58 protein-coding genes and 1 pseudogene (2 of these 59 cut by a window edge) are annotated in these 55,448 nt (G+C 54.9%); 40 read left to right on the forward strand and 19 right to left on the reverse strand.

The genetic code is table 11. The features are described 5' to 3' along the window. The 3 genes from V8L71_RS03110 to V8L71_RS03120 all read left to right on the forward strand — a co-directional run. Positions 1-387, forward strand: the end of a protein-coding gene (locus V8L71_RS03110) for a LysR family transcriptional regulator (RefSeq protein ID WP_232774720.1). The gene continues 573 nt to the left of window position 1, outside the view; only the last 387 of its 960 coding nucleotides appear in the window; its start codon lies off the left edge, out of view; its stop codon occupies positions 385-387. A gap of 205 nt (positions 388-592) precedes the next feature. After that, on the forward strand, positions 593-1,063 hold the full coding sequence (locus V8L71_RS03115) for a GFA family protein (protein ID WP_101145944.1): 471 nt from the start codon (positions 593-595) through the stop codon (positions 1,061-1,063). A gap of 166 nt (positions 1,064-1,229) precedes the next feature. After that, positions 1,230-1,559, forward strand: coding sequence for a four-helix bundle copper-binding protein (locus V8L71_RS03120; protein WP_101145945.1), 330 nt, complete (start codon positions 1,230-1,232; stop codon positions 1,557-1,559). A 125-nt stretch (positions 1,560-1,684) separates the two neighbouring features. On the opposite strand, the gene V8L71_RS03125 is transcribed toward V8L71_RS03120, so the two are convergent. The 3 genes from V8L71_RS03125 to V8L71_RS03135 all read right to left on the reverse strand — a co-directional run bounded on the left by V8L71_RS03125 (position 1,685) and on the right by V8L71_RS03135 (position 4,589). Then, positions 1,685-2,338 carry a phosphoribosyltransferase gene (locus tag V8L71_RS03125; RefSeq protein WP_101145946.1) on the reverse strand — a complete coding sequence of 218 codons (654 nt, stop codon included), beginning with the start codon at positions 2,336-2,338 and terminating at the stop codon, positions 1,685-1,687. A gap of 25 nt (positions 2,339-2,363) precedes the next feature. After that, the gene (locus V8L71_RS03130; RefSeq protein ID WP_101145947.1) at positions 2,364-3,701 is read right to left on the reverse strand and encodes an erythromycin esterase family protein; all 1,338 of its coding nucleotides are present in this window, start codon (positions 3,699-3,701) and stop codon (positions 2,364-2,366) included. Between the two features lie 159 nt (positions 3,702-3,860). Further along, positions 3,861-4,589, reverse strand: a complete 729-nt coding sequence (locus V8L71_RS03135) for a CDP-alcohol phosphatidyltransferase family protein (RefSeq protein ID WP_101145948.1) — start codon at positions 4,587-4,589, stop codon at positions 3,861-3,863. Here V8L71_RS03135 and V8L71_RS03140 point away from each other — a divergent pair. The 5 genes and pseudogenes from V8L71_RS03140 to V8L71_RS03160 form a co-directional block, all read left to right on the forward strand. Continuing rightward, on the forward strand, positions 4,561-4,743 hold the full coding sequence (locus tag V8L71_RS03140; protein WP_008958248.1) for a hypothetical protein: 183 nt from the start codon (positions 4,561-4,563) through the stop codon (positions 4,741-4,743). The two genes, V8L71_RS03135 and V8L71_RS03140, sit on opposite strands and share 29 nt — an antisense overlap. 208 nt (positions 4,744-4,951) lie before the next feature. Beyond that, the gene (locus V8L71_RS03145; protein WP_336273177.1) at positions 4,952-5,971 is read left to right on the forward strand and encodes a zinc-dependent alcohol dehydrogenase; all 1,020 of its coding nucleotides are present in this window, start codon (positions 4,952-4,954) and stop codon (positions 5,969-5,971) included. Positions 5,972-6,004: 33 nt separating this feature from the next. Next, positions 6,005-6,403: a 6-pyruvoyl trahydropterin synthase family protein gene (locus tag V8L71_RS03150; RefSeq protein ID WP_035559443.1), complete on the forward strand. Its 399-nt coding sequence runs from the start codon at positions 6,005-6,007 to the stop codon at positions 6,401-6,403. Then, complete coding sequence (locus V8L71_RS03155; RefSeq protein ID WP_336273178.1) at positions 6,400-8,364, forward strand: glycosyltransferase; 1,965 nt, start codon at positions 6,400-6,402, stop codon at positions 8,362-8,364. The genes V8L71_RS03150 and V8L71_RS03155 overlap by 4 nt, the downstream gene beginning before the upstream one ends. Positions 8,365-8,368: 4 nt before the next feature. Then, positions 8,369-9,304: pseudogene (locus tag V8L71_RS03160) on the forward strand (lysylphosphatidylglycerol synthase transmembrane domain-containing protein); the annotation flags it as partial. A gap of 60 nt (positions 9,305-9,364) precedes the next feature. On the opposite strand, the gene V8L71_RS03165 reads toward V8L71_RS03160, so the two are convergent. Beyond that, entirely contained in the window at positions 9,365-10,195 is an 831-nt protein-coding gene (locus tag V8L71_RS03165; RefSeq protein ID WP_336273218.1) for a RibD family protein, read from the reverse strand. A 148-nt stretch (positions 10,196-10,343) separates the two neighbouring features. Here V8L71_RS03165 and ribA point away from each other — a divergent pair, with 148 nt between their 5' ends. Then, positions 10,344-11,447, forward strand: coding sequence for a GTP cyclohydrolase II RibA (gene ribA / locus V8L71_RS03170; protein WP_336273179.1), 1,104 nt, complete (start codon positions 10,344-10,346; stop codon positions 11,445-11,447). Between the two features lie 48 nt (positions 11,448-11,495). Here the strand turns inward: ribA and V8L71_RS03175 are convergent, their stop codons facing one another. The 3 genes from V8L71_RS03175 to V8L71_RS03185 are packed head-to-tail and all read right to left on the reverse strand — an operon-like array spanning position 11,496 to position 14,697. After that, a complete protein-coding gene (locus V8L71_RS03175) occupies positions 11,496-12,269 on the reverse strand; it encodes a creatininase family protein (RefSeq protein ID WP_336273180.1) in 774 nt (257 codons plus the stop codon). A gap of 21 nt (positions 12,270-12,290) precedes the next feature. Continuing rightward, complete coding sequence (locus tag V8L71_RS03180) at positions 12,291-13,130, reverse strand: FkbM family methyltransferase (RefSeq protein ID WP_336273181.1); 840 nt, start codon at positions 13,128-13,130, stop codon at positions 12,291-12,293. Further along, complete coding sequence (locus tag V8L71_RS03185; protein WP_336273182.1) at positions 13,120-14,697, reverse strand: OpgD/OpgG family glucan biosynthesis protein; 1,578 nt, start codon at positions 14,695-14,697, stop codon at positions 13,120-13,122. Before V8L71_RS03185 ends, V8L71_RS03180 begins: the two co-directional genes overlap by 11 nt. A 226-nt stretch (positions 14,698-14,923) precedes the next feature. On the opposite strand from V8L71_RS03185, the gene V8L71_RS03190 reads away from it, so the two are divergent. Both V8L71_RS03190 and V8L71_RS03195 read left to right on the forward strand, forming a co-directional pair. Continuing rightward, positions 14,924-16,552 (forward strand): alkaline phosphatase family protein, encoded by a 1,629-nt coding sequence (locus V8L71_RS03190; RefSeq protein WP_336273183.1) that lies wholly within the window; start codon positions 14,924-14,926, stop codon positions 16,550-16,552. After that, on the forward strand, positions 16,549-17,958 hold the full coding sequence (locus tag V8L71_RS03195) for a mannose-1-phosphate guanylyltransferase/mannose-6-phosphate isomerase (RefSeq protein ID WP_336273184.1): 1,410 nt from the start codon (positions 16,549-16,551) through the stop codon (positions 17,956-17,958). The genes V8L71_RS03190 and V8L71_RS03195 overlap by 4 nt, the downstream gene beginning before the upstream one ends. Before the next feature lie 7 nt (positions 17,959-17,965). Here the strand turns inward: V8L71_RS03195 and V8L71_RS03200 are convergent, their stop codons facing one another. The 4 genes from V8L71_RS03200 to V8L71_RS03215 form a co-directional block, all read right to left on the reverse strand. After that, positions 17,966-18,316, reverse strand: a complete 351-nt coding sequence (locus tag V8L71_RS03200) for a DUF4870 family protein (RefSeq protein WP_101145964.1) — start codon at positions 18,314-18,316, stop codon at positions 17,966-17,968. A gap of 13 nt (positions 18,317-18,329) precedes the next feature. Continuing rightward, on the reverse strand, positions 18,330-19,265 hold the full coding sequence (locus V8L71_RS03205) for a lysophospholipid acyltransferase family protein (protein WP_336273185.1): 936 nt from the start codon (positions 19,263-19,265) through the stop codon (positions 18,330-18,332). 2 nt (positions 19,266-19,267) lie between these two features. Further along, positions 19,268-19,657: a DUF4870 family protein gene (locus V8L71_RS03210; RefSeq protein WP_335596544.1), complete on the reverse strand. Its 390-nt coding sequence runs from the start codon at positions 19,655-19,657 to the stop codon at positions 19,268-19,270. A 139-nt stretch (positions 19,658-19,796) separates the two neighbouring features. Further along, complete coding sequence (locus V8L71_RS03215) at positions 19,797-20,180, reverse strand: VOC family protein (RefSeq protein ID WP_008958233.1); 384 nt, start codon at positions 20,178-20,180, stop codon at positions 19,797-19,799. Between the two features lie 40 nt (positions 20,181-20,220). Between V8L71_RS03215 and V8L71_RS03220 the strand changes: the two genes are divergently transcribed. The 14 genes from V8L71_RS03220 (at position 20,221) to V8L71_RS03285 (ending at position 35,816) form a co-directional block, all read left to right on the forward strand. Further along, entirely contained in the window at positions 20,221-20,865 is a 645-nt protein-coding gene (locus V8L71_RS03220; RefSeq protein WP_336273186.1) for a class I SAM-dependent methyltransferase, read from the forward strand. 179 nt (positions 20,866-21,044) lie between these two features. Beyond that, positions 21,045-22,418, forward strand: a complete 1,374-nt coding sequence (locus tag V8L71_RS03225; RefSeq protein ID WP_336273187.1) for an MFS transporter — start codon at positions 21,045-21,047, stop codon at positions 22,416-22,418. A 109-nt stretch (positions 22,419-22,527) separates the two neighbouring features. After that, positions 22,528-24,321 carry an acyl-CoA dehydrogenase gene (locus V8L71_RS03230; protein ID WP_336273188.1) on the forward strand — a complete coding sequence of 598 codons (1,794 nt, stop codon included), beginning with the start codon at positions 22,528-22,530 and terminating at the stop codon, positions 24,319-24,321. A gap of 170 nt (positions 24,322-24,491) precedes the next feature. Further along, on the forward strand, positions 24,492-25,859 hold the full coding sequence (locus tag V8L71_RS03235) for a solute carrier family 23 protein (protein ID WP_336273189.1): 1,368 nt from the start codon (positions 24,492-24,494) through the stop codon (positions 25,857-25,859). A gap of 81 nt (positions 25,860-25,940) precedes the next feature. Then, positions 25,941-27,578 (forward strand): acyl-CoA synthetase, encoded by a 1,638-nt coding sequence (locus tag V8L71_RS03240; protein WP_336273190.1) that lies wholly within the window; start codon positions 25,941-25,943, stop codon positions 27,576-27,578. A gap of 15 nt (positions 27,579-27,593) precedes the next feature. After that, a complete protein-coding gene (locus tag V8L71_RS03245; protein WP_336273191.1) occupies positions 27,594-28,442 on the forward strand; it encodes a 3-hydroxybutyryl-CoA dehydrogenase in 849 nt (282 codons plus the stop codon). Between the two features lie 121 nt (positions 28,443-28,563). Then, positions 28,564-29,337 carry an enoyl-CoA hydratase-related protein gene (locus V8L71_RS03250; RefSeq protein ID WP_035559484.1) on the forward strand — a complete coding sequence of 258 codons (774 nt, stop codon included), beginning with the start codon at positions 28,564-28,566 and terminating at the stop codon, positions 29,335-29,337. Between the two features lie 100 nt (positions 29,338-29,437). Further along, positions 29,438-30,055 carry a LysE family translocator gene (locus V8L71_RS03255; RefSeq protein ID WP_101145979.1) on the forward strand — a complete coding sequence of 206 codons (618 nt, stop codon included), beginning with the start codon at positions 29,438-29,440 and terminating at the stop codon, positions 30,053-30,055. A 43-nt stretch (positions 30,056-30,098) separates the two neighbouring features. Further along, the gene (locus tag V8L71_RS03260; RefSeq protein WP_101145981.1) at positions 30,099-30,794 is read left to right on the forward strand and encodes a glutathione S-transferase family protein; all 696 of its coding nucleotides are present in this window, start codon (positions 30,099-30,101) and stop codon (positions 30,792-30,794) included. Positions 30,795-30,863: 69 nt separating this feature from the next. Next, positions 30,864-31,403, forward strand: a complete 540-nt coding sequence (locus tag V8L71_RS03265; RefSeq protein WP_336273192.1) for a YaeQ family protein — start codon at positions 30,864-30,866, stop codon at positions 31,401-31,403. A gap of 201 nt (positions 31,404-31,604) precedes the next feature. Beyond that, positions 31,605-32,594: a lipid A deacylase LpxR family protein gene (locus tag V8L71_RS03270; protein ID WP_336273193.1), complete on the forward strand. Its 990-nt coding sequence runs from the start codon at positions 31,605-31,607 to the stop codon at positions 32,592-32,594. Positions 32,595-32,635: 41 nt separating this feature from the next. After that, complete coding sequence (locus tag V8L71_RS03275) at positions 32,636-32,956, forward strand: hypothetical protein (RefSeq protein WP_336273195.1); 321 nt, start codon at positions 32,636-32,638, stop codon at positions 32,954-32,956. Between the two features lie 97 nt (positions 32,957-33,053). After that, complete coding sequence (locus V8L71_RS03280; RefSeq protein WP_336273196.1) at positions 33,054-33,581, forward strand: DUF421 domain-containing protein; 528 nt, start codon at positions 33,054-33,056, stop codon at positions 33,579-33,581. A 123-nt stretch (positions 33,582-33,704) separates the two neighbouring features. After that, positions 33,705-35,816 carry a TonB-dependent siderophore receptor gene (locus V8L71_RS03285; RefSeq protein ID WP_336273197.1) on the forward strand — a complete coding sequence of 704 codons (2,112 nt, stop codon included), beginning with the start codon at positions 33,705-33,707 and terminating at the stop codon, positions 35,814-35,816. 103 nt (positions 35,817-35,919) lie between these two features. Here V8L71_RS03285 and yghU read toward each other — a convergent pair whose 3' ends face one another. Next, entirely contained in the window at positions 35,920-36,789 is an 870-nt protein-coding gene (gene yghU / locus V8L71_RS03290) for a glutathione-dependent disulfide-bond oxidoreductase (RefSeq protein WP_336273198.1), read from the reverse strand. Between the two features lie 164 nt (positions 36,790-36,953). On the opposite strand from yghU, the gene V8L71_RS03295 reads away from it, so the two are divergent. Then, positions 36,954-37,646: an aspartate/glutamate racemase family protein gene (locus tag V8L71_RS03295; RefSeq protein WP_101145996.1), complete on the forward strand. Its 693-nt coding sequence runs from the start codon at positions 36,954-36,956 to the stop codon at positions 37,644-37,646. A 23-nt stretch (positions 37,647-37,669) separates the two neighbouring features. Here V8L71_RS03295 and V8L71_RS03300 read toward each other — a convergent pair whose 3' ends face one another. After that, positions 37,670-38,101, reverse strand: a complete 432-nt coding sequence (locus tag V8L71_RS03300) for an organic hydroperoxide resistance protein (protein ID WP_336273199.1) — start codon at positions 38,099-38,101, stop codon at positions 37,670-37,672. 148 nt (positions 38,102-38,249) lie between these two features. After that, a complete protein-coding gene (locus V8L71_RS03305) occupies positions 38,250-38,693 on the reverse strand; it encodes a MarR family winged helix-turn-helix transcriptional regulator (protein WP_336273200.1) in 444 nt (147 codons plus the stop codon). A gap of 235 nt (positions 38,694-38,928) precedes the next feature. Here V8L71_RS03305 and V8L71_RS03310 point away from each other — a divergent pair, with 235 nt between their 5' ends. The 6 genes from V8L71_RS03310 to V8L71_RS03335 all read left to right on the forward strand — a co-directional run bounded on the left by V8L71_RS03310 (position 38,929) and on the right by V8L71_RS03335 (position 44,533). Then, positions 38,929-40,002 carry a TRAP transporter substrate-binding protein gene (locus tag V8L71_RS03310; RefSeq protein WP_335596526.1) on the forward strand — a complete coding sequence of 358 codons (1,074 nt, stop codon included), beginning with the start codon at positions 38,929-38,931 and terminating at the stop codon, positions 40,000-40,002. A 69-nt stretch (positions 40,003-40,071) separates the two neighbouring features. Next, a complete protein-coding gene (locus V8L71_RS03315) occupies positions 40,072-40,665 on the forward strand; it encodes a TRAP transporter small permease (protein WP_176303774.1) in 594 nt (197 codons plus the stop codon). A gap of 2 nt (positions 40,666-40,667) precedes the next feature. Then, on the forward strand, positions 40,668-41,948 hold the full coding sequence (locus tag V8L71_RS03320; protein WP_336273201.1) for a TRAP transporter large permease: 1,281 nt from the start codon (positions 40,668-40,670) through the stop codon (positions 41,946-41,948). A gap of 29 nt (positions 41,949-41,977) precedes the next feature. Further along, entirely contained in the window at positions 41,978-42,505 is a 528-nt protein-coding gene (locus V8L71_RS03325) for a gluconokinase, GntK/IdnK-type (protein WP_176303773.1), read from the forward strand. A 107-nt stretch (positions 42,506-42,612) separates the two neighbouring features. Further along, positions 42,613-43,608, forward strand: a complete 996-nt coding sequence (gene gntR / locus V8L71_RS03330; protein WP_035559532.1) for a gluconate operon transcriptional repressor GntR — start codon at positions 42,613-42,615, stop codon at positions 43,606-43,608. A 76-nt stretch (positions 43,609-43,684) separates the two neighbouring features. Further along, on the forward strand, positions 43,685-44,533 hold the full coding sequence (locus V8L71_RS03335; RefSeq protein ID WP_336273202.1) for an MOSC domain-containing protein: 849 nt from the start codon (positions 43,685-43,687) through the stop codon (positions 44,531-44,533). On the opposite strand, the gene V8L71_RS03340 is transcribed toward V8L71_RS03335, so the two are convergent. Beyond that, positions 44,487-45,392, reverse strand: coding sequence for a DMT family transporter (locus V8L71_RS03340; protein WP_176303771.1), 906 nt, complete (start codon positions 45,390-45,392; stop codon positions 44,487-44,489). The two genes, V8L71_RS03335 and V8L71_RS03340, sit on opposite strands and share 47 nt — an antisense overlap. A gap of 216 nt (positions 45,393-45,608) precedes the next feature. Between V8L71_RS03340 and V8L71_RS03345 the strand changes: the two genes are divergently transcribed. Further along, complete coding sequence (locus V8L71_RS03345; RefSeq protein ID WP_336273203.1) at positions 45,609-46,031, forward strand: OsmC family protein; 423 nt, start codon at positions 45,609-45,611, stop codon at positions 46,029-46,031. 168 nt (positions 46,032-46,199) lie between these two features. Here the strand turns inward: V8L71_RS03345 and V8L71_RS03350 are convergent, their stop codons facing one another. After that, positions 46,200-46,628 carry a PRC-barrel domain-containing protein gene (locus V8L71_RS03350; protein WP_008958206.1) on the reverse strand — a complete coding sequence of 143 codons (429 nt, stop codon included), beginning with the start codon at positions 46,626-46,628 and terminating at the stop codon, positions 46,200-46,202. A 358-nt stretch (positions 46,629-46,986) separates the two neighbouring features. On the opposite strand from V8L71_RS03350, the gene V8L71_RS03355 reads away from it, so the two are divergent. Continuing rightward, positions 46,987-47,949, forward strand: coding sequence for a L,D-transpeptidase family protein (locus V8L71_RS03355; RefSeq protein WP_336273204.1), 963 nt, complete (start codon positions 46,987-46,989; stop codon positions 47,947-47,949). 21 nt (positions 47,950-47,970) lie between these two features. Here the strand turns inward: V8L71_RS03355 and V8L71_RS03360 are convergent, their stop codons facing one another. Together V8L71_RS03360 and V8L71_RS03365 are read right to left on the reverse strand one after the other, a co-directional pair. Continuing rightward, positions 47,971-48,639 (reverse strand): 2OG-Fe(II) oxygenase, encoded by a 669-nt coding sequence (locus V8L71_RS03360; RefSeq protein WP_336273205.1) that lies wholly within the window; start codon positions 48,637-48,639, stop codon positions 47,971-47,973. Then, the gene (locus tag V8L71_RS03365; RefSeq protein WP_336273206.1) at positions 48,636-49,307 is read right to left on the reverse strand and encodes a CoA pyrophosphatase; all 672 of its coding nucleotides are present in this window, start codon (positions 49,305-49,307) and stop codon (positions 48,636-48,638) included. Before V8L71_RS03365 ends, V8L71_RS03360 begins: the two co-directional genes overlap by 4 nt. 94 nt (positions 49,308-49,401) lie before the next feature. On the opposite strand from V8L71_RS03365, the gene V8L71_RS03370 reads away from it, so the two are divergent. Then, positions 49,402-49,959, forward strand: a complete 558-nt coding sequence (locus V8L71_RS03370; protein ID WP_008958202.1) for an NUDIX hydrolase — start codon at positions 49,402-49,404, stop codon at positions 49,957-49,959. A 25-nt stretch (positions 49,960-49,984) separates the two neighbouring features. Here the strand turns inward: V8L71_RS03370 and V8L71_RS03375 are convergent, their stop codons facing one another. Next, positions 49,985-50,296: a YqfO family protein gene (locus tag V8L71_RS03375; RefSeq protein ID WP_336273207.1), complete on the reverse strand. Its 312-nt coding sequence runs from the start codon at positions 50,294-50,296 to the stop codon at positions 49,985-49,987. A gap of 128 nt (positions 50,297-50,424) precedes the next feature. On the opposite strand from V8L71_RS03375, the gene V8L71_RS03380 reads away from it, so the two are divergent. The 5 genes from V8L71_RS03380 to V8L71_RS03400 all read left to right on the forward strand — a co-directional run. Continuing rightward, positions 50,425-51,375, forward strand: a complete 951-nt coding sequence (locus V8L71_RS03380; protein WP_336273208.1) for a sugar-binding transcriptional regulator — start codon at positions 50,425-50,427, stop codon at positions 51,373-51,375. A 174-nt stretch (positions 51,376-51,549) separates the two neighbouring features. Further along, positions 51,550-52,869 carry an ABC transporter substrate-binding protein gene (locus V8L71_RS03385; RefSeq protein WP_336273209.1) on the forward strand — a complete coding sequence of 440 codons (1,320 nt, stop codon included), beginning with the start codon at positions 51,550-51,552 and terminating at the stop codon, positions 52,867-52,869. Between the two features lie 71 nt (positions 52,870-52,940). Then, entirely contained in the window at positions 52,941-53,831 is an 891-nt protein-coding gene (locus tag V8L71_RS03390) for a carbohydrate ABC transporter permease (protein ID WP_336273210.1), read from the forward strand. Positions 53,832-53,860: 29 nt separating this feature from the next. Continuing rightward, the gene (locus V8L71_RS03395) at positions 53,861-54,727 is read left to right on the forward strand and encodes a carbohydrate ABC transporter permease (RefSeq protein ID WP_176303764.1); all 867 of its coding nucleotides are present in this window, start codon (positions 53,861-53,863) and stop codon (positions 54,725-54,727) included. A gap of 12 nt (positions 54,728-54,739) precedes the next feature. Beyond that, positions 54,740-55,448, forward strand: partial view of an ABC transporter ATP-binding protein gene (locus V8L71_RS03400; protein WP_336273211.1) — the 5' portion only. 443 nt of this gene lie beyond the right edge of the window; only the first 709 of its 1,152 coding nucleotides appear in the window; its start codon is at positions 54,740-54,742; the stop codon falls past the right edge of the window.

The raw sequence follows: 55,448 nt of genomic DNA on the forward strand, positions 1-55,448 counted from the left end.
GAGGAGCGATTTCTGCTGCGTGAACCGGGCTCTGCGACTCGGCATACCTTTGATGCCTGGCTGTATAATGCGGGTATTGAGCTACGCTCTACCCAGCAGATCGCCAGTAATGAGGCTATTCGGCTAGCGGTGGCGTCAAACATGGGCCTAGCAGTGCTATCTCGCCACGTTGTTGCAGATTCGCCCAACGGTGTCCAAGAACTGCCGCTGCAGGGCTTTCCGCTGAAAAGTCGTTGGCACTTTGTGGTCAGGCGACAACGCCGCTTACCCCCCGCCGCCATTCGTTTTTTGAGCTATGTACAAGGTTCCCTGGCACAAGCGTTTGACGAGCCTGAAGGGGAGATGGCCGTGGCTGAATTGCTTCAAGCCTTAGAGGCTGAACGCTGATGCCTTGACTTACAAACAGCGTCAATTATCCCCGTTAAAAGCGGCCTAGATCCTATGCGCTAAGCTAAGATATTAAGAGAGGGCTTGAGTGAGAACTTAAGAGCGTACTTAAGGGGGCACTTAAGAGAGAACTTAAGATCGCACTCGGTTCATGCAGTCGCGCCTTGATATTCGTCTTGGGTAACCGCTGCAAACGGAGGCAACTATGCTGCTCGAAGGTTCATGCCACTGCCAAGCAGTGACGTTTAGTGTGACGTCACACCACCCTTATCCTTTCAACCGCTGTTACTGCTCCATTTGCCGCAAAACGGCAGGTGGTGGCGGCTACGCCATCAACCTTAGCGGCGATAACGAAACGCTAAAGGTGACGGGTGAAGAGCATATCAGCGTCTATCGCGCGCTTATCAAGGGGGAGCAGAGCACAGGGGAGCGGCATTTCTGCAAACACTGTGCATCGTCGCTATGGGTTTATGACCCCGATTGGCCCGAGCTGGTGCATCCCTTTGCCTCAGCGATTGATACCGACTTGCCGACCCCTCCCAAGAAAACACACATGATGCTGGGAAGCCGGGCGGATTGGGTCGAGGTCAATGCGCAGTTTCAAGACAAATGCTTTGATGAGTACCCGGATGAGAGTCTTGCCGAGTGGCACCAGCGGCTAGGATTGGAGTGCTAGGCCGTTAATGAGGCCGCTTGCTTCGCTTGTGTTGAAAACAGGCTGTTCTACTCTTTTATACGCACTCCATAGAAATGCGACCCATTGGAGTTCAACGTACGGCTTGCAAGGCCTGCCTTGCGAATGGCCAGCCGTGTTCTCGTTTTTTGACAAGGAGGGTGGAAAGATGGAATTTGAAAAATATAAGTCGTGTATTGAAGCGTGTAATGTCTGCGCCGTTTATTGTGATTCTTGCGCTACTGCCTGCTTGCAAGAAGATGATGTGAAAATGATGGCTGAGTGTATCCGTTTGGATCGCCAATGCGCGCAAATTTGCCGCTTGGCAGCTTCCTTCATGGCCCAGGGGAGTGAATACGCCAAGGACATCTGCCGAATATGCGCTGATATTTGCAAAGCGTGCGGTGATGAGTGTGCCAAACACGATGCCGAGCATTGTCAGGAGTGCGCTAAGGCGTGCCATCATTGCGCCAGTGAGTGTGCTGCGATGGCTGCCTAGGTTTTGTACGAAAAAGGCAGCGTAAAAGCCTAAACCTAGATTAAACAAAGCCAGCTTTCATACGTCGTGAAAGCTGGCTTTTTTGTCTTTTCATCTATATCAAAGAGAACGTTCAAAAGAGTGCGTTAAAAAGAGGGGGCCTTCTGCAAAAGGGTGATCACTTCATCATCGCTGGTTTGGGTGAAATCTTGATAGTGAAGGCCAACGGCGATAAAAGGCTCGGGAGTAGCTAAACAGACCAAATCGTCAACCTCGGTAGCTAACTCATCCAATGTGGATTGCGGAGCGACAGGCACTGCCAGAGTAACGGAAGCGGCGCCTGCCTGGCGTAGTGCCCTGGCGGCTGCTTTTGCGGTTCCGCCAGTGGCGATACCATCATCCACCAGTAATACATGACGTTCGCTCACGTTAATGGGCGCCCGGTTACCAATATAGGCCTGACGGCGGCGGGTTATCTCGCTTAGTTGGCGCTCTACTTCAGCTTCAAGATAACGTTCAGAAGGCTGAAAAACCTGCAGCACATCCGCGGTCCATACCACCTGAGGTGGGTCGCCATCGACGACAGCGCCTAGCCCAACCTCGGGTTGCCCAGGCGCGCCAATCTTACGCACGATGACCACATCCAACGGAAGTTTAAGGGCTATCGCTATCTCGTAGGCAACGGGCACACCCCCTCGAGGTAGTGCCAGCACTAGGTCATATCGCGCCCCGGATAATGCGTGGGCAAGCTTTCGTCCTGCTGCTCGTCGATTATCAAAAAGTGCTTGTTGCGTGTGCATGTGTGGCTCCTAAGCGCCAAGCGGCCTAAACCCCAAAAGGATAAGTGTCGGGTACTCCCTGGGGCCTTTCGCTCGGCAGTGGCGTCACTGCGGTGGTCTCATCGAACCACACATAGGCATCAAACTGCTCTGCTAGCGAGGCCTTGAAGTAATGGCTGTAGTACTCGCTTTCCGGACGATAGATGACGCCAATAGCACGCTCCAGGCGTGTTTGGGTTAGCTGTTCTCGAACCTTAGAGTGTTGAGGGTTGCGCAGCTCAATTAAGGCGCGTGGCAACTGTGTTTCATGAAAAATTCGTTCAAAGGAGTCTGCCCGTGACGGCACGATCTGCTTGATCTTCATTGGCGAATCCCAGTTGTCAGCCGCTGCCACGATCCCCGTGTGTGTGCCGAAACCGATTAAAACAGCTTGATCGCCATAGGCGGTGCGGCACAGCTCGCCGATATTGAATTGACCCTGCCAGCCCATTTCAGTGGCCGACGCATTACCGATATGGGAATTATGCGCCCAGACCACTACCTTAGCGTCTGCTCCTTTGGCTTCTATCACCTGCTGTAGCGTATCGAACATGTGGCGGTCTCGTAGGTTCCATGACTGGGTGGAACCACGGTACATAAGCCGATAGTACTGTTCGGCGGCTCTCACTACGCGGGCGTTCTGGGTGGCATTGAAATAGGCTTCTTCGCCCTCCTTGGCCATATACTCAATGCGGTGTTCCAGTAGCGCCTGAAGTTGCTCAACCACTGCCTCTTCGCACGTATCTTGTTCTTCTTGTAATAGGGCGTGACCGTACAAGGCTGGTTCGCTTTGCCAGGGCGTTAAACAGCCATAACGTTGACGGGCCGCTTGAGCGGCTTCCGGGTCGATTCGATCCAGGTAATCAAGCACGGCGAAAAGGGACGCGCGCAGTGAGTAGATATCCAACCCACGGAAGCTGGTACGTTGGCTGAAAGGCAGCTCGGCATTGTGTTGGCGCAACCATTCGGTGAAAGTCGCCACCTCTTCGTTGTGCCACATCCAAGCGGGAAACCGTGTGAAAGCTTGTCGGTCGTCACTTGTTGCAGCGCGATGCCGAACATAGCGGTCGATGTATGCAGCATCCGGCCAATCCGCTTCAACCGCTACAATATTGAAATTGTGCTGTTCGATAAGTCGTCGCGTAATGGCGGCGCGGGCGCGATAGAATTCAGAGGTTCCATGGGACGCCTCACCTAGCAACACAATCTTGGCATCGCCGAAACGATCAAAATGGGCGCCGAATGCGTCTTCCTCTTGCAAACTTGGCAGCGGCTCACAAGCAGCAGCGATGGCCTTGGCTGTTTGCTGGGCGGATGAATAGGGTGCTGTTATCGAGTGATCCATAGGAATCTCCCAGCACACGAACAGGCGAAAAAGCAGCTTAAAAAATACTGACAATTTGAAAATTACGAATAGCTTGAAAATAACTATAGTAAGGAAGAAACAGCTTATCCAAGCATTTATCGCTAAGCTGCGAAATGGCTCCCTAGAAGACGCAGTGCATTAGTAGCGGCGTGTTTTTCGTGACAGCCACCAAACGTCAATGCCAAATGAATATAGCAATGAAAGCAACGCACTAATGGCCAGCAGGCTGGCAACAAGGTGGGAGGTAAGTGGCGTTAACGCCAACAGCAGCGCAACCACCTGCCAGACACATACGGCTTTACGGCGAAAGCTTTCGAACAGCGGTTCTGCAAGCCAGGGGAACGGCCAACTGGCGGCCACAAACAGGTAACGCATCCCCCCAATCATCAGTACCCACAGGCCCAGAGACTCTAACCGCAGCAATCCTGCGCAAAGCAGCAATATCAGTAGGGCATCCAGCTCCATGTCAAAGCGCGCACCGAACAGTGAGTGGCTTTTGGTGCGCCTGGCAATCCAGCCATCAACGCCATCCAACAGGAGAGCGATCACCGCAATTGCCAACCACTGCCAGATGACCTCTACAAACGCATTGGCAGCGAGCGCACCTGCCAGCAGCGCGACTAATACCGCGCGGGCCAGCGTTACCCGGTTTGCCCAACCCAGTGAACCGTGGGTCCAGAACACCATCACTAAGATAGATATAAACGTGTAGAAGGCCGAGGCAACCCACCAGTTAGCCGAGGTAGCCATTAATTGCGGTAATGCTTTACCCACAGCCATCAGCACCAAGCCGCCCAGCAGTAGCTCTGCAGCGCTATAAAGCCGTTTGGGTAGTGTCATGGATGAGGCATTTGAAAAAAACGGCATGGTGGCTCACGAAGCGGCATCGCTGTCCGCGGTTGAAATAAATGATGCAAGTATTTTTATATGTACCATTCTTGTAGAAGAAGGTAGGGTTGTCTATATGATCAAGGAAAATAGCCTAGTTAGCTTTAAGTGTTGCACATTGTTAATCGAATAATTTCTTTTCAACCGCTACGCTAAAGATGGTGAGCCATTAATGACTGTTCTGCATGGGGCCATTCAAGAGGTGGCCGTCCAGTATGGTAAGGGGCCAAGTCACATAACGAGCAACCTCGCCTTAATGTGCAGCGCCATGGCCCCACGCTACTTTCAATGGAATGAAATAGAGCTCGGTTTAGTCGAGCTTGTAACGAAAAGGATCGCTCATGTCGACGCCTGATGATGTTGGCAATAAACAGGACGCTGGCAAAAGCCGCTGCGCCACCGCCTTCTGGGTGACCAGCCCAGCCCAAGGCGAGCTGCGGGGTGAGCCTCTGGCGACGCCCGCTCAGGATGAAGTGCAGGTGCGTACCTTGTACAGCGGTATTAGCCGTGGCACCGAATCGCTGGTGTTTAACGGTCGCGTGCCCGAAAGCGAATTTTCGCGCATGCGCGCCCCTTTTCAGTTGGGTGAGTTTCCCGCCCCGGTCAAGTACGGTTACTGCAGCGTTGGTCGCGTTGAACAAGGGCCAGATGCACTTTTAGATAAAACCGTCTTTTGCCTGTTCCCCCACCAGGACTACTACACCGTGCCTGCTTCAGCGGTGCTTGAAGTGCCCGCCAATGTGCCCGCTCAACGCGCCGTATTGGCCGCCAATATGGAAACGGCCATCAACGGCGTGTGGGATGCCGAGCCCATGCTGGGCGAGCGAATTTGCGTTATTGGAGCCGGTGTTGTCGGCGCGCTAGTGGCGTACCTGTGTGCCCAAGTGCCCGGCGTGGATGTGCATTTGGTCGATATCAACCCAGCGCGCCGCCAGCTCGCCGAGCAGTTAGGCGTTGCCTTCGCCACGCCTGAACAAGCCCCCCATGATCAAGATTGCGTGATCCATGCCAGCGGTCACTCGGCTGGCTTGCGCCAGGCCTTGGAGTTAGTTGGTAGTGAAGGTCGCATTATCGAAATGAGCTGGTTTGGCGAGGGCGATGTCTCGATTCCGTTGGGCGGCGCTTTTCACTCCCAGCGGCTGACGCTTAAAGCCAGCCAGGTGGGCCAACTGCCGCCAAAACTTCGCCCTCGTTGGGACTACCAGCGTCGCCTTAGGCTCGCGCTGAGCTTACTGGTGGATGAGCGGTTAGATGCACTGATCAGCGGTGAAAGCGACTTTAAACAATTGCCTACGCTTGCTAATACGCTGTTTGGGCGCGGTAGTGTTGAGCTCTGCCATCGGCTGCGATATTCCGCATAACTTGTGTTTTTAAACAATTAATCAGGAGTTTTTATGTTTCGTTTATGCGTTCGTGACCATTTTATGATTGCCCATAGCTTTAACGGCGAGATCTTTGGCCCCGCCCAACGTACCCATGGCGCCACCTATGTGGTGGATGTGGTTTTCCAGCGTCCTGAGCTGGATGAAGATGGCTTAGTGATCGATATTGGCCTTGCCAGCGAAACTGTCAAAGAGGTATTGGCAGGCTACAACTTTCAAAACCTGGATGAAGTAAGCGAATTTAAAGGTAAAAACACCACCACCGAGTTTATGGCTAAGGTGATTTTCGACCAGCTAGCCAAAGCGATCGGCGAAGGCAAAATGGGCACCACCGCCCAGGGCATTACCCATATGGAGATCAAACTGCACGAGTCTCATGTGGCCTGGGCTAGCTACGAAGGCGCGCTATGAGTCGGCGTTTTACCCTGATCGTTGCCGGTGACCCTGCTCAGCGCACCGGTGGCTATATCTACGATGCGCGTATTGTCTCGGCCCTACGTGACCAGGGCTGGGAGATTGACGTCGTGGGCTTGGCAGGCGTGTTTCCAGATGCGGACGCCGATGCGGCAGCGGCACTAGCTCAAGCGCTTGAGACACTTCCCGACCATGCGGCGGTGGTGATCGATGGCTTGGCCATGGGGGCGCTGCCTGACGTGGTTGCCCAGCATGCAACGCGGCTGGATATTACCGCGCTGCTACACCATCCCTTAGGCGATGAGCTGGGCCTTGATGAGGCTGAACAGCAGCGCTTTCATCGCAGCGAGTTAACCGCGCTTACTTCTGTGGCGCGCATTATTGTCACTAGCCATTTTACCGCTCGGCGTTTGCCGGAGCTGGCGGCATTTTATGCCATACCCATCAATGCAAGTGTTACCGTGGTGGAGCCGGGCGTGGCCCAGGCACCGGTTAGCCCAGAAGCAGAAGCTGGTGAAACGCTGCGTCTGCTGTGTGTGGCCACGTTAACGCCGCGGAAAGGGCAGGATATTCTTGTTCAAGCGCTAGCGGGTGTGGCCGGTGATCAATGGCAATGTGACTGCTATGGCGGCGCGCGAGACGCGGCGTTTACGCAACGCGTGCAACAGCTGATTGATCAGAACAGTTTGCAAAGTAGCGTGTATCTCCGTGGCGAGTGCGATAGCGAGACGTTGGAAGCGGCTTACCAACACGCGCATGCATTAGTGCTGCCTTCCTGGTATGAGGGCTATGGCATGGTGGTCACCGAAGCCCTGGCCCATGGCCTGCCGGTGATTACTACCACCGGTGGCGCGCTACGCGACACCTTGCCAGAAGGTGCCGGGTTGAGCGTTGAGCCGGGCGATGTTGTGGCGCTTCAAGACGCGTTGAGCCGATTTTGTAACGATGCAGAACTGCGCCAGAAACTGCGTCATGGCGCTGCCCAGGCCCGTGGCCAGTTAAGCGATTGGCAGGCAGCGAGCGAGGCTTTCGCCGCGGCGTTAACAGCGCAAAGCCATGCCGATATTGATTCGCTAACCTTACGCGCTGGGAGTCAGTTTGAATCCGATTGGCTAACTCTGCGTGAGGCCGCTGATTTCGCCTCACGCAGCCAGCGCCTTGCTCAGTTTGCTGTCGAGTGGTTGGAGGCACGTAGCTCAACGCCGCTGATCGCGGATCTTGGCTGTGGTCGGGGTAGTAACATGCGCTTTCTGGCCCCGCGTTTTAGCGGCCACCAGCGCTGGGAGCTGATTGATCACGATGTCCTCTTGTTAGCGCAGGCGCGCCAGCGTGCCGCCGGGTTAAGCGATAGCCAAGGGCAGCCTGTGGCCGTTGAAACGCACTGTGTATCGCTGGAGCCGATTACCGATGTACCGCTGGGCGATGCGCACCTAGTGACGGCGTCGGCGCTGCTTGATCTGGTTTCTCAGCAATGGATCGAGGCGTTAGTGGGACGCTGTGCTGAGCAGCAACAAGCGCTTCTAATCGCGCTGAGCGTGACCGGAGAGTGGCACTTTATCAATGCCCAGGGCGAGCCGGTGCTGGATGATGAAGACCACTGGCTGTTGGCTATGTTTATTGCCCACCAACAGCGCGATAAAGGCTTGGGTGATGCGCTGGGCGGTCAGGCTCAAGAGGTGTTAGTAGCTACCCTTGAAAAGGCCGATTATCGCCTTGAGCAGGACGATACCCCATGGCAACTGGCTGCTGGCAACCGTGACCAGCAGCCGCTAATGATGGCGCTGTTGGAAGGTTGGGCCGAGGCCGCCACCGAACAAGCCCCTGACGCCGCGGCACGCATTGCCAGCTGGTTGGAGCAGCGCCAGCAGGCGGTGGTCAACGGCGAGCTGGGGATTTGGGTGGGGCACCGTGATCTCTTTGCCATTCCCCCGCTTGCCAAGCCTCAGGAAGAGGCCTAAGCCGATGGGGTTTGCTCAGACGTTGTGCACCCGGCTAGGCGCGTACATTCGTCCATGTCTGCAAAGCCCATGCCTGCAAAGCCCATGGCTGCGGCGGGTGGTGATCAGTATTGCCTTGCTGGGGGCCGTGTTGTTGTGGGTCGACCCCCGGGCCATCATGGCGGAAGTGCAGCGCTTCTCGGCTGGGTGGGTAGTGCTGGCGTTAGTCATCAGTACGCTGCAGATCATGCTCTGCGCTTGGCGTTGGCAGTTTACCGCTGGGCTGATTGATGTACCGCTGCGGTTTGCTTATGCCCTGCGAGAGTACTATTTGGCGCTGCTGGTTAATCAGCTGTTGCCCGGTGGAGTGCTGGGCGACGCCGGGCGGGCACATCGTCATGCGGCTCAGGCGCAGTCACGCGGTCGCGCTTGGCGAGCGGTCATTATTGAGCGTGCCTCGGGCCAGGTGGCTGTGGTTGTGCTAACGCTCGCGGCATTACTGCTATCGCCGCTCTGGCATGCCGCGTTGGGAGTGTCAGTACTCACTGCGGTGGGCTTAGGCGTCGTGGCTGTCCTAACGGTGGTTATCGTCAGCGGCCTGCTGCTACGCCAGTATATTAGCCATCGGTTGGCACGGCTGCCGCATTGGTGCCAAGCCCTGGCGCGCGATGTTAAACGCGGCTTATGGCAGCGTAATGTATGGCCTCAGCAACTACTCTCGTCGCTGGTCATTGTACTGAGCTACGGTTTAGTGATGGTGTGTGCGGCGCGGGCAATTGGCGTTGAGCTAGCGGCATTGGATGTGCTGGCGCTGACACCGGTGCTGCTGTTGGCGATGCTGATTCCCTTTTCGGTGGCTGGATGGGGCTTGCGGGAAGGCGCTGCGGCTGGGGTCTGGGCGCTGGTAGGACTGCCGCCCGCCCAAGGAGTGGCGGTGTCGTTGGCCTACGGTGTGCTGGTGCTGCTGGCGAGCCTACCGGGTATTTGGGTGGCGCTAAGCCGTCGCGTGAAAGCGCAGCCCTCAGGCGGTGGTATCCCGCAGATGCAGGTCGAACAGCGTGTCGTCGCCACAGCGGAAGGTACGCGTGGGCGGGCGCAGCGCACTCTCAAGCGTCTGGATGGGCGTCATTTGAAGCCCTGGCCTGCCGGAGCCGATCAGCAGCGGAGCGACCAGCAGGTGCAGCCGGTCAACGGCGCCCGCTTCGATAAACTGAGACACCGTGATGCCGCCGCCTTCAATCAACACGCGGGGCAGGCCCTTATCGGCCAGCAGGGTAATGACATCAAGCGGGTTGAACTGCCCGTTGGTGCCCAGCGGCAGTACGCAGTGCTGAACGTGGTCAGGCAGCGTCGTGTTAGCTATCCCCGGCCCTACCACCAGCAGTGTCGGCGCCGCGTCGTTGTTAAGCAGCGCCAAGTCCCTGGGAATGCGGCCGCGTGGATCAAGCACCACCCGCGTCGGGTGGTCGCCGCTCACGTGGCGCACGGTCAACTGCGGGTTGTCGGCGCTGGCGGTACCCGCGCCGACGACCACAGCATCGACCAGGGCGCGCAGGCGGTGCAAGTGAACCAGACTTTCATGGCCATTGATGTAGTGGGAGTGGCCGCTCTCCGTGGCGATGCGGCCATCCATGCTCTGTCCCAGTTGCGCCACTACCCAAGTCGGTCGACTAGCCAGCGGAGTCAGGCAGTCAAGCAACTCCCCCGCCTCAGCGGTGACGCTTTGGGCTGTTTGCCACTCGCCGGTTGGCGTCAAGGTGATCGCGATATCGCAAGAGTGCCGATGACGCAACGCCAACAGCCACTCCCAGGCATCGGCCAGTGCAATTGTGCTGATATGGGGAGTGGGCATAACGCCTCCGTGCTAAAAAATCCGTTTCATCATGCGGGCGCTATTGGGTCAAGAGCAAGCAGTTCAGGGCAACCATTAGTTCAGTTTAAAACAAATAGCTCAGCGCAAGCGTGCGCCATCCCCCTTGTAAGGAAGCCAGGAGGCCTACATGTACCAGATTGAACGCGCTATTTTCGATATCCGTCGTGGATTGCCCGTGGTGGTGAATGCTGGTGAGCAACGTTTGCTCGTTCAGGCACTGGAAGGCAGTGATTCAGTCGAAGCGCTTGCCCTATTAGCGGGCGAGAGACCTTCGCTGGTGCTCACTCGTCACCGTCTGACGGCGATGGGTGTGAGCTTAACCGCTGAGGCCGCCAGCCTGCCGCTGCCAGCTCACATTAGCACCAATGAGTTACATGGTTTGGCCACGTCGGAAACGCCCCCTCAACCTGCCGGTGGAGAGCTCAGCGGGCTAACGCCCGCAGGGCTAGCTGAACTAGGCGCCGTGACACTAATGCGCCGCGCCTTGCTGATCCCCGCAGCGCTGTGTGCCTTTGTTAGCGAAGAGGCCACCGCAGCGATTGAGCAGCAGTTGGCAGAAGGGCGCCTGCTGCAAGTCAGCGCTGAAGACGCGGCCCAGTGCCTTGCCGGGGCGCCGGGTATGCTCAAGCGGGTGAGCGAAGCGAATATCCCCCTTGAGGATGCCGCCGACAGCCGCTTTGTGCTCTTCCGTGAGCCGGACGGTCTGCGCGAGCACGTTGCGGTGGTGATCGGCAAGCCGGAACGTTGGGAAAGCGCGGTGCCGCTACGCCTGCACTCGGCGTGCTTAACCGGTGACCTGTTTGGCAGTTTGCGCTGTGACTGCGGCGAGCAATTACGCAACGCAGTCGCGGATATTCAGGCCATGGGCGGCGGTGTGCTGCTCTATTTGGCGCAAGAGGGCCGGGGCATTGGCTTAGCCAATAAGCTGCGTGCCTATACCTTGCAAGATGGTGGGCTGGATACCGTGGATGCGGATCAAGTGCTCGGTTTTGGTGACGATGAGCGCCAGTACGCGGTGGCGGTAGATATGCTCAACGCCCTTGATATTGAGCAAGTGCAGCTGCTGACCAACAACCCGCTGAAAATGGAAGCGCTGCGCCAGGGGGGTATCGAGGTGGTTTCACGCCAAGCGCTGTACGGGAGCGTTACCGATCATAACCAGCGCTATCTAAACGCCAAGGCCACCCGCGGCGGGCATCTGTTAGAAGACGTACTAAGCGGGCAGCGTTAACCGCCGCAAACGGTCGCGAGCTCAAGCTGCTCCAATCGTGAAGTGGTTTTAGTTAGTTAGCGGCGGTAGGTGGGCAGTTTCTGTCACGACTGCCGCTAACTGGCGGGCATAATGCATTACCAGCCGCTCGCCTAATTCGGCGCTGGCGTGGCTGGCATCACCGGCCACGCCATGGGCGCTTAAATCTTCTGCTAACCAGGCAAACGCTGCGGCGCCCTCTGCACTCACTAAAGCATCGTCAGCGGGCGCCGCAGGCGGTGTGGCTTGATAGTTATCGAGCTGAACGAGCGTGGGGGCTAAGTATTGCATCATGGCGGTTTCGAGCAGCCCACCATGTAATCCGTAGCGTAACTCTTCAAAAGCAATCGCATCTTCTAACGGTGGCAGCCGCGTGTAGGTGGCTTTTACTACGCGCATTGCATGCCGCCGCCGCAGGGTTAGCCCGGCTAAATCCATCACCGCTTTATTGCCGCCGTGGCTATTCAGCAGCACTAGGCGGCGAATGCCCGCGCGGGCCAGGCTCTCCCCATAAGCTTCTAGCGTGGCAATCGCCAATGGCGCTGGCAGGCTCAGCGTACCTGGGAAGCTGGCATGCTCGTCGCTTGCGCCAACCGCCATTGGTGGTAGGCAAATCACATCAATTGAGTGATCTAATTGCGTCAACATGGCTGCCTGCAAGCCTTCGCCAATGGTTAGGTCGGTAGCTAAAGGAAGGTGGGTGCCGTGTTGTTCAATGGCGCCGAGTACCAGCACCGCTACCGGGTCGCGTTGGGCGAACTCGGCTAACTGCGGTGCGGTGAGCGTTTGCCAGTGGTGAACCATGAAATGAAAAGCCTTTAGGGTTTAAACATTGTTGTGGATAGTGTTGTGAACATTGTTCTGAAGCAACTGATGATCCGAGCGGCAGGCGTAGAGATCGCCAGAAGCTAGCTCATCAGCGCCAGCGCTTAGCCATTCGGTCATCGCTTGCGGCGTTTGCCACTCGGCCCAACGGAAATGGCGCTGCTCTCCAGCGACCACGTTATAGCGATACTCGCCAAGACGACTTAAATGGTTAACACAGGCGTGGTTAACTGCTAATGCACCCGCCACAAACTCCACCGAAAGCGCCGCCACCGGGCTGCTTAGCCCTGCCAGCACTTCTGCTTCAAAGCCTTCAACGTCAATCTTGATAAAGCTGGGCTCACCATACTCTTCAATTAACGTATCCAGCGTGGTGACCGGTACCCGCAAGCGCTGTTCCCAGCGCACTTGGCTAAAGCCTGCATTGCGCTCGCCAATCTGTTCGCGCCATTCTGTGGCCAGGGTGGAAAGCGTCGGGTTGCCGGTGCTAATAGCGATGTCGGCAAAGCCCTCTGTTGGACCAGCCGCCATGGGGAGCAGCGTGATGCTTTTCGGCCTAACCAATCGCTTAAACCACTTGGCGAGATCGGGCTGGGGCTCCAGGGCAATCACTTTTGCGCCTAGTGCATGAAAAGCCGCGCTGCGGTCACCTAAGTGAGCGCCAATATCGAACGCGACAGCACCGGGCTGAATAAACGGCTGGTAAAGGCGCTGAAGCCCCCGCTGACGCCCCGGGCGCCAATAAATGAATAGCGAGCGGGCGAGCCCGCCCGCGCTCCGCAGCCGTTGCAGCGCCATGCGCCGCATTAGGCGTGTTCCCTGAACCTCTTTATCCGGCATCGGGGTACCAGACGTAATTCCATGTTTCACTAACGGGGTCGTCGTTCAGCATGAGTCGCAGGCGAACATCACTGGGTTGGTCGCTTGCGGGCAGCCGAAAGCTCGCTCGCCAGCCGCCATTGGGGAGTGCGGTTACCTGGGGCAGTTGTACCTCGCCCTGGTGGGTGCTGATATCCAGCTCGACAGGTTGGTCGGCGGTGATATCCTCAAGCGCTCCGCCCTGGAAGTCGACAATGAACTGACGCTCCCCTGGCGTCGCCGAGTCCTCTTGCCCCGGCACGCCGGCACTGCCATGGCGGGTGCGGATCACACGGCCAAGGTGGTGCTCTTCCGGCTGCGTGTTGAGCGTGTGCGTCAGGTAGTGGAGGCGACGGGATTCGCCAGCATTTAACGCATCATCCGCGACCCAGTAAGCAACGATATTGTCGTGAGTTTCATCGGGTGTCGGAATTTCGACCAGTTCCACGTGGCCCGGCCCCCACGCATCTAACGGTACCACCCACTGACTGGGGCGGCGGTGGTATTGGGCTTCGATATCCAGGTAGCGGTTAAAGTCACGCTCCCGCTGCATCAAGCCAAATCCTTGAGGAGAGCTATCAGCAAAAGTCGAGGTGCGTAGCTGTGTTGGGTTGGTGAGCGGGCGCCAGATCCACTCGTCGTTACCGGTATGCATCAGCAGGCCGTCGGAGTCATGTACCTGGGGGCGGAAATCATCGGGACGCTCACGGCTTGCCTCGCCGTAAGTGAACATACTGGTGAGCGGCGCAACCCCCAGCTTGGCAATGTCTTCGCGGGCAAACAGTTCCGCTTCCACCTCTACCTGCGTTTTTTCACCGGGTTCAATAATAAATCGATAGGCACCGCTGACAGAGGGGCTGTCCATTAACGCTAATAGCTCAATCTGTTTGGCGTCTGCGCTGGGTTTATAAAGCCAAAATTCGCGAAACGCCGGAAACTCCTCACCTTCAGACGAGGCGGTGTCGATCGCTAGCCCGCGGGTGGATAGTCCGTATGCTTGGTTGCGCCCCACTATGCGGAAGTAGCTGGCACCGAGAAAAACGGCAAACTCGTCGGCGTACTCTTCATTATTTAGGGGGTAATGCAGACGAAACCCGGCGTGGTCACTGCCGGATAAATCGTGCTCTTTCAGCTTTTCGGCATTGCCATCATAGGAGTAGTCTTCCGCCGAAAAGGGAAGCGGGGAGGCTGTGTCGTTTTCGATCACATTGAGTGCAACCGGGGTTTGAAAGAGAAAGCCGCTGTGAAATAGCTGGAGGCTAAAGGGACTCTCATTGCGCCAATAGGCGTGATCAGGATCAAAGCGAATTTGCCGGTAGGTATCGTAATTGAGTTCACGTAATACCTCAGGCAGCGTCTCTTCAGGGGCTTGATAAGGCGCTTCAGCAAGCTGCTGGGCGCGCTCAATGACGGCGCTGAAATGTTTGTCGTCGTCGGCATAGGCGGTTGAAGCCACTGCACAGCCGAGTGCAACTATCCATTTACTCGCTATCCACTTACCAGCTTGCCAATTACCAACCTGCCACCTGCAAACACGGCTAAAACGCATGGGCGAAATCCTTATCGAGTGAAGGCCTGCAAAACGTTTGGCAATAAGCCAAGCAGTACGTGAAATTTTTACACAATAACTATACGATTGCATGCGGACGTACAGGATTATTGCGTTCTATTCCTTGCTCTTTTCTCTTGCGCTTGGGTACACACTCTTAAAGACCGAACATGGAGAGGTCGTACTTCAGACACTGTAAGCTAAAGCAGGTACAAATGAGAATGCGATGATTCGAATATTATTAACGTCCTTACTGCTGAATGTCCTGCTCGTTGCGCCTCTATGGTGGCGGTTTGGAGAGATCGGTGCCCATTTGATCGCTTGGGAGGCGTTTATCATTGCGCCCCTTATGCTGGTGCTCCCCGTCGGTCAGGCGCGTCGTTTCGCCGGTGTTGGGTTTGTCAGTTGGATCATGTTGGCGACGGCTGTGAATTTAGGCACTGCCGCTACTCACATGGCGTTTGCCCGGCCACTCAACCTCTATCTTGACGTACCTTTGCTGCGCTCCATTTATCACTTATTAGTAGGTAATGTAGGTCAGTTTTTGGCGGTTTGCGCAATGCTGGCAGGGGCTGCCGTGCTGCTTGGTATCGCCCTAGGCTTAGTGAGACTACTACTTCCTCCCGTCACTTACTCGATTAAACGGCTGCCCGGTGTCGCTGCGTTGACGCTATTAGTCATTGCCACCATCGGTACCGCACTTGAACTTAACGGTGTGCGGCTGGTGGATAGCGCCCGTTTGCCGATGGTCAACAGCACACGGTTTCAATGGCAGCAAATGGCCGATACTCACGCCGCGCGCTTGGCCTTTACCGCGCAATTGGAGGCAGCGCCGCTGGAGAGTCAGCGGTTACCTGGGCTCAAAGGACACAATGTGCTGCTCACCTTTATTGAGTCTTATGGCGTCTCTGCGCTGGATAATCCCCGTTATGCGGACGTTCTGCTGCCGACCCTTGCCGATATGCAGCAGCGGCTAGAGGAGCGCGAGCTTCATGTTGTCTCCGGGTTGTTGGCATCGCCGATTCGTGGCGGGCAATCCTGGCTTGCCCACGCAACGGCGCTCAGCGGGCGTTGGATTGATAACCAGCTTTGGTATCAATTGATGCTAGACAGCGGCCACTCCACCTTGATTGATGATTTCAGCGCTACCGGCCAGCGGACCTTGGCAGTCATGCCCGCTATTACCCTGGCGTGGCCGGAAGGGGAGGCCTACGGCTTCGATCAAATTGCCGCGGCAAAGGGTATCGACTATGCCGGGCCTGCGCTCAACTGGGTGACCATGCCCGATCAGTTCACCCTCGACTATACTCAGCGCCATTTGCTGGGTGAGTCGCCGGTGTTTGCCCAACTGGCATTAATCTCTAGCCATGCCCCCTGGACGCCTATTCTGCCGGTGATTGAAGAGTGGTCTTTGATTGGGGATGGCAGCATTTTTGCGCCCTGGGAGAACGCTGGCGACCCGCCAGAAGTACTGTGGCAGGACATTGAACGTATTCGCGACCACTATGCCTGGTCGGTGGACTACTCTGTAAAAGTGGCCGGACGCTGGGCCGAACGTGTGGTGGATGACCATACCTTGATGATAGTGCTGGGTGATCATCAGGCCGCGCCATTGATTACCGGCGACGATGCCAGCGCAGCGGTACCGGTGCATATTGTTAGCGGGAACCCGGCGCTATTGGCGCCGTTTATAGAGCGTGGCTTTATTCCCGGCACGCTACCCGCGCTGGAGCAGGCAAGTAACGCGCCCAGGATGAGCCAACTGCGCCACTGGCTGCAGGATGATTTTGGTGAGTTAGCAAATAATGCAAACACTCGCCCGGATACAAGGACGACCACAAGGACGCAGCAATGATCCAACCGGTAATTTTAAGCGGTGGCAGCGGCACACGGCTGTGGCCGCTTTCCCGAGAGCAGATGCCCAAACAATTTTTGCGCTTAACCTCGTCTCAAAGCTTACTGCAGCAAACCCTAAGCCGCTTAGCCGGGTTAACCGATGCAGCGCCGATGCTGATGGGCCACCATAGCCACCGCTTTTTAATGGCCGAACAGCTGCGCGAAATGAATCAAGCCGCCACCGTGGTGCTCGAACCTGAAGGCCGTAATACTGCGCCAGCGATTGCCTGTGCGGCGCTGCTAGCACGCCACTCAGGCGATGACCCACTGCTGCTGGTACTGCCCGCTGACCATGTGATTGGCGATGTAGAAGCTTTCCAACATAGCGTGTCACTTGCCCAGCCGTTAGCCGAAGCGGGTTATCTCGTTACCTTTGGAGTAGTCCCGACACAGCCTGAAACCGGCTATGGCTATATTGCCTGCGGCGAGCCGCTGGAAGGCGGCCATCATCTTGCGGCCTTTATTGAAAAACCCAATGCCCAGCGTGCCGCTGAACTGGTCAAAAGCGGTGATTACTTATGGAACAGCGGTATGTTTCTGCTGCGCGCCTCAAGCTATCTGGATCAATTAAAGCGGCTACAGCCGACCATGCTGGAAGCCTGCCAGGAAGCGGTTAATAGCGCACACCGCGACTTGGATTTTCTGCGCCTGGGCGAAGCAGCATTTGGCCGTTGCCCGGCTGACTCCATCGACTACGCGGTGATGGAGCGCTGTGAGCATGCCGCCGTGGTGCCCTTGGCCGCTGCGTGGAGCGATATCGGTAGTTTTGATGCGCTATGGGCAACCGTTACGCCTGACGCGGCGGGCAACGCCACCAAAGGCGATACATGGCTAACCGATACGCAGGATTCGTTGGTATTTGCCGAACACCGCCTTGTGACGACGCTGGGCGTGCAGAATCTCATCGTAGTGGAGACTTCGGATAGCGTACTGGTGGCCCACCGTGATCAGGCACAAGCCGTGAAGCACTTGGTGGCATCGCTTTCCCAGGCAGGGCGCAGCGAGCCCTGTTCGGCGCCCCAGGTGCAGCGACCTTGGGGCAGCTTTCAGGCGATGGACAGCGGCGAGCGCTATCAGGTCAAACACATTACCGTGAAGCCCGGCGGGCGGCTCTCGCTGCAGCGCCATCATCACCGCGCTGAGCACTGGGTTGTGGTGAGAGGCACAGCGCAGGTAACGCTTGAAGAGCGCAGTTTTCTGGTCAGCGAAAATCAGTCGACCTATATTCCCATCGGTGCGCTACATCGGCTGGAAAACACCGGCAAAATCCCCCTTGAGCTGATTGAAGTGCAGTCAGGGAGCTACCTGGGCGAAGATGATATCGAGCGCTTGGATGATGTTTACGCCCGAGACAACAACGAGTGAGGGTAGCTTACCAAAGCCAGCTAGCAGGGCGTGCGGGAGGGCGGCCCTTACGTACATCGATCCAACCGAGCACGCAGCGCACGCCCAACCATACCGCGAGCAGCGGCCAGAGCAGAGTGCCGATCATGACAATGCTGAGCAAAAAGGCGATGCAGGCATACAGGGTGCCGATCCAGAACGTGCGGATTAGGTAACGGTAGTGCGGCTGTAGCCACGGTGCGGCGTCTTTGCGGTAGACATAGGCGATCACCACGCCAATCAGCAGGGTGATATTGGCAGTGACAATACCCGCCAGGAATAGCGCATAAATAATCTGCGGCGGGCGTATCTCATCCCGAGATAGAACGTTTTGGGTCATCAGTAAGCTCTGGTTAATAAATCCGGTAGTCGCGGTAGTTAGCTAGCTTTTGCTGCTCTTGGACCACTTTACGGTATCGCTTGTACTCCCACTGATACTGCGCAGGTTCCAAGCTTATTGCGGCTTCCACGCTGGCATTCACTCCGGTGGCAGACGTTTGGTCATCGGGGCTGTAAACACGCTCATCGGCATCGAGAAAATAAATCTCAAACCCGCTGCCGGGTACCCGTAGCGCGACCCCGGTGATCACACGTGCCTGGGTGCGGGCTACTAGTTTGGGTAGCAACGTGGCGGTGTAGGCATCGCGACCAAAGAAAGGCGCGAAAACGCCACTGCCCCAGTCGGGCTCCTGGTCGGGCAGTATGCCAATCGCCTCGCTGCGCTTAAGCGCTTTGAGCAGTGCTGCAACGCCGCGGGGGTTGGTGGGCACTAGGCTCGCCCCCATGCGCTCGCGACCATGGCGAATCACTGGGTCAAGGGCGCTGATTTTTGGGGGCTCGTACATGGCGGTAAACGGGAAGTGGCTCGATAGCCAGAAGTTAAGCACTTCCCAGTTGCCGAAGTGCGGGGCGAGCACAATGACGCCGCGGCCTTCGTTGCGGGCGTTATCGAGTTTGTCGCGGCCTTGTACCGCTAAAATGCTGTTTTCTACTCTATTGGGCTCCGCCATCCAGGCATGGCCTAATTCCAGCATGGTAGCGGTTGAGTGCCGTAAACTCTGCCGGGCAAGAGTTTGACGCTCAGCGTTAGAGAGAGTGGGATAAATGACCGTCAGGTTGCGCTCGGTTACCTCTCGCTCACGCTTATTGAAACGGTAAACCACGGGGCCTAGCACCGATGCCATTCGCCATAGCCGCTTCAGCGGCCAGCGTGATAGCTGGCGCCATAGCCAGCTAATCGCACTGGCCTTTGAAAAACGACGTTGGGTATCACCCGTTTGTTGCGTCATATCTAAAACAACCAGGTATCTACGTTGGAAGGGGCGCGTTTCTCTTGCAGCCCTTTGAAGCCTTTAACGCAGCGGATAATTAGCCAGACGGCGAGTGCCAGCAGCAACGGGAAGCCGATCAAGATGAGCGTCAAGACCGAAAAGACAATGCCGTAGACTAGCCCTATCCAGAACGTGCGAATCTGATAACGGTAGTGTTCATCTAGCCATTCAGGGCCTTTGCCTTTATAGACGTAGGCGATGATCACACCGATAAGCGACGTAAAACCGAGGAAGAAACTGGCCAGATAGAGCGCATAGTTCACCATTGCCATTGTGGTGTCGGGCTGTTGGGGGCGCTCTTCGCTGACAACGTTGCCTTCTAGAGGCGCCTCATTGGCGTTATCTTGCATAACATTTCCTTTCGGTAAATCACTATAAGTGCTGAGCAGGCAATGCTGAAGTAGGGATGCAAAGCACCCTCAGCAGAGGTTGCCCCGGCGCACTATGATAGCGTGCGCTATTCGCCTTATCACTAACGAAAACTGGGCACTAACGCGCAGCGGGGCGGCAAATCTCGAGTAGATTGCCGTCCGGGTCGCGCAGGTAGATCGACTCAATGGGGCCATTGGCGCCTTGGCGAGCAACAGGACCCAACTCTACATCAATAGCCAAGGCGTCTAAGTGTTGCTTAAACTCATCCAACGGCAGTTGGCAACGCAGGCATAAATCCAGGCTGCCCGGCGTTGGGGTTGCTGAGATGGGGGCAATGTCGGTGTCGGTTTGATGCAGACGCAACGCGGTATCACCGAGCATTAAATCAACCCGTTGAGCATCGCGGTAGCGTACATCTAAGCCTAAAACACGTGAGTAAAAATCGACGGCGCGACCCATGTCGGTCACGGTAACTACAAGATGATCCAGACCTGATAGCATGCCACTTTCCTTAATACATAACGATAAGCCAGAGAATACGATGATGCGCCGCTGTCCACTATGCGCGGAAACCACCACTGCGCTTTACCACCGGGATCGGCGTCGTGACTACTACCAGTGTGCCACGTGCAAGCTGGTATTTGTCCCCCTTGAGCAGCATTTGAGCGCTGCCGCTGAAAAGGCCGAATACGACAAGCATCAAAACTCGCCGCATGATACGGGATACCGGCGCTTTTTAGGGCGTTTATTTACCCCGCTGCTGGCCAAACTTGAACCTGACGCCCGCGGGCTCGATTTTGGTTCTGGGCCAGGGCCCACGCTGTCGGTGATGTTCGCAGAGCAGGGCCATCCGATGGTTATTTACGACCCTTTCTATGCCTCTGACACTTCAGTTCTTAACCAAGCGTTTGATTTTATCACCGCCACCGAAGTCGTCGAGCATTTGTCACAACCTGGCCAAGTGCTTGCACGGTTAGTCGCTCAGCTTGCCCCTGGGGGCTACCTTGGCTTGATGACCAAGCGCGTCTCTTCTTCTGACGCCTTTACCCGTTGGCACTATATTAGCGACCCCACCCATATCAGCTTTTTTAGTGAAGAGACCTTTCGTTGGTGGGCACAAAAGAATAGTTTAGTAGTGGAATTTCCTGGGCCAGACACGGTTATTCTACATAAAACGCTAAGGTGAATAATTGTAACCTTAGAAAAGCATTGACTTTGCCCCCTTTGGGGCAATAATTGCGCGCCGCTATCCCTGCCTGACCCGGTGTGCCAGGTGAGATAACGGAATATTGAATGCGTTAACCAACGTGTTTCATCCCTGTTTTTCGCCCCTGTTTCACCACTTATAGTCAAGACGAGGTTTTCATGTCGCGGCAACTCCTAGCCATGGCGCTGGCGCCCCTTTTAGGGCTCTTCATTCTCGGGATAGGCAATGGTTTTCTTGCCACCTTAATTACCGTGCGCCTCGATGCCGCCGGTGAATCGGCCACGGTGATCGGTATTGTCTCGTCGGCCTACTTTATCGGCTTGGCATTGGGCGCAATGGTGAATGACCGCCTACTGCTGCGCATCGGCCACATTCGCGCTTATGGCAGCTTTGCCTCGCTAGTCGCCGTCACGGTACTGCTGCAAGGCTTGTTCTTCGACCCCTGGGCCTGGTTTGTGCTGCGCCTTATCGGTGGCTGGGCCACGGTGGGGGTGTATCTGGTTATCGAAAGTTGGCTACTCACGGCGGGCGATCAAAAAGTCCGTGGTCGCCTGCTGGCGCTGTATATGATTTCGCTATATGCCGCCGGTGTATTGGGGCAACTGCTGCTGGGCGTGACTAACGCCATGGGCGTGACGGCTCCCTTTATGGTGATTGGCCTGCTGGCGTCGCTCTCTGTGCTGCCCATGGCAATGATCCCTCGCGTATCGCCGATTATGGAGCACGCTGAGCCACTTCCTCCCCATCGTTTGATTACGCTAACCCCCACGGGCGTGATGGGCAGTTTAGGCTCAGGCATGGTAGTAGCGGCGGCATATACCCTGCTGCCGCTCTATCTGCAGCGCAATGGTATGAGCGTGAACCAAGTGGGGCAGATGATGGCGGTATTGATTATGGGCGCCATGTTGCTGCAGTATCCGATTGGCCGCTGGTCGGACCGCCACGATCGTCAGATGGTGTTGATAGGGATCAGTGGTTTTTGTGTACTGATCTCCGCGGCAATGCTCTGGCTACCCCTTTCTACGCCGCTGCTAGCGTTACTGTTGTTCTTGCTGGGTGGGGGAGTGTTTGCACTTTACCCGGTGGCCGTTAGCCACGCTGCCGACCGCGCACCCGCGGGCGCACTGGTGCGCATGAGCCAAGGCTTACTATTAATCAACTCGATTGGCGCCACGATCAGCCCGCTGATGATTTCGCCAGTGATGACGGCGATGGGCGATGCAGGTTTGTTCTGGGCTTTTGGGTCGCTGAGTCTATTCTTCTTACTATTCTTCTCCTGGCGCCGCAGCGTGCGTCCAGCGCCAATGCCGGTTGCTCCGTTTACGCCCACAACCCCAATGTCTGCTGCGGGTGCTGAGCTGGTCGTTACTGAAGAGCTGCTGCAAGGTGCGCTGGAACACGAGCATCTGGAAGACTTATCCGATGCCGTATGGGATGTGGATGCCGCAGAGCCGGTGGTCGGACCTCCTGCAGAAGATGAAAGCCATATCGCTTACTACGATGATGTGGAGCAGGTAAACGTAAGGCAATAATGGCATAGGTGAGACCATGGGCTAATGGTGTAACAAAAGTAGTGAATCTACTATCGCGGGTAATATTTTCACTATTTTGATTATTATTCCTTAGCACTGAGGTTTTGCCATGAATGTTTACGCTGCGCCGGTACGCGATCTGCGCTTTGTGCTCGAAGAGCTATTAGCACATCGCTCGCTTAGCCTGCCGGGCTTCGAAGAGGCCACACCCGACTTGGTTGAGGCGGTGCTTGAAGAGGCCGCAAAACTTGCGGGTGATGTATGGGGGCCGCTCAATGCGACTGGTGATCGTCAGGGCGCTAAGCGTCATGCTGACGGCAGCGTAACCACCCCAGAAGGCTTCGCGTCAGCTTACCAAGCTTATGTGGAGGGTGGCTGGAACGGCATTGGCGTCTCCGAGGCGCTGGGTGGTCAGAATCTGCCAGAGGTCGTGGCCAGTGCCGTTCAAGAGATGCTTCACGGTGCTAATATGGCGCTGGGTCTCTGCCCCATGCTGACCGCCGGTGCCATCGAAGCGCTGGCCCATCACGGTAGCGAAACGCTCAAAGCGACCTACTTGCCCAAGTTGGTGGAAGGCACCTGGACGGGCACCATGAACCTTACCGAATCCCAAGCAGGGTCGGATCTCTCCCAAGTGCGCACCCGCGCCGTGCCTGAAAACGACCACTATCGCATCAGCGGCCAGAAAATTTATATCACCTGGGGCGAGCATGACGCCGCCGAAAACATCATCCATCTTGTGCTCGCCCGAAAGCCCGATGCGCCGGAAGGCAATAAAGGCATTTCTCTGTTTTTAGTACCTAAGTTCCTGGTGAATGACGACGGCTCGCTGGGCGAGCGCAACGATGTGATCTGCGCTTCGATTGAGCACAAGCTCGGCATTCATGGTTCACCTACCTGCACGTTGAGTTTTGGCGAAAACGGTGGCGCGATTGGCTACTTAGTGGGTGAAGAGGGGCGTGGCCTTAACCACATGTTCACCATGATGAACGAGGCACGCCACAAAGTCGGTATTCAGGGCATTGGCGTGGCTGAGCGTGCCTGCCAGCATGCGTTTGCCTATGCATTGGAGCGTCGTCAGGGGCGCGCACCCAAAACTCGCGGCGGCGCAGAGTGCAGCATTAGCGATCATTTAGACGTCCGCCGTATGCTGCTTTCAATGCGCTCACGTACCGATGCGCTGCGTGCTTTGGCGCTCTATTGCGCTGCCGAGCTGGATACTGCCCGCCATGCGGAGAGTGACGATGCCCGCATTGCCGCTCAGGCCCGCGCTGATATCCTTATTCCGGTCATTAAAAGCTTTTCAACCGATCAAGCGGTGGATATCGCCTCCATGGGTATTCAGGTGCATGGCGGGATGGGCTACGTCGAAGAGACCGGCGCCGCCCAGCTGCTGCGTGATGCACGCATTGCGCCTATTTACGAAGGCACTAACGGTATTCAGGCGCTTGATTTAGCGGGCCGTAAGCTCCAGCGCGACAACGGTGAAGCGCTCTCCGCGCTCCTGCAAGATGTTGCCACCACTGTTGAACAGCTCAATGCCGATCCTGCCCTGACAGCATTGGGCAGTGGTTTAGCCGCTGGCTTGGAAGATCTAAAAGCCGTCCAGTCCATTGTGCTGGAACAAGGTTCTGACCCTGAAAAAGGCGCGGATGCAGTGCAGGCTTATGCCACACCATTTCTTAACTTGGCAGGGCATGTCCTATGCGCCTGGCAGATGGGGCAAGCAGCACTTAGCGCCCAGGCGGCACTTCAAAACGGCAGCGACGATCCATTCTATACTGCCAAAATGCGCAGCGCCGAATTTGCCATTACCCAATGGCTACCCGTAGGCCGTGCCCAGCGTGCTGTCATTGAAGCGGGCATGCAGTGTTTAAGCGAGTTTCAGCTTACTCCCTCATAGCACTTAACATCTTCCTAATCTCGCTTGGCTTGCTCCGCCGACCTCTCAAAGGCCGGCGGTGTCCATTAGCAAGTAATAAAACAAGCGTTTTAAAAATTACCTATGAAGCATAGCCATTAAATTCATGGTTAGAGAAAACGCTATAGCGTATTAGGTCAAAGGAGCAATTTATGCAATTAAAGCAACGTGAACATGGCGAAGAGCAGCCTTACTGGCCAGCGGGTCCATTTAAAATCCGTCTCCCATTTGTCCACTATCGTTGGGAAATGGCTGAAATGATTCAAGGCCTGATCATGTTTGTGGTCAGCCTTGCAATGATCCCTTTGCTTGAGCAGTACCTGGGTTTGCCTTATGACGTAGCCTTGGCTTTTGTGGTGGTATGCGGCATTGGCTTTATGCTCCCGGCGTTATTGGGCGTTCCCATGGTGCCAGGATGGATTACGCCTGCGGTGCCGGTCGTGCTGGTTTTCCTAGGAAATTTTGAGCCCGGCCCAGAAGCCATCCAGGCGCTTTTTGCTCTCCAGTTCCTGGTCTTTTTAATTTTCTTTATTTTAGGAGTTACTGGGCTTGGCAGTAAGTTGGTTCATTTAGTGCCTAATTCACTGCAAGCGGGGATCATTATTGGCGCTGGTATTGCTGCCATTACCGGCGAGATACAGGAAGGTGGACGCCTTGCCGAGACCCCGATCTCTCTGATAGCTGGCATGCTGATTGCCATATTTATGCTTTTTTCGCTGTCATTTAAACGATTGGCCGTAGACCACGCGGTAATACGCAAAATAGCTAATTACGGCATGGTACCAGGCATGATTGTAGCGATTTTAATTGCGTGGGCTGTCGGTGAGTATCCGCGACCTAATATCGAGTGGGGGATTACCCAGCCGAACTTTGTCGAGATGTGGAGTTACTTGCCTTTCTCAGTAGGTTTTCCTGGCTTAGATATATTCTTACTGGCAGTACCTACAGCGGTGATCTCTTACGTCATTGCCTTTGGCGATATTGTCGTAGGTCGCACATTAATGTCTCGGGTCGATGATATTCGAACAGATGAAAAAATTGATTACAGCACGGATCGCATGCACCACGTCACTGCTATTCGTAACGGTATGCATGCTTTTTTTGCACCTTACCCAGGTTTAGCGGGCCCCATTTGGACGGCGGTTACTGCAACAATGGCCGAACGCTATAAAAATGGCAGAAATGCGATGGAGTCTATTTATAGCGGTGGAGGCACTTTCTGGATTACGGGTTTTATTGCCCTTTTTACCTTGCCTTTAGTAAGCATGTTTCAGCCCGTACTGCCTATTGCGCTTTCCCTCACGCTGCTTCTCACAGGCTATATTTGTCTTATGGTGGGAATTGAACAGACCAAAACGACGGCGGAGCGTGGCGTAGCAGGCACCATGGCTGTTGTATTGGCCGTATATGGCGCAGGTTGGGGACTCACTGCGGGTGTAGTGCTGTACTTCTTGGTGCAGAAACAAAATTTATTCGGGCGTGAGCCTAGGCCATCGCAAAAAACACCAGACAGCGAGTAGCAGTGAAGCCAGCGGTGCTAAGCCGTGGCATTAACCTTCTCTTCTCACACTCATTCGATTTTCAACATAATTAGGTGCTTTATGATGGCTAATATCTTCGAGCAAGGCTTGCCCAAATCCGTTGCAAACCACGTGCCCCTTTCGCCGCTAACATTTATTGAGCGCTCGGCGTCGATTTATCCTGATTATCCCGCCATGGTGCATGGCAGCACACGTCGCACCTGGGGTGAAACGTGGGCGCGCTGCCGCCAGCTTGCTTCCGCGCTTCAGCAGCGTGGTATTCAGCCGGGCCAAACCGTGGCGGCGATGCTGCCCAATATCCCCGCTATGTTTGAGGCGCATTTTGGTGTGCCTTTGGCCGGGTGCGTACTTAACACCTTAAACATTCGCCTGGATGCCGAAGCCATCAGCTATATGCTGGAACACGGAGAAGCAAAAGCTATTTTGGTCGACCCGGAGTTCGCTGGGGTCATTCAGGAGGCCGTCGCCAAGCTTGAACACAAACCGCTAATTATTGATGTGGCTGACATAGAGTTTTTGGGCGAAACCCAAGGCATTGGCGAGATTGAGTATGAAGCGCTGCTCAACGAGGGCGACGCTGACTTTGCCTACCAACTGCCTGCCGATGAGTGGGACGCGATCTCGCTTAACTACACCTCGGGCACTACCGGCAAGCCCAAAGGTGTGGTCTACCACCATCGCGGCGCTTATTTGAACGCAGTGAGTAATATTATGGAGTGGGCGATGCCCCACCATCCGATCTATCTGTGGACCTTGCCGATGTTCCACTGCAACGGCTGGTGCTTCCCCTGGACGATTGCCGCCAACGCTGGGGTAAATGTCTGCCTGCGCCGGGTCGATCCTAAAAAGATTATGCAGCTGATTGCTGATGAGAAGGTCACTCACTTCAGTGGAGCGCCGATCATTCTTAACGGCTTGGTGAATTTACCTGCTGAAGATAAACGCGAATTCGATCACCCGGTGAAAGTGACCACTGCCGGTGCAGCGCCACCTGCCTCGGTGATTGCGGGGGTTGAAAAGTTGGGCATAGAGGTAACCCACGTGTATGGCTTAACCGAAGTGTACGGGCCGGTGACTGTGTGTGCCTGGCGTGAGTCGTGGGATGAGTTACCGCTGGAAGCGCGGGCCAAAATCAAAGCTCGCCAAGGCGTGCGCTACCATATGCTCGAAGCATTGTGTGTGGCCGACCCACTTACCCTGGAGCCGGTACCCAAAGACGGCCAAACCATCGGTGAAATACTGATGCGCGGCAACAACGTCATGAAAGGGTACTTAAAGAACGCAGAGGCCACCGAACAGGCGTTAGAAGGTGGCTGGTATCACACCGGCGACTTGGCAGTGTGGCATCCGGATGGTTATATCGAGATCAAAGACCGCTCCAAAGACATTATTATTTCCGGTGGTGAAAATATCTCCACCATCGAGGTGGAAGACGCTATTTACGGCCACCCTGCCGTTGAGGAAGCGGCGGTCGTAGCCAAACCCGATGAGAAATGGGGTGAAACGCCCTGTGCGTTTGTGAAGCTTAAAGTCGGCTATGGTGAAGTCACTGAGGCCGATATTATCGCCCACTGTCGTGAACACTTGGCGGGCTACAAAGTACCTAAAACGGTCATCTTCAGCGAACTGCCGAAAACCTCAACGGGCAAGATCCAAAAATTCGTACTGCGCGAAGAAGCGCGTAACCAGTCAAGCTAGCAAGGACATAGACACATGAGTAATAAACTAATCGGCGTGGTAGGAGCAGGCACCATGGGGCAGGGGATTGCCCAAGTGGTGGCCGCCAGTGGCTTTGACGTTCGCCTTTACGATGTGGCCGATGAACAGCTTAGCCGTGCCCAGGCGAATATTGATAAAGGGTTGAGTAAGCTAGTCGCTAAAGAAAAAATCAGTGAAGCGGATAAAAGCGCTGCGTTAGCGCGCCTTTCTACCACCACCACGCTTGATGCGTTGAGTGACTGTGGCGTGATTATTGAAGCCGCCCCTGAACAGCCTGAGCTGAAAGAGAAGCTGTTTCGCGATTTAAGCCGCTTAAGCAGCGACACCATTTTGGCCTCCAACACCTCGTCACTCTCGCTAACTCGCTTAGCGGCGGTATGCGAGCACCCGGAACGTGTGGTCGGTATGCACTTCTTTAATCCGGTGCCGGTGCTCAAGTTGGTAGAAGTCATCCGTGCCGAACAGACCTCGGATGCCACCGTTGAACATATTGAACAACTGACCAAGGCGCTGGGTAAAACCGCCGTGCCGGTGGGCGACGCACCTGGTTTTGCGGTGAACCGTCTGCTAGTGCCGATGATCAACGAAGCGGCGTTTATTGTTCAAGAGGGCACTGCGACCCCCGAAGCGATTGATGAAGCCATGAAGCTGGGTGCCGCCCACCCCATGGGGCCTTTGGCCCTGGCGGATTTGATTGGTTTGGATGTTTGTCTGGCGATTATGGAAGTGCTCCAGGAGGGCTTTGGCGACCCCAAATATCGCCCCTGCCCGCTGCTTAAGCGCATGGTCGCAGCGGGCTACCTCGGCCGGAAAACCGGACGCGGCTTTTATCACTACGACTAGTTTTACGTTTCTTGCGACAGCTGAGCAAGAACGCTAAAAGAAGTCATTGCCACTCAACCAAGCGTTCGCTAGGGTTGAGTGGTATCCCTCTATCTGCGATATAACAAATAAGGAGCACGCCATGAGCGAAGCAGTGATTGAGAAGGTTGATAACGATGGGATGGTGCGACTGACCATCAATCGTCCTAAAGCGCTGAATGCCCTTAACAGCGAAGTGCTTGCCGCGCTGGAAGCACATTTGGTTGAGCTTGAAGCCCACCCGAACCTACGTGCCGTGCTAATTACCGGTGCGGGCGAGAAGTCCTTTGTGGCGGGTGCAGATATCACTGAAATGCGTGAAAAAACACCTGAAGAAGCGCGGGCCTTTGCCAGCCAAGCGCTGCGTACCATTAAACGCCTAGAGACACTCCCCGTGCCGGTGGTCGCGTTGGTGAACGGGTTTTGCCTTGGCGGCGGCTGCGAACTGGCACTGGCCTGCGACTGGGCCGTAGCCAGCGATAACGCGGTATTCGGCCAGCCGGAAGTGCTCCTGGGCGTCATCCCCGGCTTTGGCGGCACCCAGCGTCTGCCACGCCGTGTTGGCCCTGCCATGGCGATTGACCTGGTCACTACCGGGCGCAAAATCGATGCCCAAGAAGCGCTGCGTATCGGCTTAGTGAACCGTGTGATGCCGCAAGCGGAGCTGGAGAGCTACGTTGAAGAACTCACCAAGCAACTCAAAGGCAACGGCCCACAGTCAGTGCGCGGCGCCAAGCAGGCAGTTCACGACGGCATGGATCAAGACCTTGATAGCGCACTAGCGCTGGAAACCAGCCTGTTCGCCTTCTGCTTTGCCGGTGACGAGCAGAAAGAAGGCATGGCGGCATTTGTCGAGAAGCGCAAACCGAACTTCTAAGGTTTGATTAATTACAGTTTTACTTATTTAGGGGGTGGCGCTTGCGCCACCCCCGTTTTATTCTCGAAAGCTAACTGTTCCTTTCAAGAGAGCCGCCACTATGCAATGGGCCGCATTTATTCTCGCCGCGCTTGGTTTCGCTTATTTACCTGGGCCTGCAATGCTATATACCGCAGCGCAAACGTTGGGGCGCGGCCGACGGGCAGGGTGGTTAGCGGTCATCGGTGTGCATATGGGGTGTTATGTGCATGTGGTGGCCGCCGCGCTAGGATTAGCGCTGCTGTTTGCGGCGATTCCCCCTGCCTACATCGCCATGAAAATAATCGGTGGGCTCTACCTGCTCTGGATGGGACTGCGGCTATGGCAGCAGGGCATTCGCACCCACGGCGAAGAGATGCCGCTGGCAACCACGAAACGTGTGCTTCGCGACAGCTTTCTGGTGGAGATGCTCAACCCTAAAACCGCGCTTTTCTTTGTCGCGTTTCTGCCCCAGTTTGTGCAGCCCGAGAGCGCGATGCCGGTAGCATGGCAACTGCTCTGGCTAGGTATCGCCACCAATGTGCTGTTTTCATCTGCGGATGTCATGGTGGTGCTACTTGCGAGTCCTCTACGCCAATGGCTACAAAAATCCCACGGCTCCTCTCGGCTCATCCAGCGCATTGGCGGTGGCGTATTAATGGGATTAGGGGGCAATACCCTCGCTCAGGCGGCACGTTAAAGATTGATCGGCTACTTCAAATTTCACATACAAGGAGCGCTGTATGTTTGATCTCTATATCGCTAACAAGAACTATTCCTCTTGGTCGCTGCGCCCCTGGGTGTTGATGAAAGTAATGGAGATTCCGTTCAACGAACATCTCATGCCTTTTGAAGGCGGCTTTGGCGCTAGCCATGACGTTTACACCCGCTTTTCGCCATCGGGCTTAGTGCCTTGTTTAGTGGATAGGGAGAGTGATCTGGCGGTGTGGGATTCGCTGGCGATTGTTGAATATTTAGCCGAGCAACACGCTAACGTCTGGCCGAGTGATAAAACCGCCCGCGCCTGGGCGCGCTCTGCCACGGCTGAAATGCACAGCGGCTTTGGCGCCCTGCGTGACGAGTGTTCAATGAACTGCGGTGTGCGGGTGGCATTGAATGGCTTATCGGCCAATCTCAAGGCCGATGTGAACCGCTTAGATGCGTTGTGGCAACAGGGAATTGAGCGCTTTGGCGGGCCGTTTTTAGCGGGTGAGCACTTCTCCGCGGTAGACGCGTTTTATGCCCCTGTGGCGTTTCGCGTACAGACATTCAAGCTGCCGGTGAGTGAGAAATCCCAGGCCTATGTCGAACGCCTGTTAGCGCTGCCTGCCATGCAGGCCTGGTATCAAGCCGCGCTGGAAGAAACGTGGCGCGAGCCTATGCACGAAGCTGAAACGCTAAAGAATGGCACGCTGGAAGTTGATTACCGCACGTCTTAACCTTGTGGCAACTCACCAGGGATAACCGGCATCGGGTACACTGGCGCAAATTTTCGTTTGGACACGTTCATGGCTCTTAGCGCAACGCCCTACAAAGTTGATATTAACCTCACCGATCTGGATCGCGGTGTTTATGAAACGCTGCGCTTTACCGTGGCGCGTCATCCGTCAGAAACCGAAGAACGCATGACCGCGCGCTTACTTGCCTATGTACTGTGGTACAGCGAATCGTTGGCCTTTGGGCGAGGGCTCTCTGATGTCGATGAGCCAGCGCTGTGGGAAAAAAGCTTAGACGGGCGCTTGCTGCACTGGATTGAAGTGGGGTTGCCAGACGCCGAGCGCATTACGTGGTGCTCACGGCGGGCGGAGCGCGTGTCGTTACTCGCCTACGGTCGGGTAGACCAGTGGGAGAGTAAGGTGCTGCCCAGTGTGGCGTCGCTGAAAAATGTGCATGTAGCGGGGTTGCCACAAGAAGCCCTAGCGACCATTGCTAAGGATCTACCACGGGCGATTAATTGGGCCGTTATGATCAGCGAAGGCTCGTTGTTTATTACCGACGAAAACGGTCAACACGAGATAACGCCGCAATGGTTGTTGCGCGAGCGCTAGAAATCATCAGACGTTCGTCTATTCTTTTATTCAGAGGTTTAAGCGATAGACAGATAAAGGGATGGCCAATGGGTCATCCTTTATTTTTTAAAAGTATGCTTGCTATCTTTTTGCACAATTACATACAATCAACAATGTTTGTTACTGCTTTCACTAGCAGTCTAAAAAAGCAGCCTCAAGGTCAATCTCAAGGAACGAGCAATGAAACTAAATTCCGTTTTACGATGGAAACTGCTCCCGCTAGTCGCAGCCATTAGTTTGCTGCCCACGCTGGCCCAAGCAGAAGGTAGTGTGCTCTCGGTTAAGCATGAAAATGATGGTATGGCCAGCAGTGATGATGGCCATTTTACCAGCGGCTTTGAGCTTAACTGGACCTTTGAGCCTAGTGATGAAAGTTGGATGCAGCGCTTAGCGACAGCACTCCCCGATAGCTTGATCGGCAGCGCTGATATGGCCGCTTATCGATTGGTGCATCAGATCTATACGCCGGATAACATCGAAGAGCGTCGTTTGATTGAAGATGATCGCCCCTATGCTGGTCTCGTTTATGGTGGGATTTCGCTTTATGAAGATGTGCCAATGGGTAATTGGCGCCAAGCAACCGATCTGCATCTGGATATTGGCTTGGTGGGGCCGTCCTCGCTTGCCGATAGTATCCAACGAGAAGTACACCGCATCACCGATAGTGATCGTCCTAACGGCTGGAATAATCAGCTTGGCGATGAAGCCATTGTGAACGTCGCTATGCGCCGCCAGTGGTGGCATAGCTCCCCGTTTATTGGTAAGCAATTTGCTCATGGGCCTAGCGTCGGGGCTGCCTTAGGTAACCTTTACACCTACGCCAGCGCTGGATATAGCGTGCGCTGGGGCGACGAAGCCTCGGGTATTCCCACATTGACGCCAAACCCCGGTAGTCGCCACCATATGACTGGAAATGATGGCTGGCAGTGGTATCTGTTTGCGAGCGTAGATGGCTATTACATGGCGCAAAATCTGACGCTGGATGGCAACAGTTTCAGAAATAGCCACTCGGTTGACCGCAAAGAGTGGGTGGGCGACATTTCCGCAGGGCTGGCGTTGGCCTGGGAAGATTGGCAGGTCACTTACGCTGCTGTGCAGCGCTCACGCGAATTTGATGGGCAAGAAGATCAGGATAAGTTTGGAGCTCTAACGCTGTCCAAGCGCTTCTAAACTGCTTAAAGGTTTGAGCGTCTTTCGGGAGGAGAGTATTCATGGCCAAGCAATACCCCCACACCCCCGATGGGCGCTATTTTATTGCCAAAAATCGACTCTGGCGCTGTACTGATCCGCGCTTAGGTGAAGACCAAAAGCGCAACTATATCAAAGAGTTGATGAAAGCCCGCCGGGCCGTTAGAACGGCCCAACAGCAAGAAGATGACGATGCGCTTCGCCAAGCCCGTGACGCGGTTCAAGCTGCTAAAGAAGCGCTTGGGGAGCGTGGCCCAGTGTGGTGGGATGATGATGCCCCCGATGAAGGCGGCCTTGCGCCCCATAACAGTTCCTACGCCAAGTGGTGGGAGAGCCAGCACTAAATATTTTCCTTGCGTATACAACTAGCTCAGGAGTGCTAGCCTGGGCAGAGGTGTGCAGCTATTTGCATATCGCTTGATGCCTAAGGAGAACACGCATATGGAACTGGTATTTTTTAATGGCTGGAGCAGTTTGTTTCGTATTTTGATTATCGGACTATTGGCGTATGCAACGCTAATCCTCTTCCTGCGCCTATCGGGCAACCGTACGCTTTCAAAAATGAATGCCTTCGACTTAATTGTTACGGTAGCGCTGGGTTCCACGCTGGCAACCGTGCTGCTATCTAAAGATGTGGCTTTGGCGGATGGAGCGGTTGCCTTAGCGCTACTAATTTCACTTCAATTTATAATCACCTGGACCAGTGTGCGGTTTCGCTGGGTACGCCGATTAGTGACTGGCGAGCCGCTGATGCTGCTTTACCAAGGTGAATTTCTTTTAACGTCATTGCGAAAAGCGCGGGTAACGCAAGACGAGGTACTTTCTGCCATTCGTAGCAGTGGCCTTAGTGATGTATCCGCAGTAGAAGCCGTCGTGCTAGAAACAGATGGCTCGTTAAGTATTGTCAAAAACCAGGCAGAGAGCGGCCAATCAAGTTTAGAGGGCGTTCGTGGCCCTCATAAGTCTTAGTAAGCCCGCGGGGGAAGCGGTTAGTTGACACACCGTGATGAGATCCTTATATTAACACGAATAAAAATCACTATCATTAGTATTCGTGTTAATAACAGCATTATAATTTGCTCCGGGATCATTATGTACACTCCACACTTTCGTTTGCGCAAGCTAGCCAGCGCCATCGCGCTCGCCTCTTTGTGCGGTGCGTCGACTTATGCGCTCGCCCAAGAAGAACTAAACTCATCGGCCGTTGAGCTGGACACGGTCGCAGTAACCGCAGAATCTGCTGGCCAATTTGGCTATATCGAAATGGAAGAAGTGCCAACGGTTGGCAAAATGAACGTGCCAATAAGTGAGCAGCCCTTCTCCATGTCGGTGGTGGATGAAGAGTTCATTCAGGACAGCGGGGCGCAAAATATTCAAGAGGCACTGCTCTATACGCCCGGTGTCAACGCGGGTAACTATGGCTTTGATACCCGTATCGACAGCGCCACAGTGCGCGGGTTGAACGCTGGCCGCTACCTGGATGGCTTGCGCCAAATTTACGGTTCGTACAACAGTGTCCGCAGCAATGTGTATGCGTTGGAAAGTGTAGAAGTTCTACGCGGCCCGTCTTCAATGCTATACGGGCAAGCCGATTTAGGGGGCGTTATCAACGGTGTTTCCAAGCTGCCTGAGGAAGAAAGCAATGGCGAGGTATGGGCACAGGTTGGCTCACACGACCGCAAACAGCTGGCGGTAGATGTGACGGGCTCCGCGGATGAAGAAGACAAGTTCTTATATCGTTTGGTGGCATTGCAGCGTGATAGCGATACCCAGGTAGATCATGTGGAGGATGATGGCTACCTGCTGGCGCCGTCGTTTACCTGGCGGCCAAGTGACGACACCAGTATGACGCTGTTAATTAACCGCCAGGAAAACACCGGCCAAGTGTCAGCGCAGTTCTTACCGCAGGCGGGTACGCTGGAACCCGGTTCCCAGGGCTTTATTGGCTCTGAGCGATTTGTGGGAGAGCCGGGCTGGGATCGTTACGATCGCGAAAAAACCGAAACCACGCTGTTTTTTGACCACCAGTTAACTAACAACTGGGCCTTTTCGGCCACTGCCCGCTATACCGACTCCAGTACCGAAACGCGCGAGCACTGGGTGGATATTCCCAGCGTGCCAGATGCCAACGGTGAAGTGTCACGTACTATTTTTACCGCTGACGCAGCTACCCAGATTCTGAACCTGGATGCACGAATGGAAGGTGAGTTTGAGCTAGGGGCGACAAAGCATACGTTGGCAGTCGGGATGGATCGCCAGGATGCACGCTGGGAGCAGGACAACTACTTCTCAGGGGCGGGGTTGGGCGGCACTATCGATATCTATAATCCGCAGTACGGCAATTTACAACTGGATGCATTGGACCCTACTGACCGGCCAGATAATGAAATTGAACAGGTAGGTGTTTACCTGGCCGATCATATCGAGCTGGGTCGGGTGGTAGTATCTGCAGGATTACGTCACGACTGGGCAGAAAACCGCACTCTTGCACTGTCAGGACCCGATACCGTGAGTGACCAAGAAGCCACGACTGGGCGTTTAGGCCTGATGTACCGCTTTGATAACGGCCTATCGCCTTATGTCAGCTACTCCGAAGCCTTCACCATGAACCTGGGAACCGACGGGACGGCTGAGGCCAACGCGCTGGATCCCACCACGGGCGATCAGCAGGAAGCGGGGATAAAATACCTCTCTCCCGATCAGTCATTAGCGATCAGCGCCGCTTATTTTGATATCACTCAGCAGAACCGCGTTAGTGATGGCGTAACGCCAGGTGGTGTTGAGCAAACAGGCGCGGTGGTAGACGGTTGGGAGCTTCAAGTTAACAAGCGCTGGCAGAACTTTGAAACGCAGTTGGCTTACACCAATATGAATGCCACTGACGACAGTACCGGCGAGCGCCTGTCGGCGGTAGCGGAAGAGCAGGCCTCTTGGTGGAACCGGCTCTATGTAGGTAACCATTGGCGTGTTGGGGCCGGGGTACGTTACGTTGGCGATAATGTTGGCTTTGGTGGTTCGCCCGTGGTGCCCTCAAGCACCCTCTATGACGCTATGGTGGGCTATACGATTGATGAGTGGGATTTCTCAGTGGATGTTAAAAACCTCACCGACGATGAAACTATTTCCTGGTGCCGTTATGAGGGGGGAGACTGCGGTTACGGCGCACGCCGAAATGTGACGGCTAACGTGCGTTATCAGTTCTAAGTCTGGCAGCAAGAGTGGTTTAGCCGATAGACAGTCGTTAAAAAGGGCCTACGCTGAGCCAACACGCGTAGGCCCTTTTAGTTGCTGTGTGTTTAGCGGTTAGTTATTGGTCGTCAAGTTTGTCTTGAGTGCGAAGCTCGAAATCGCTGGCGTCATGGCGCTCATGCAACTGCTCGTGAGGTTCGCCCCAGGTGCGGTTGACCATGCGGCCACGTTTAACGGCGGGGCGCTCATCGATCTCTTCGGTCCAGCGTAGAACGTTTTTGTAAGTGTGTGCTTCCAAAAACTCCGCCGCTTCGTAAACGCGGTTTTTTACCAGCGCGCCGTACCAGGGGTGAATCGCCATATCGGCAATGGTGTACTCATCGCCTGCCATAAAACGGTTTTCCGCCAAGTGGCGATCCAGCACATCCAGCTGGCGCTTCACTTCCATGGTGTAGCGGTCAATTGGGTACTGATACTTTTCAGGTGCGTAGGCATAGAAATGACCAAAGCCGCCGCCTAGCATCGGCGCGCTACCCATTTGCCAAAATAGCCAGGAGAGACATTCGGTGCGCTTCGCTGGGTTTTTGGGTAGGAAAGCGTCAAATTTTTCAGCCAGATAAAGCAGGATGGCACCAGACTCAAACACCCGCTGGGGCGGAGTGGTCGAGTGATCCATCAGCGCAGGGATTTTAGAGTTGGGATTCACCTCGACAAAACCACTGCTGAACTGGTCGCCTTCGCCAATTTGAATCAGATAAGCGTCGTACTCAGCACCAGTCACACCTTTTTCTAACAGCTCTTCAAGCATCACGGTGACTTTGACACCGTTGGGGGTGGCTAAGGAGTAAAGTTGCAGAGGGTGTTTACCTACCGGCAGTGCTTTGTCATGGGTGGGGCCCGCAATGGGGCGATTGATATTGGCAAATTTACCGCCATTGCCAGGTTCCCATTTCCAAACGCTCGGTGGGGTATAAGTGTTATCGCTCATTATTTCCTCGCTATTAACCGGTTATCGGTAACTGCTGGGTACAGGGATGAACCTCTTCTCTGCGCGACTATTCTAAGGTTATGGGGGTGATGAAAAGCCGCTACAAGGGTCGGCTGGTGATTAGCCTGTTAATAAAGTAGTCCAAGTTCTCTGGGAGGTTATGGATGCGAGTCATTGGCGTACTGGGCGGCATGAGTTGGGAGTCGAGTCAAAGCTACTACCGGGCCTTAAATGAAGGCGTTAAAGCGGCGCTAGGCGGCTTTCATTCGGCCAAGATCGTGATGGTCAGTGTCGATTTTGCAGAGATAGAAGCCATGCAGCAGCGGGGCGATTGGGACGCGGCAGGCGAGCTACTCGCCAACGCTGCTCAAGGCGTCGAACGCGCAGGTGCTGACTGTTTATTGATTGCCACGAATACCATGCATAAAGTGGCGCCCGCGATTGAACAGGCGATTACCATTCCTCTGCTGCATATTGCCGATGCCACTGCTTTACAGCTACAAGCCGACGGGATTAATCGGGTGGGCCTATTAGGCACCCGATTTACCATGGAGCAGGACTTTTATATTGGCCGATTAGAAGAGCAGTTCGGCATCAAGGTCGTGGTGCCGGAGCAATCTGAGCGTGACACTATTCATCAGGTGATCTTTGATGAGCTCTGCCAAGGCCGTATAGAAGATGTCTCCCGTCAACGCTATCTAGCCATTATCGATTCACTTTATGCGCAAGGCGCTCAGGCGGTGATTCTAGGCTGTACTGAAATCGCTATGCTCGTCAGCCAGCAAGATACCGCAGTGCCGCTTTATGACACCACCGCTCTTCATGTGCAGAGAGCGGTGGCGTGGGCACTAACATGATGAATTAAACGAAGTAACGCCGCTTAGACCACCGTCAGAGTGACGTTAATATTGCCACGGGTGGCGTTTGAGTAGGGGCATACGATATGCGCTTTATCGACCAACTGCTGAGCGACGTCCTGCTCCAGGCCTGGGAGGCTGATTTTTAGCTCGACTTCAATGCCAAAGCCGGTTGGGATTGCACCGATACCCACATGCCCATCAATTTTGGTTTCTTGGGGCAGCTTTACTTTTTCCTGGCTCGCCACGTGCTTTAGCGCACCTAAAAAACAGGCCGAGTAGCCAGCTGCGAAGAGCTGCTCGGGGTTGGTGCCGTCACCGCCAGCGCCGCCCAACTCTTTCGGCGTGCTGAGTTTTACGCCCAATGCGCCGTCGGATGATTTGGCATGACCTTCACGGCCACCCGTAGCGGTAGCATGGGCGCGATAAACAACTTTCTCGATAGTGGTCGTCATTCTGAATCTCCTGTTAACACGTTCATCATGGTTCTATTAATTATTGGTTTTGCGGAATGGGCTTGCGGATTTAATTTAGCGCAGCTTTATTTTGCGCGCAAGATAAATAATGAAAAAGAGTCCAGATCCTTTGTGAGAGAACGAAGGGCTACTGATTTTTCTGCAAGCTATCGCGCAATCGCACCAGATCTTCTTTTAATGTGGTCAACGCTTCGATTGACTGATCGCTGGCATGCACTACACAGCTGGGGATGTGGTAGGCCTGTTCACGCAGCGCTTTGCCTTTATCGGTAAGGTAAAGTTCCACCACGCGTTCGTCTTGGTGACTGCGCTTGCGGTTCAAGAGCTGGTCGGCTTCAAGGCGCTTGAGCAGCGGCGTAAGCGAACCAGGATCGGTTAGAAGCCGCTTACTCATCGAACCTACTGTAATACCATCGTTTTGCCACAAGACCAGCATGGCAAGATACTGCGGGTAGGTAAGTCCTAACTCTTTGAGCAGTGGCTTATATACCTTGGTCATCATCAATGAAGTTGAGTAGAGCGCAAAGCAGAGCTGATGATCGAGTTCTAAGTCGCTACAAGATGGTTGCACAAGTATGGGGTCCGATCCGAAATATGTAGGGTAATGTAGCGCGCGAAGCGGTGAGTGGCTATCCCTAGACGTTGGTCGTAAGTTGGCAGTTTTGTTTTGACACGCACTTGGCAGCTAGCTAGCCTTCGCATCATTAATGTTACCGGTAACAATTTGGCGCTCATTAAATTAGCCAGTAACAACTCAATTCATACCCATTCACCGTTAACAACAACGAATATTTGGAGATCACGCGATGACAACTATTTGGCGCAGCACGCTAACCCTGGTCGGTGCGACTACACTGACGTTTGGTATGGCGCATGCTCAGAGCCCAGAACTCTCTGATCCGCCTGAGATCGAGGGCGAGGTAGTCGGCGATCATGGTTCGCACACACTACGTATGGGCATCGGCCTTGCGGAAAGCTCGCCACAGTTCTTGTCTAGCCAATATTTTGGTGAGATTTTGGAGCAGCGTACCGACGGTCGCATTAAGGTTAACGTTTTCCCTAACAGCCAGTTAGGTGACGACGTTCAGATGTTGGAAATGCTGCAAACCGGTACGCTGGATATGACTTACCCCTCTAGCTCCGCCACTACTGGCTACGTTGAACAGCTTTCTGCTTTTGACCTGCCGTTCCTGCTGCCTAGCCGTGAAGCCGCGGTTGCCGTCATGCAGAGCGATGTGGCCCAAGGCATGCTGGACGCCTTTGATGGCACCGGCCTGAAAGCACTCGCGTTTTCTGAGAATGGCTATCGCCAGCTCTCTAACAGTGCTCGCCCGGTAGCAAGTCCTGACGACGTAGCAGGTCTTGATGTGCGCGGTTTAAGCGTTCGTACCATGGAAAACCCGGTGCATCTGGCAATTTGGGAAGCCTTAGGCGCTAATCCAACGCCGATGGCTTTTGGTGAGCTTTTCTCTGCGATGGAGCAGGGCGTGGTAGATGGCCAGGAAAACCCTTGGAGCACCATCCTTACCTCGAATTTTAATGAAGTTCAGGATTATGGCACCGAAACACGCCACGTCTATACTCCCTTTATCATGATGCTTTCTGAGCGTACTTGGGAGCGCATGGCACCCGAATATCAGGAACTGGTACTGGAAGCAGCGCGTCAGTCAGCCGACTATGAAATTCAGCTGTCAGCTGAGTACGATGACTGGTCACGTGATCAATTGGCAGAGCGTGGTATGGAAATTACCCGCCTGGACGACGAGCAGTTAGCCGCTTTCCAAGATGCCGTTCAGCCTGTATATGCAGAGTGGGCGCCGCGCATTGGTGAAGACCTGATCGCCGACATCCAAAAGATCGTTGAAGAGAGCAGCAACTAAACCTTAAGTTTAGCGCGCCATCGGGCAGGCAACGTGCCTGCCCGATGTGTTAGTGCCCCTGGAGTTCCTATGTCACTCTCCTCTACACCCCCTAACTCTCCTACGCCGATTGAAGATCCTTCGGTGTATCTAGACGACCCCAACCGCAAGCTTCTGGAAATCGATACCGATGCCCGCCAAGGCCCGGCACTGTTCCGCTGGCTTACCTTAGGTATGGAGTATCTTATCGGCGCTATTTTAGTGGCGTTGATTGTGTCCGTTTCTTGCAACGTGGTAGGGCGCGCGCTGTTTAATTACTCACTGCCGTGGGCGGATGAGCTGGCGCGCATGCTGTTTATATGGCTAGTGTTTATCGGGGCCGCCGCGGCGTTTTCCCGTTACGAGCACATTGCCGTTGATGCTTTGGTGCGGCGCTTGCCGCTGCGCTTGGCGCACATGCTCTATTTACTGCAGCACCTGATTATTACCGGCCTAATGGTGGTAATGATTTGGGGTGGCTACCAAGTGCTGTCGCGTTCAAGCGGGCGCTCAGCGATTATGGATGTGCCATTGAGTTTTATCAGCCTTTCGCTGGTGCTGTGTGTCATCTTTATTGCGGTGGTAGCGGTGTGGCGGATGTGGGTCAGCCTTAACGTTATTCGCCACTCTGAGCGGGAGCGCTAATCATGCTATGGATTTTCCTGGCCATTTTATTGGTCTCTATCGTTATTGGGCTGCCCATTGCCTTTGGTTTAGGTGTGGCGGCGCTGGTCATGGCGGTGCTTTCAGATATTCCGCTGTCGATCATGATCGAACAGTCTATTCGCGGTGTTAACAGCTTCCCGCTGCTCGCTATCCCGTTCTTTATTTTAGTCGGTGAGGTGATGAGCAATGGCGGTATCGCTCGTCGCTTGATGGAACTGGCTGGCGCTTTGGTCGGCTTTATGCGCGGGGGGCTAGGGCAGGTTGCCATTACCGGTTCGATGTTCTTTGGTGGCATCAGTGGGTCAGCGGTGGCCGATACGGCTGCTACCGGCGCGATGATGATTCCCTCCATGAAAGAGCAGGGCTACACCGCGGCTAATGCTACCGCGATCAACACCGTGTCCTCGGTGATCGGGATCATTATTCCGCCCTCCATCCCGCTGATTCTGTACGGCATCGTCACTGAAACCTCGATTAGCCGCCTGTTTATCGCCGGTATCATTCCGGGTCTGTTGATTGGCTTTGCGCTGATGGTGACCACCTATATTCTTGCTAAAAAGGATGGCGGCGGTGTGCAGCAGTTCCGCTGGGATCGCCTCTGGAAAGCCTTCAAAGATGCCTGGCTTGCGCTGGTACTCCCGGTCATCGTAATTGGCGGTATTATTGGCGGTGTATTTACCGCAACCGAAGCGGCCGTAGCGGCACTGCTTTATGCGCTGGCTATTTCGCTGGTGGTTTACCGTGAGTTCAAGCTCAAAGAGCTCGGCGGTATGCTGATTCGTACTGCTCGTTTGACCGGTATGGTGATGATGCTGCTAGCGTTTGCGACGGTGATTGCTTGGTTCCTAACCATTAATATGGTGCCGCAAACCCTGGTCAGCCAAGTGCAGGCGATTACCCAAGACCCGTTCCTGTTACTGCTGATTGTGGCAACGTTGCTGTTGTTGGTGGGCTTTGTCATGGACTTAACCCCGGCCATGGTCATCATGGCGCCGATGCTAGCGCCTATTGTCACCTCGGTGGGCGTTGATGCGGCTTACTTTGGCGTACTAATGGCCTTTGTATTGGGCATCGGGCTGCTAACCCCGCCGGTTGGCACCTGCCTTTACGTCGGTTGTGGTGTGGGCAAAGTCTCCATGGAGTCTTTGGTCAAAGCGATGCTACCTTACTACGTAGCGCTCCTCGTCGTGCTGGTGATCCTGATCGCCTTCCCGGGTATCGTTACCTGGCTGCCTGATCTTACCGCTGTGCGCGGCAACTGAGGTTCTTGGTAATGAATAGGAGAGCTTCTGTGAAGACCCTCTCGCATCGTATTTTAGTGATGGGTGTGTCTGGCTCTGGAAAATCGCACATTGGCCGCCAGTTGGCCCAAACCGTCGGGGCGACGTTCATTGACGGCGACGATTACCATTCGCCCGCCAATGTAGCCAAAATGGCCAGCGGCACACCGCTCAATGACGATGACCGGAGCGAGTGGCTCGATACGTTGGCGGCGCTATTCGCCGACTATCGGGCCAGAGATGCGTCGCTGGTGATTGCCTGCTCTGGGTTGAAAAGGCGCTACCGTGACCGACTGCGCCAAGGTGACTCAGCGCTGCAGATTCTCTACTTAGAGGGCACGCAAGAGCTGCTGCTTGAGCGGCTAGAAACACGGGCAGGGCACTTCTTCAAAGGCGATACCATGTTGGCCAGTCAATTGGCTGATTTAGAGCCGCCTGATGAAGAGGAGGCGTTTAACGCCTCCATTGCCCTGTCGCCCATGCAAATCGTCGATCAATTTGCTGCCACGCTGCCACTGCCCAGCCGCACACTAAGCTAACGCACAACTAGGCTAACGCTCACTAGGCAAAAGAGTTAATAGGTATTGAGGCCGCCGATTGAAGGGGCGACCTCAATGCTCCCTCACTGCATAAGGCAGTTACCCCCTTGAAGAAAAAACGCCCCACCCTACAGGACATTGCCGACCACGTAGGGGCTACCAAAATGACGGTCAGCCGCTGCCTGCGTGAACCTGAAACGGTTTCGGAAGGGCTTCGTGAGCGCATTTTCTCGATTGCCGAACAGATCGGCTATATTCCCAACCGTGCGCCCGATTTACTTTCCAGGGCTACCAGTCATTCGATTGGCGTGCTGGTGCCGTCGCTGACCAACCAAGTGTTCGCCGATATCATTGTCGGCATTGAGGCGTTAACGGAACCCGCAGGCTATCACTTAATGCTCTCTCACTATGGCTATAGCCCTGAGCTTGAAGAGCGCAGCCTGGCGTCATTGCTCTCCTATAACGTCGATGGCGTTATCCTTTCTGACCGTGATCACACGCCGCGTAGCCTGCGTATGCTGGAAACCGCCGGTATCCCAATTGTCGAAATCATGGATACCCATCGCCCTCCGCTACAACAGACCGTGGGCTACGACAACGTACAAGCCGCCTATGACATGGTGAGTGAGATGATCCGCCGCGGTCGTCGCCAAGTGATTTATCTGGCGGTGCGGTTGGATGAACGTACCCGGCAGCGTGAGTTGGGCTACCGTCGTGCCATGGAAGAGCACGGATTACCGCCGGTGACGCTGCAAAGCACCCAGCGCTCTTCTTACAGCGTGGGAGCTGCCCTACTCAAGCAGGTGTTAGTTGACTACCCAGCGGCGGATGGCCTGTTTTGTACCAATGACGACGTTGCCGTAGGCGCTTATTTTGAATGCCAGCGACGCGGTATTGAGGTGCCTGGGCGGATGGCCTTGGCGGGCTTTCATGGCCACGATGTGGGCCATGTGATGACACCACGCTTGGCCAGCGTGGTGACACCGCGTCAGGCCATCGGCGAAGCAGCAGCGGGGCAGCTGTTAGCGCGTATTCGCGGTGAGCCACTGACCCAGAAAGTGGTGGATTTAGGCTACCGTATCGAAACAGGCATGACGCTATAGGTATAGGTCACGCTTTCGAGTAGCGATCACCATTGTGAGTGGCTAAAGTAGCCTTTTTACTTGTCGCGAGGCTGCCGTGCAGATTACTCTACTCAACATCTACCCCGTAAAGTCGCTAAAAGGCATCAGCGTTAATCACAGCGAGCTACAAGAGCACGGGCTCGCCTGGGATCGCCGCTGGATGCTGGTGGACGCCCAGCAGCGCTTTGTGACCCAGCGACAACTCCCTGCGCTCGCCACCATTGAGGTCGCTCTCACCGACGAGTACTTGGTGCTATCTCACCCTGGCGTTGACCCGCTGAACATACCGCTGGCAGAACCCGCCGGTAATTTGCGTCTGGTCAGCGTGTGGAATGATCACTGCAAAGCCCTGCCGGAGAGCGAAGATGTTTCTCGCTGGTTAGTCGCTGCCTTGGGTGAACAGGCGCAAGGGCTGAGCTTGGTACGTTTTGCAACTGAATTTCCCCGCGCGGTCGAAGAGGATTTCCTTGACGGTGGAGCGGCGTATACCTATTTCGCCGATGGCTATCCGTTTCTGATCACGTCCACGGGCTCGTTGGATGCACTCAATCAAGCGTTGGTGGCAAAAGGGGGCGCGCCAGTGCCCATGAACCGTTTTCGGCCCAATATTGTGGTAGAGAGCGATGAGGCGTGGGCTGAAGACCGTTGGGCGACGCTTTCTGAACAAAAGGGAGCTTTCCAACTAGCGCTGCGTAAGCCCTGCAAACGCTGCAAGATCACTACTATCGATCAGCATACGGCGGCAGTACCAGCCCCTGCTGAGCCGCTAAAAACCTTGATTGAGCTTAATACTCAGCCTGCCTTGAAAGGCGCCCACTTTGGCCAGAACGCCACGCTGCTAGAAGGCGCAGGTAGTATTATTCGTGTGGGGGATAGACTGGCGGCGACGTTTCGCGACGCTTGACGCGTAGTAGTTTAGTGGCGATCGCCGTGCCAATGAGGGTAATGACCATGCCCGCGATAATCTGAACGTTCAGCGTCTCTCCAAGCAGTAGATAACCCCATATCAGCGCGCTCACCGGCACCAGAAACGTCACCGTTGAAGTGGCGGTGGCGCCCGCGCTGGCGAGTAAGCCAAAGTAGAGCAGGAAGGCCAGAGTGGTGCTTAGCGCTGCCAGTGCCAGCGCGTTTCCCCAGGCCAGGCTGCTAATGGGCTCGTTTGGCCATAATAGAATGCCGGGGATCAGCAGCACCAACGCTGACATGGCGCTACTGCCTGCGGCGAGTACACGTGTGGGTAGGTGACCAAGGCGCGTTTTAGAATAATTGCCTGCAATGCCGTAGCAAAACGTGGCGCCTAAAACAGCCAAAATAAACCAGCCGTCGCCGCCCAGGGCGAAATCGAGTCGATCCGCAGAGAGCACATAGACCCCCAGCAGTGCCAGGGCGAGGCCTAAGTACTGCTGGCGCTGTATGGCGGTAGCGAAAAACAGCGCGCCGATCAGCGCAGTAAAAATCGGCGTGGTAGCATTAATTAATGAGGTAAAGCCCGCCTCTAGTCGCGTGGTGGCAAGTGCCAGTAACGAAAAAGGCAGCACGTGATTCACAATACCTAAAAAAAGCAGCGGGCCCTTATGCTGCCAAATCAACCGCAGGTAATGCAGGCTGATCAACAGCGGCATGAGCAGCAGTGCGCCAATTCCCATACGTACCAATACTAACGGTACCGCGCCAAATTCGGGGGCGGCTACGCGCATAAAGATAAACGAAAGGCCCCACAGAGAAGAGAGCAGTATCAAACGCAGCGCATCAGCCGACGACATGGCGAGTCCTTAACATTAAATAAGTAACGCAGTTAGGTAGCTAACTAGCTTACGGCTGAACGAGAGTCGATGGAAGCGATGAAAGTAAGGGGGGCGGCAGAGAAACAAAAAATCAGCTACGCTGGTGAGGTGGTCAAGCGGCAATCCTCGCCGAACCCACACTGACACTTACACTGACAATATGTTTACGCATATTGGCACACACAAGGAGTTGTTATGGATCGTACAGCTAGCGCACGTTGGGAAGGTGGTCTTAAGGATGGCAAAGGCACCGTTTCAACCGAGAGTGGCGTTTTAGATGCCAATTACTCCTTCAGCAAGCGTTTTGAAGATGAAAAAGGCACTAATCCCGAGGAACTGATTGGCGCAGCACACGCCAGCTGCTTCTCTATGGCGCTCTCCATGATTTTAGGTGAGAAAGGCTATACCGCTGATTCTATTGAGACCAGCGCTAAAGTGACCCTTTCTCAGAGCGATGCAGGGTTTGATATTTCCAAAATCCACCTGGATGTTGTCGCTGCCATCAGTGGCGCCGACGACGCAGCTTTCCAGGAAGCAGCGGAAACGGCGAAAGCTAATTGCCCCGTTTCAAAAGTGCTTAAAGCTGACATTAGCATGACGGCTAAGTTAAAGGGCTGATTTAATCAGTGCTCTGGTTCACACATGGCGATTATGTGTGAACCTTTATGGCTTTTAAATAAAAGCTAGCCATAAAGTAATTCTTTAAGTACTAAATTAAAAGCAATAAAAAAGCCTTGGCAATTGCCAAGGCTTTTTGTATGACTGTCTTATATGACTGAAGTAAGCTTATTCGTCTTCCAAGTCGCCGTTACGGTTATACTCTTCTGCAGATTCTAGTGCGTCTTGTGAAGCATTAACGGTAATGATGTAATCTTCACCATCTTCGTCTTTGGTTAATTCAAGTGAATCCCATTCGATAGCGACATTTTTCTCGCCCATACCGAGGAAACCACCAACGCCTACTACCACCGCATTAATTTGGCCATCTTCACCGATGACAAGGTCAGTGATGGTGCCGATGTCTTCGTCATCTTCGACACTACTCTTGACTTGATTGCCGGTTAAGGCATCAGCATGAAAAGTACCTTCTGGTGTTTCGGTCAGGTAGGTTGCTTCCATGGTAGTGGTATTCTCTTCGGCATTAACGGTGCCTGCAGCAAACATAACGGCTGGAACCATGAGAGTACCTAGAAAGGCGGGTTTGATCATTTTCATTTTACTTGCTCCTTGCGATTTCATTGGGCTTAACGACTCCGCGAAATAGCCCGCATAAATCAATAGCAGAGGGTGTTAGCTGTGCTTTAAAGTAGCTTTACAACGCCAGTGCTATTACTCCTGTGTATGTTAATTACGCTTGAGTAATTAACGCCGCCATGCGCGTCACTGCGCTAAGACAATTAATAGATTAGTCGTTGTGATCAAAAATACAACCAATTCACTAAAACTTTTAGTTGGCTACGTTTATGGCAGTGCAGCACGTGAGGCTGTCCCCGCGTCATTGTGCGACAGTCTGTCGAATTGACCTGCTTCGCCCCAGTCGTCATATTCCTACCCTAAAAGGAGAAACCTGACGATGATTTCCCAGTACCACCCTTTACGACGTATAAAGCAGGTCTGTGTCAGTAGTGTCGCGCTGGGAGCATGGCTATTAGCGTCCACTGCCGCCGCTGACAGCAGTGAACTGCCCAAAGGTCATTTCCCGCTTCCGGAGCAAGGCAATATGGTGGGCGAGGTATATACCGTCACCGCTAGTGAAGAAGATACGCTAATGGATATTGCCCGAGCGCATAATGTCGGCTACGAAGAAATTCGCATGGCTAATCCGGATACCAGCCTCTGGGTACCGGGAGAGGGAACCGAGGTGACTATCCCTGGGCAGTTTATTTTGCCCGATGAGGCGCGGACCGGCATTGTGATCAATGTGGCTGAGCTACGCCTTTATTATTACCCCGAGGTAGAGGCAGGGGAGACGCCGCGTGTCGAGACGTACCCCATTGGTATCGGACGCGATGCCTACAACACGCCGCTGGGCATTACTGAAACCACCATGCGGCTTGAAAACCCGGCATGGTACCCGCCTGAATCGATTCGCCGAGAGGCCGCCGAACGTGGCGATCCTGCGCCCGCCGTGGTTGCCCCTGGTGCTGATAATCCATTAGGCCAATACGCTATTTTGCTGGATATCCCCGGATACCTGATTCATGGCACTAACCAGCCGGACGGCATTGGCATGCGTGCCAGCCGCGGCTGTATCCGAATGCATCCAGAGGATATCGAGTCGGTATTCTGGCGCGTGCCAGTGGGTACTCAGGTCAATATTATCGATTCACCGATCAAAGTAGGCTGGGGGGAAGGTGGGGGCAATTACATCCAAGCCTTTACCGCAACGGACGAAGAGGTGTTTGGCATGGATACGCTGTTAAACGTTGTTGGTTTGATTGAACACCATGAGGGTGGCAACCCATCCAGCGTTGATTACGAACAGGTTCGCGAAGTGCTGGAGCAGGCTAACGGGCAAATCGTTCCGATCGGTTAGCCTGTTTAGGGTCTGAAAACGCTAGCGCGCTGGATCCAGCACGCCACCTAGCGACGCATTGCGCCTGAACCAGCCCGCAATGCTGGTCCGTGGGCAGCGGGTAGGCAGCACTTCATGAGGAATGGTTTCAGATAAGAAGCAGGCGAAAGTTCCCGCTTCGGGTACGACCCGAGCGACCTCTTGGCTGGGGTCGTCCGGGTGGTAAATCACCATTTCCCCGCCACCGTCGCTGGGCCAGTCCGGCGTTAAATACCCTACCGTAGAGATAACGCGGTTAGCGCGGCCGCGGAAGCTGTCCACATGGCGCTGATAAAAAGCGCCAGGAGGGTAGTGGGCAAAGTGGGCTTCATACTCGAACAGGCCTAAAAACAGTGCGTGGTTGAGCGCCTGCTGTAACTCGCTCATGGCGTCAAGATAGCGCCGCTGGGCGGCACTTTCACGGTCAAGCCAGTGAATGGCGTCACCGCGGATATCTTTGCGCAGCAGGTGCTGCTGGCCGCGGCCAATGCCCGCTTCATCCAGGCCGTTATAAGCTGCTCGATGAAGAAGCTCGTGATTCAGCTCTTCACATAGGCCCAGATCGATCACCTCGCGGCCGACATACCAGCCCTGCTCGACCAGCGCATCCACAAGGGCAACCTGCGTCGCTGGCTGAAGCGCAGGCAAAAACGTAGCAACACTGGGGGTCATTTGTCGTGGCTCGATGGCGCTGAGCCAATAGTGGTCTTAGAGGATGTCGATAGACGGTTTTTGCGTTCAGGGTGGTGGCACAGCGGCCCCTGGGGGCGCTGATATAGATCAATCGGCATTCCGAAGCCTTCGGCCAGTAATTCCACCAGCATCATCGCCGAAAGTCCCCAAATCACGTGGCCGTCCACATGATAGCTGGGCACATAGTGAGCTACGCCATCCACGGTAATGACATCGGTATGGGTGCGGTGATCATCCAGAAAATGGCTGAGCGGCACTTCAAAAATAGCATCTAGTTCACCGGGGTCGGCCACCAGCGGTAAGTCGGGTGGAATGATGCCGACCCATGGCGTCACGCGTATACCGTGTAGAGAAATAACATCCGACAGCCGGCCCAGGGGTTGCACCAGGCGGGGGTCGAGGGCAATCTCCTCCTCAGCTTCGCGTAAGGCGGTCGCGTAGAGATCTGCATCGAAGGGCTCACGCTTACCGCCAGGAAACGCCACCTGGCCGCTATGAGTGTTCAAGTGGCTGGCGCGGCGGGTAAATAGTAAAGTTGGCGCTGGACGCTCGACAATGGGTAAAAGCACGGCGGCTTCGGGCATCACGACGTGGTCCAAGCGTTGAGGCGTTAGCAGTTGCAGGCGTTTGCGCAGTTTCTCTAACATGGGGCATCCAATAACTTTGTTCTCTTTTACCCAGCAGCGGTCATTGACGTCAAGCGCGTCGAGGCTTCTATTCACTAGCCGTTGAGAATACGCGATGAACTTTTGTAGCCACTGTGGTGATAAGGTGCGTTTTGCAGTCCCCGAAGGCGATGATCGCCCACGCTACCTGTGCGATGCCTGCGGGACGATTCACTATCAGAATCCGCGCATTGTGGCCGGCACGCTGCCCGTTAGCGGTAGCAAGGTATTGCTCTGTAAGCGTGCAATTTCACCGCGCAAAGGCTACTGGACGCTGCCTGCTGGCTATATGGAAAACGCTGAATCAACCCAGCAGGCTGCCGCCAGAGAGACCCGCGAAGAGGCCTGTGCCGAGGTCAAACTGGCCAACCTCTATACCCTGATTGATTTACCGCATATCAATCAGGTGTATATGATTTTTCGTGCCGAACTAATCGGCGGCTTCAGCGCCGGACCGGAAAGCCTGGAAGTGGCGCTATTTGAGGAACACGAAATTCCCTGGGATGAACTGGCCTTTACGACCATTGAGCGCACGCTGCGGCACTTTTACGCTGACCGTCCCCACAATGAGTTTCCGCTGCACATCAGCATGGTGACGCCTGAGGATCGGGAACGCTATTTTGGCAGTGCATAAGTCGCACTGCCACTGCGTCAACTCGCTATAGATCGGCTAATTGCCACACATCATAAGCGACTTCTTCGTAGGGATGGGCAAGTTTCAAGGCCGCGATAGCACCATGGATGTGGGCGTCATCACAGACTAGTTCCACTTTGAACTCTTCGACTTTTTCTAGGCTGCCCACTGAACCAATGTGCGGGTGGGCACCTTCGGTCGGGCGAAACTGCCCCGTGCCACGGGTTTGAAAACAGACACTCTCGTATGCCCCCATACGCCCAGCACCAGCTTCAAACACGGCTTGCTTAACGCTGTCGGCATCTTCCACGGGAACAAAAAAAGCCAATTTGTACATGCTAATCCCCTCTGCAATCCATTCATCATCAAGCGCTGTACTACACGTATGTTAGCGGATAGACGACTACTGGTCGCGGGCTTAGCTTTGTATGATGATGTTTCAGTACTCATTAAGTGAGCCATTATATGGATAAATTTGAGGTAAAGCTGGACCAGGCGGCCAGGGCCGCCTGGATGTCTTACGTGGGGGGAATGACCCAGGATGAGATCGCCAGCCAGTTGGGTGTTTCACGGCCAGGCGTGCAGCGCTTGTTAGCCTTGGCTCGCCAGGAGGGGCTGGTGAAAGTGCATATTGATCACCCGATCTCTAACTGTATGGCGCTAGGCAGCACGTTGCGTGATCACTTTGGTTTGACCTACTGCGACGTGGTTCCTGCCGATAACCACGCCGCCGAAAGTGCGGCTTCTTACCTAGCCGTGGCAGCCGCCGAGCGGGTGGCGCAGTTGGTTGAACGCAGTGAGCCGTTGACGCTTTCGTTAGGCACCGGGCGTTCGGTGCGGGCAGCGGTCGAGGCGCTCAGCCGCGTTGAGCGGCCTCAGCATCGCTTTGTGTCGCTAGTAGGGAATGTTGCCCGGGACGGCTCGGCTAACCGTTACGATGCGGTGATGGTGATGGCGGATAAAACCGGCGGTGAACGCTTTTTGCTCCCCGCACCAGTGGTGGCGGAAACGCTGGTTGAAAAAGAGGCGATGCTGACACAGCGGTTATTTAAAAAAATTGCCGATGTGGCGCGCGAGTCCGAGGCTGCTTTTATTGGCGTAGGGCGCATCGACCGCCAGGCCACGCTGTTTCAAGATCACTTTATTAGCGAAAGCGAACTAGATGAGTTGCTGGGTTTGGCAGCGGTAGGGGAGTTGCTTGGCTGGCCGCTGAATAGCGACGGCGAGGTGATCGACTGCTCGATTACCCGGCGGGTCACTAGTCTGCCCCTGGAGCGCTTTGGCAAGCACCATATGGTGGCGATAGCGGGAGGACGTGAAAAAGCCCCGGCGATTCATGCCGCGCTGCGTGGCCGTTGGTTAAAAGGGTTGGTGACCGACGAAGTGGCCGCTCGACAAATTGTCGACGCGCTATAAGAAGTTTCAAACCTAGGTGCGTGCACTGCAACATGCATCAAGGGTAATAAGTTAGCGTAAAGTCTAAGCCGATCGGCTTTGCTTTTTTTTGTCTTACGTACGATCATTTGTTCGGTAGATGATCAATAAGATCAAGGCGACAACAATGCCAAAACAAGCCCATAGGAGTGCTTTATGCGACTCGCACGTCACTTGCCCGTCACCACGCTAGCGGCCGCCATTGCCATATCGAGCCATGCCCAGGCGCAAACCGAAATCACCGTGGCCACGGTTAATAACAACGATATGGTGATTATGCAGAGCCTCACTGAGGCGTTCGAAGAATCTCACCCCGACATCACCTTGGATTGGGTGGTGCTTGAGGAGAACGTTCTGCGTCAACGCATGACCACCGATATTGCCACCGGTGGCGGCCAATTTGACGTCATGACCATTGGTACTTACGAAGTGCCTATCTGGGCAGAGCGCGGCTGGCTGTCACCACTGGATAATCTACCCGAGGCCTACAACGAAGATGACCTGCTGGCCTCCGTGCGCGATGGCTTGAGTCTGGATGGCACACTTCACGCGCTGCCTTTTTATGCCGAAAGCTCAATGATGTACTACCGCCAAGACCTGTTTGATAAGGCGGGCATCGAAATGAGCGAGCAGCCCACCTGGGAAGAAGTACGCGAGTGGGCTGGCGAACTGCATGGCAGCGAAGAGGGCTTGGCCGGTATCTGTCTGCGTGGTAAGCCGGGCTGGGGCGAAAACATGGCCTTTGTTTCCACCCTGGTGAACACCTACGGCGGTCGCTGGTTTGATGAAGAGTGGAATCCGGAACTCAACTCTGAGGCATGGGTTAACGCTATCCAGTTTTATGTCGATCTGCTTAACGATTACGGCCCGCCAGGCGCAAGCTCAAACGGCTTTAACGAGAACCTGGCGCTGTTCTCACGCGGCAACTGTGCCATGTGGGTCGATGCCACCTCGGCCGCTGGCAAGCTGTATGACGGCAATGAATCCGATGTGGCGGACAGCCTAGGTTTTGCCCCAGCGCCTATCGCAGAAACACCCAAAGGCTCGCATTGGTTGTGGTCGTGGGCGTTAGCGATCCCGGCTTCTTCTGAAAACCAGGAAGCGGCACGCGAGTTTATTACCTGGGCCACCTCGCAAGAGTACATTGAGCTGGTCGGCGAAACCGAAGGCTGGACCAGCGTGCCCCCAGGCACCCGTGAATCCACCTACGCCAATGAGCAATATACCGAAGCAGCACCCTTTGCTGACTTCGTGCTGAAAGCAATTCAGGACGCCGACCCCACCGATTCCACCCTGGAACCCAATCCTTACGTGGGTGTTCAGTTCGTTGGCATTCCAGAGTTCCAGTCGATTGGCACCCAGGTTGGCCAGACCATTGCCGCGGCGCTAACCGGTGACACCACGGTGGAGCAGGCGCTAGATAGTGCTCAGCGCGCCACCGAACGCACCATGCAGCGTGCCGGTTATCTAGACTGATGTGATGACCGCAATGCCTGCCTTGATCACTAGGCAGGCATTGCCCCCACACTGTTTCTGCAGGTATTTCCATGAATAAAACACGTGCTTCTGGCCGGACGGTCGGCGGGCTACGGACGCTTTCGCTTCAAGCGCCTGCTGTAACGCTGTTATTGCTTTGGATGATTGTGCCACTGGGCATGACGCTATGGTTCTCTTTCCAGCGTTATAACCTGCTAATGCCCGGCATGACCGGCTTTGCCGGGTTGGAAAACTATGAATATCTTCTCACCGACCCTGCCCTATGGGCCGCTATGGGTAACACGTTGTTGCTGGTGGGGTGGGTGCTGGCGATTACCGTGGTGGGCGGCACCCTGCTGGCGGTGCTGTTTCAGCAGGAGTTTGCGGGACGCGGAATTGCTCGTGTGCTGGCGATCTCACCGTTTTTTGTCATGCCCACCGTGAGTGCCCTGGTGTGGAAAAACATGATGATGCATCCCTCTAACGGGGTGCTGGCGTGGCTGGCTGAATTCATTGGCCTGCCCGCTGTTGATTGGTTCTCCTCGCTGCCGCTGACCTCCATTGTGATCATCGTGGCCTGGCAGTGGCTGCCGTTTGCGTTGTTGATTCTGCTCACCGCGATGCAATCGCTGGATGAGGATCAAGTCGAAGCCGCCCGTATGGACGGGGCAGGGCCAATAGCGATTTTCTTCTTTATCACGTTGCCGCATCTAAAGCGGGCGATCAGTGTGGTGATCATGATTGAAATGATCTTCCTGCTGACCATCTTTGCCGAGATTTTCGTCACCACCTCCGGTGGGCCTGGCTTGGCGACCACCAACTTAGCTTATCTGATTTACATTCGTGCGCTGCTCGATTTTGACGTAGGCACTGCGTCCGCCGGTGGGGTGATCGCGATCATTCTCGCCAATATCGTGGCGATCTTCCTGGTCCGTATGGTGGCCAAAAACCTGGAAGATTAGACCGGCACTTGTGTCTTAGGAGTACTTCGATGACAACATTAAGTTCCAAAACGGCGGCGCCACGTTCGGTGTCAGGGTGGCGTTCCCCACAGGCTAAACGCGCCTTTCTGACGATCTTGGGTTGGTCGGTAGCGCTGGTGATTTTCTTTCCCATTTTCTGGATGATCCTCACCGGTTTTAAAACCGAATCGGCGGCGATTGCTGATCCTACGCTGATTTTTTCGCCCACTCTTGAGAGCTACCAAGAGGTGCAAGAGCGCTCGGGCTATGCACGCTTTGCCCTTAACAGCGTGGCGGTGGCATTTGGTTCCACCTTCCTGGCGCTGCTGATTGCAATACCGTCTGCCTATGCCATGGCTTTCTTGCCCACCAAGCGCACCAAAGGCACGCTGCTGTGGATGCTCTCCACTAAAATGCTGCCCTCGGTGGGCGTACTGGTGCCAATTTATCTGATCTTCCGCGATGTTGGCCTATTGGATACCCGAACGGGCCTGATCATCGTTTACACGTTGATGAACCTGCCGATTGTGGTGTGGATGCTTTACACCTTCTTCAAGGATATGCCCAAGGACATTCTTGAAGCAGGGCGTATGGATGGCGCTTCGACACTGCAGGAGGTGATGTTTCTACTGCTGCCGCTGACGCTGCCGGGCATCGCTTCAACGGGCCTGCTATCGGTGATTTTGAGTTGGAACGAGGCGTTCTGGAGTCTCAACCTGACCACCTCAAATGCTGCCCCGTTAACCGCTTACATCGCCTCATTCTCAAGCCCTGAGGGGCTGTTCTGGGCCAAACTATCTGCCGCTTCCACCATGGCGATTGCGCCTATTTTGATACTCGGTTGGATGACGCAAAAACAAATGGTACGTGGCCTGACCTTTGGCGCCGTCAAGTAAAGGATATTCCTCATGGCAACACTACAACTACACAATATTACCAAGCGTTTTGGCGACACCGAGGTGATCAAGGGCATCGACCTTGAGGTGAATGATCGCGAGTTTGTGGTCTTCGTTGGCCCTTCTGGCTGCGGTAAGTCCACCCTGATGCGCATGATCGCCGGGCTGGAAAGTGCTACCGACGGCGATATTTTGATCGACGGACAGCGTATTAATGATGTTGGTCCAGCGGACCGCGGCCTCGCCATGGTGTTTCAGAGCTACGCGCTTTACCCGCATATGACGGTAGAAGGCAATATGGGCTTTAGCATGCGCTTGGCGGGGGTTCCCAAAGAAGAGCGCCGTGCCAAGGTGCTGGAAGCGGCCAAGATTCTGCAGCTAGAGCCGCTGTTAGACCGCAAGCCCAAAGCGCTCTCCGGCGGTCAGCGCCAGCGCGTGGCGATTGGCCGGGCGATTGTGCGTAACCCCAGCATCTTCCTGTTTGATGAACCGCTCTCCAACCTGGATGCCGCGCTGCGGGTACAAATGCGCATTGAGCTGGCGCGCCTGCACGATGAGCTGGACGCCACCATGATCTACGTGACCCACGACCAGATCGAAGCGATGACCATGGCGGATAAAATCGTCGTGCTCCACGACGGCGTGGTGGAGCAGGTGGGCTCGCCCATGGCGCTCTATCACCATCCGCGCAATCGCTTTGTGGCGGGCTTTATTGGTTCAC

This window comes from Vreelandella indica, assembly GCF_037070225.1.
GTDB classification, from domain to species: Bacteria; Pseudomonadota; Gammaproteobacteria; order Pseudomonadales; family Halomonadaceae; genus Vreelandella; species Vreelandella arctica.

Bases quoted from the DNA above. Each gene is read 5' to 3' on its own strand.
- V8L71_RS03210 (WP_335596544.1), bottom strand. From the start codon at position 19,657: ATGCAAGATAACGCCAATGAGGCGCCTCTAGAAGGCAACGTTGTCAGC.
- V8L71_RS03390 (WP_336273210.1), top strand. From the start codon at position 52,941: ATGAATAAAACACGTGCTTCTGGCCGGACGGTCGGCGGGCTACGGACG.
- V8L71_RS03360 (WP_336273205.1), bottom strand. From the start codon at position 48,639: ATGACCCCCAGTGTTGCTACGTTTTTGCCTGCGCTTCAGCCAGCGACG.
- V8L71_RS03315 (WP_176303774.1), top strand. From the start codon at position 40,072: ATGTCACTCTCCTCTACACCCCCTAACTCTCCTACGCCGATTGAAGAT.
- V8L71_RS03320 (WP_336273201.1), top strand. From the start codon at position 40,668: ATGCTATGGATTTTCCTGGCCATTTTATTGGTCTCTATCGTTATTGGG.
- V8L71_RS03255 (WP_101145979.1), top strand. From the start codon at position 29,438: ATGCAATGGGCCGCATTTATTCTCGCCGCGCTTGGTTTCGCTTATTTA.
- V8L71_RS03240 (WP_336273190.1), top strand. From the start codon at position 25,941: ATGATGGCTAATATCTTCGAGCAAGGCTTGCCCAAATCCGTTGCAAAC.
- V8L71_RS03135 (WP_101145948.1), bottom strand. From the start codon at position 4,589: ATGCCGTTTTTTTCAAATGCCTCATCCATGACACTACCCAAACGGCTT.
- V8L71_RS03115 (WP_101145944.1), top strand. From the start codon at position 593: ATGCTGCTCGAAGGTTCATGCCACTGCCAAGCAGTGACGTTTAGTGTG.
- V8L71_RS03120 (WP_101145945.1), top strand. From the start codon at position 1,230: ATGGAATTTGAAAAATATAAGTCGTGTATTGAAGCGTGTAATGTCTGC.
- V8L71_RS03230 (WP_336273188.1), top strand. From the start codon at position 22,528: ATGAATGTTTACGCTGCGCCGGTACGCGATCTGCGCTTTGTGCTCGAA.
- V8L71_RS03175 (WP_336273180.1), bottom strand. From the start codon at position 12,269: ATGGTTCACCACTGGCAAACGCTCACCGCACCGCAGTTAGCCGAGTTC.
- V8L71_RS03365 (WP_336273206.1), bottom strand. From the start codon at position 49,307: ATGTTAGAGAAACTGCGCAAACGCCTGCAACTGCTAACGCCTCAACGC.
- V8L71_RS03395 (WP_176303764.1), top strand. From the start codon at position 53,861: ATGACAACATTAAGTTCCAAAACGGCGGCGCCACGTTCGGTGTCAGGG.
- V8L71_RS03155 (WP_336273178.1), top strand. From the start codon at position 6,400: ATGAGTCGGCGTTTTACCCTGATCGTTGCCGGTGACCCTGCTCAGCGC.
- V8L71_RS03190 (WP_336273183.1), top strand. From the start codon at position 14,924: ATGATTCGAATATTATTAACGTCCTTACTGCTGAATGTCCTGCTCGTT.
- V8L71_RS03275 (WP_336273195.1), top strand. From the start codon at position 32,636: ATGGCCAAGCAATACCCCCACACCCCCGATGGGCGCTATTTTATTGCC.
- V8L71_RS03345 (WP_336273203.1), top strand. From the start codon at position 45,609: ATGGATCGTACAGCTAGCGCACGTTGGGAAGGTGGTCTTAAGGATGGC.
- V8L71_RS03380 (WP_336273208.1), top strand. From the start codon at position 50,425: ATGGATAAATTTGAGGTAAAGCTGGACCAGGCGGCCAGGGCCGCCTGG.
- V8L71_RS03355 (WP_336273204.1), top strand. From the start codon at position 46,987: ATGATTTCCCAGTACCACCCTTTACGACGTATAAAGCAGGTCTGTGTC.
- V8L71_RS03295 (WP_101145996.1), top strand. From the start codon at position 36,954: ATGCGAGTCATTGGCGTACTGGGCGGCATGAGTTGGGAGTCGAGTCAA.
- V8L71_RS03130 (WP_101145947.1), bottom strand. From the start codon at position 3,701: ATGGATCACTCGATAACAGCACCCTATTCATCCGCCCAGCAAACAGCC.
- V8L71_RS03375 (WP_336273207.1), bottom strand. From the start codon at position 50,296: ATGTACAAATTGGCTTTTTTTGTTCCCGTGGAAGATGCCGACAGCGTT.
- V8L71_RS03200 (WP_101145964.1), bottom strand. From the start codon at position 18,316: ATGACCCAAAACGTTCTATCTCGGGATGAGATACGCCCGCCGCAGATT.
- V8L71_RS03180 (WP_336273181.1), bottom strand. From the start codon at position 13,130: ATGCCGGATAAAGAGGTTCAGGGAACACGCCTAATGCGGCGCATGGCG.
- V8L71_RS03270 (WP_336273193.1), top strand. From the start codon at position 31,605: ATGAAACTAAATTCCGTTTTACGATGGAAACTGCTCCCGCTAGTCGCA.
- V8L71_RS03310 (WP_335596526.1), top strand. From the start codon at position 38,929: ATGACAACTATTTGGCGCAGCACGCTAACCCTGGTCGGTGCGACTACA.
- V8L71_RS03235 (WP_336273189.1), top strand. From the start codon at position 24,492: ATGCAATTAAAGCAACGTGAACATGGCGAAGAGCAGCCTTACTGGCCA.
- V8L71_RS03205 (WP_336273185.1), bottom strand. From the start codon at position 19,265: ATGACGCAACAAACGGGTGATACCCAACGTCGTTTTTCAAAGGCCAGT.
- V8L71_RS03370 (WP_008958202.1), top strand. From the start codon at position 49,402: ATGAACTTTTGTAGCCACTGTGGTGATAAGGTGCGTTTTGCAGTCCCC.
- V8L71_RS03225 (WP_336273187.1), top strand. From the start codon at position 21,045: ATGTCGCGGCAACTCCTAGCCATGGCGCTGGCGCCCCTTTTAGGGCTC.
- V8L71_RS03265 (WP_336273192.1), top strand. From the start codon at position 30,864: ATGGCTCTTAGCGCAACGCCCTACAAAGTTGATATTAACCTCACCGAT.
- V8L71_RS03125 (WP_101145946.1), bottom strand. From the start codon at position 2,338: ATGCACACGCAACAAGCACTTTTTGATAATCGACGAGCAGCAGGACGA.
- V8L71_RS03350 (WP_008958206.1), bottom strand. From the start codon at position 46,628: ATGAAAATGATCAAACCCGCCTTTCTAGGTACTCTCATGGTTCCAGCC.
- yghU (WP_336273198.1), bottom strand. From the start codon at position 36,789: ATGAGCGATAACACTTATACCCCACCGAGCGTTTGGAAATGGGAACCT.
- ribA (WP_336273179.1), top strand. From the start codon at position 10,344: ATGTACCAGATTGAACGCGCTATTTTCGATATCCGTCGTGGATTGCCC.
- V8L71_RS03140 (WP_008958248.1), top strand. From the start codon at position 4,561: ATGGATGAGGCATTTGAAAAAAACGGCATGGTGGCTCACGAAGCGGCA.
- V8L71_RS03340 (WP_176303771.1), bottom strand. From the start codon at position 45,392: ATGTCGTCGGCTGATGCGCTGCGTTTGATACTGCTCTCTTCTCTGTGG.
- V8L71_RS03260 (WP_101145981.1), top strand. From the start codon at position 30,099: ATGTTTGATCTCTATATCGCTAACAAGAACTATTCCTCTTGGTCGCTG.
- V8L71_RS03165 (WP_336273218.1), bottom strand. From the start codon at position 10,195: ATGCCCACTCCCCATATCAGCACAATTGCACTGGCCGATGCCTGGGAG.
- V8L71_RS03250 (WP_035559484.1), top strand. From the start codon at position 28,564: ATGAGCGAAGCAGTGATTGAGAAGGTTGATAACGATGGGATGGTGCGA.
- V8L71_RS03145 (WP_336273177.1), top strand. From the start codon at position 4,952: ATGTCGACGCCTGATGATGTTGGCAATAAACAGGACGCTGGCAAAAGC.
- V8L71_RS03385 (WP_336273209.1), top strand. From the start codon at position 51,550: ATGCGACTCGCACGTCACTTGCCCGTCACCACGCTAGCGGCCGCCATT.
- V8L71_RS03245 (WP_336273191.1), top strand. From the start codon at position 27,594: ATGAGTAATAAACTAATCGGCGTGGTAGGAGCAGGCACCATGGGGCAG.
- V8L71_RS03215 (WP_008958233.1), bottom strand. From the start codon at position 20,180: ATGCTATCAGGTCTGGATCATCTTGTAGTTACCGTGACCGACATGGGT.
- V8L71_RS03285 (WP_336273197.1), top strand. From the start codon at position 33,705: ATGTACACTCCACACTTTCGTTTGCGCAAGCTAGCCAGCGCCATCGCG.
- V8L71_RS03280 (WP_336273196.1), top strand. From the start codon at position 33,054: ATGGAACTGGTATTTTTTAATGGCTGGAGCAGTTTGTTTCGTATTTTG.
- V8L71_RS03220 (WP_336273186.1), top strand. From the start codon at position 20,221: ATGATGCGCCGCTGTCCACTATGCGCGGAAACCACCACTGCGCTTTAC.
- V8L71_RS03195 (WP_336273184.1), top strand. From the start codon at position 16,549: ATGATCCAACCGGTAATTTTAAGCGGTGGCAGCGGCACACGGCTGTGG.
- V8L71_RS03150 (WP_035559443.1), top strand. From the start codon at position 6,005: ATGTTTCGTTTATGCGTTCGTGACCATTTTATGATTGCCCATAGCTTT.
- V8L71_RS03300 (WP_336273199.1), bottom strand. From the start codon at position 38,101: ATGACGACCACTATCGAGAAAGTTGTTTATCGCGCCCATGCTACCGCT.
- V8L71_RS03185 (WP_336273182.1), bottom strand. From the start codon at position 14,697: ATGCGTTTTAGCCGTGTTTGCAGGTGGCAGGTTGGTAATTGGCAAGCT.